This window comes from Novosphingobium sp. BL-S-24 (genome assembly GCF_055521575.1).
Genome location: NZ_CM145487.1, coordinates 747,377 through 803,736, shown reverse-complemented (window position 1 = coordinate 803,736; position 56,360 = coordinate 747,377). Strand labels below are relative to the sequence as shown.

The following is a 56,360-nucleotide window of genomic DNA, read 5'->3' as shown; positions in this document are numbered from 1 at the left end:
GAAAGTAAAGTGTTAACTCAGTCATCATGCTGATTTTTGCTTGATTGCAATAATTGAGGGTTTTATGATATAAATCATTGATATTTATACATCAAAGTTAGGGACGAATAAATATCTAGCGTAGTACTTAAACTGCCATATTTGTTAATGAATTACCGGTACAAGTACCTAAAGGTACGGTTGAAAATAACTATGGATGGCAAACTTTTCGGAGTGTAAGTCCGCCCAGAGCGATGTGGATCATTGCCTCCGAGACATTGATCGGCTGCTCGTAATCGAGAACCGGGCGTTCCAGCGCGTCATTCAACCACAAGTGCGCTCCACGCCTTAGCGTATTGGCAGCACCTTGAACCCCGGCTCTTCGTCAGAGCGGCGATTGATCTCGAGGGCGACGTCCCGAAAGGTTGCGGCGTCCATAAGGCGGGTGCGATCATAGGCGCATCGGCTGACATGAGATTCAGTCAGGGCCACCAATTGCGAACAGCCGCGACGATCGCCTGAGCGCTGGCGCTATCGGAAATGATGGTAGTGGTCAGATTGAATCTGAGCAATCGCCTATCGGTGTCGATGGCAATGTGCCGTTTACGGCCGACATGTTTTGCCCGCATCAAATCCCGCTTTTTCGCAAATGGCGCAAATGCTATCGGAGGTTTTCATGGCGCTTTCCTGGCTGGTATCGCCGAACAGAGTCTCGGCCTGCCATTCTTGTTGCGCAACGGTAGTCCGTTCAGCGGCATGTTGACAATCGACTTTTCGCTTCAATACTTCGGGCAGGCCGATGTCCACCAGCCTGTCGACGTTACCGTGCTGATCACACGGGAAACACGCCGTCTAGCCTTCGTACGTGGCGAGATTGCGCAGTTTGATACGTCGTTCGTATCGTTCTGGTCCACCCCGCGCAAGTTGAGCTGAAGTGTCTCTTCTTCAGTATACGTAGTGTAGCTGGGGTGCCATTATATCCGCGAGTTGGTGTCTGTAAATTACCCGGATCCTAGATCCGCCGTTAGCTAAGTGACTGATTTGGTCAATCAATTGCTTCCGCCGGCTAATTAGACTGTTAAGCGCAGTTCCAGATTCCGTTCACTAGGCTAATTTAACTTGTCTGAATCCTAGAGGAGATGGCCCTAATAAGCTTTTCATTTCATATTCGAGCGTAAGGCAGATCTTTTCAAGTTTTACAGACGGTATCTCACTATCCTGGCGGAGTATTCAAATCTCATCGAGATTAAATACCTTGGTCGCATTTTCGCGCAGAAACTTGGGCCATACATGAGGGCGCAGCGGCACCTCGGCCATTTCCCGTTGCAAGCGTTCCAGCGCAATCGTCGGATGGTAGCCTGCATAGAACACCTTGTCGGCACCACGCGAGTTCGCATAGTCTATGACCGCCTTGGGATAATGTTTGGGCACGAAGGCCGAAGTATAATAATATAGGTTCGGCCATTTGATCATGAGCTTGACGCAAGTCGCTTCCCACGGTTCACCCCCATGAGCCATCACGACGACCAGCTCCGGGAAGAAGTACATCACCTCGTCCAGGTAAATCGGGTTCTGGCACTCTCCCGGAACACGCGGTCCTGGTATGCCGACATTGATCGTGACGGGAACGCCGAGCTCGATAGCCTTGGCATAGATGGGGTAGTAGACCTTGTCATTGGGTGGCAGTTGATAGAACATCGGTGTCAGCGCGATAGCTCGCACCAGCGGATAGGTCCGCACGTAGTGTTCCATTTTGCGTAGTGCTACCATGCCTTCGCGCGGATCGATGGCCAGTTTGGCCCAAAAACGAGTCGGGTGGCGTTCGAGGCATTCCAATGTCTTCGCAGGATTTTTGGGATCGAGGGCCAGCATGGCTCGATCCACCCCATGGCGCTCCATGGTCGCGACCAGCGTGTCCGGCGTGTCGCCCTGCTCGATCCGCTCGGGCGAGTCCTGAAAAAGATACTGGGCAGGATGGACGTAGTCGCCGCTGTCCTTGTCGCGATATGCCGTCGGGATGGCCGAACCATGATGGTCGCCACGCCATTTGGCATCGATCATGCAATCGATAGCTCTTATACCATGAGCGAAAGTCGGGGCTTGTTCGGTCATCCTGTCCACTCCTTTTGTTTGTCTTGCGGCTTGTGCCCATCGCCGTTGAACCACTCAGGCGATAATCGTTTTTTGCACTCCAAGCCGAGACCGGCGATCCGCTCCGGGTAGATGGGGCCAGGCGCTAAGCAATGCGCGCAGGGCTGCGATAAAGGCGAGCGGCTGATCGATCATGATGTGATGACCCGCCTGCGGAATTACGATGTCAGGAATGTCCGCTCCAAAGATCTGCTCTACGCGCTCCCGCATATCGGGACGATAAAGCTCGGAAAACTCGCCGCGCATGACCGCGAGGGGTGTCTTGATCTCAGCAAATCCGGACAAATCCTCCGATACTATGCGTGCAAACAGCGCATTGTCGAATTGCCAGGTCCATTCGCCCGTCTCTGGTATCTGGCGCAGTGAGCGGCGGGCGATCTCATCCAAAGCCCACAGGCAGTCGGTCGGGCGGGAAGGGAGCAGGCGAAAGCGTGCAAGGGCATCTGTGATGGTAGGATAGGTGCGCCGCGCTTCGGGTTTGTCAGTTTGCCACGGCTGTTGCAATAATGCGATATCGAGCAAAAGCGTGTCCACCAATACGACGCCGCCGATCCTCTCATCGTCGATGGTACATGCGCACAAGGCCGCATATCCACCGAATGAGTGAGCAACGAAGATCGGTTTGCGGTCACCGGAGAAAAGGTCTTGGATCTCCGCCACGGCCATGGCCTCGCGAGCGAACTGGCTGATACTATAACTTTCGCGCCGTCCCGATCCGCCCATGCCCGACGAGGAGAACGCGACGACGCGATAATCTCTGCTCAGAAGTGGTGCTGTGATCGACCACCAATCGGCGCTTGCACGGCTGCCATGGAGAAGTAGAACCGGGGGCAGGGTCGTTTCGCCCCAGCAAAGGACTTCGATGGCGGCCCCTTCGACCTCCACCAGGGTACGCTCGGGTTCGTTGCGCAATGCCTCTTTCGCCCAAAAAGGCGCGTCCGGGCGTTCGCCCTGCAAGGCCGCCAATTGATATTGTTCTTGGGATCTGGGACATGGCAGGCTTTCCAGGTCGGGCTTCTCGTGGTGTTCCCCGCCAGCTGCATCGGATGGTAAAGAGGGCACGGACATCCTATGATTATGGAACGGCGTTCAGATTTCCACTATAGAGAGAGGAAGAAGTGTGTCAAATTGGCTGCGTCCCGGCTTTACTTGGAGCGGTCAATCGCGGCAGCGACATGGAATGCAGAACGATGACAGGTAAAGTGAAAGCGGAGGGAGCGTCGGCTGGGCCTCGCGCGATCGTGCGTGCGCTCCGCTTGTTCGAAGCCCTTGCGACGGAACCCGAGGGCTTGCCGCTCAGCGAACTGGGCGCGCGACTGAACGAACCGAAGAGCACCTTGCTGAACTCTCTACGTGCTCTGGAAGCCGAAGGGTTCCTCCACGCCAGCGGCTTGTCGTATCAACTGGGTCCTCGCGCGTTCAGGCTTGCGACGCAGATCACCAGCGGCTGGTCCTTGTTGCGTGCGATGCGCAGCCATTTGCGTGTTCTCGCCAAGCGTGCGGAGGAAACAGCTCTGCTCAGCGTGCTCGACGTGACTTCGCACCGCTTCGTATACATCGATGCGATCGAGAAGTCTTAGCCGCATCCGCTACGTCCTTGGGGCTGGATCAAGCGGCCCACTATATGCTACGGCATCCGGACGGGTGCTGCTCGCTTTTCAGCCGCAGGCTTATCAAGACGCCTACATCGATGAAGTCGTCCTCAAACCATACACATCCGCAACGAACCTGGACAAGGATGTCTTAAGGCGGCAGTTGACCGAAGTGCGACGGACGCATCTATGGGTCAGTGCCGGCGAGATCCACCCGGATGGCGGCGCGATAGCGGCACCCGTTTTCGGGCCGAAGGGCGACATCATCGCAGCGCTGAGCATTGCCATGCCCTTGACACGGCTGGAAGCCCGACAGGAAGAGTTGACAGCCATCGTTGCCAATGTCGCCGCGGACGCTTCGGGCATGCCCATTCCTAAGGGCAACGGAGTTGAATGAAAAATGATAGCGGGGCAGATTGACCGCGCAAAATTTTGTTAGTAGCCACTAAATAAAGCGGCAACTGTGAGCGCTGCCAAGCTGACGGGTGAATGGATGTCCTGGAACGAGAGTTGGGATCTGGTCGTTGTCGGTAGCGGTGGCGGAGCCATGGCCGCCGGGCTCGCCGCGCGCGAACTCGGACAATCCGTGCTGCTGTTGGAAAAGACCGACAAGATCGGAGGATCGACCTCCATGTCGGGCGGCGTGCTTTGGATCCCGAACCATCCGCTTCAGGCTTCGGCTGGAGTCGCAGATTCCTATGAAGCCGGGATGACTTACATGAATGCCACTGTCGGTGACGCTGGCCCAGCCACATCGCCCGCTCGCAAGGAAATGTTTCTCCGCGCGGGCCCGGCTATGGTGACGATGATGATGCAACAGGGCATCAAGCTGGAGAGATCGGAGGGCTGGGCGGACTATTATGACGATCGTCCTGGCGGTTGCGCTCGCAGCCGCTCGCTGGTGGCACCTATGTTCGACCTCCGCGAACTGGGCGAGTGGAGTGAGAAGCTTCGGCGAGGTCCGATCACCCTGCCGGTCACGGCGATGGAGGGTGTGCTGCTGACGCTCGCGAAGAAGTCGATCCGGGGCATGGCAATGGTCGCCAAGCTGGTCTGGCGCATGGGCGTGATGCGCGTGACCGGCAAACAGCTCATGACTTCGGGCGGGTCGCTCGGCGGGCGTGTCCTTAAGGCAGCGCTCGAAAAGGGGGTTCAGTTTCGCACTGAAGCCCCAGTCACCGATCTTGTCTTTGAAGGCGATAAGGTGGTCGGTGTGGTCACCAAGGTAGACGGCGAAGATCGACGCATTGAGGCCAAGGATGGCGTTCTGATCGCTGCTGGCGGCTTTTCTCATAACGTGGAAATGCGTGAACGTTATCAGCCTAAGCCTTCCAACGCCAAATGGACCAATGCCAATCCGGGCGATACCGGAGATCTCATCCAGATCGCCATGGCGCACGGGGCGGCTACCGATCTTCTGGATCAGACGATCTGGATACCCAGCTCCATGCCGCCCGGCCAGGACAACCCGGCTATGAACGTGCCGGAACTCGCCAAGCCGCACCTGATCGTGGTGGATCGCCACGGAAAGCGCTTCGCCGATGAAGCCTGTTCCTACATGGAAATGGGCCAGAAAATGTACGGCGCTGACGCCGTCCCGGCTTACATGATTCTCGACAGCCAGCATCGTAACTCCTATCCTTGGGGCACCAGCGCTCCGGGCAGGACGCCGCGCGAGTGGATCGAAAGCGGGTATATGAAGAAAGCCGACACGCTGGCTGACCTGGCGAAGCAGTGCGGCATCGACGCCGCAGGACTTGCTGCTACGGTAGAGCGCTTCAACGGCTTCGCGCGTGTGGGCAAGGACGACGACTTCCAGCGCGGCGATCGGGTGTACGACACGGTCTGGGCTGACTTCACGCACAAACCAAGCTCGACACTGGGCACGATTGAAAAGGGTCCGTTTTACGCTGTCGAACTCGTGCCAGGCGACGTCGGTACTTTCGGCGGCATCCTGACCGACGAGAATGCGCGCGTGTTGCGAGAGGACGGTTCGGTTATTCAGGGGTTGTATGCGACTGGCAACAGCACGGCATCCGTCATGGGCCGGTGCTACCCTGCCGCGGGCGCGAGCATCGCGGCGAGTTTCGTGTTCGGCTACGTCGCTGCACGCCATGCAGCACGGGCGAACTGAACGGCTCGGCGTAAAGGTCGATGAAAGATTTGCCAACGGTTCGTAGAGGCCGGGTGATGCACGGATTGGAGATGAGATAATGAATGCGGACGCACTGCCTCCGGAAGTCCAGGCTCTCATCGACCGGCAAGCCATCATGGATTGCCTCACCCGCTATTCCCGCGGTGTCGATCGGCGCGACCGCGACCTACTTCTTTCGGTGTATCACGAGGATGCCTGGGACGATCATGCCGTCTTTTGCGGGCCTGCTGCGCAATTCGCCGACTGGGCAATCGACTTCCACAACAAGTACCAGGAAGGGCATCATCACTACATTCTCAACCACACTTGCGAGTTGGATGGCGATGTGGCGCATACGGAGACCTACTACCTGTTCTCAGGCACCAATCGAGAAGGCCCCAAGGTGATCCTGTCCGGAGGACGCTATCTCGACCGTTTTGAGAAGCGCGACGGCCGCTGGGCAATCGCCGCGCGCAAGTGCCTGGTCGAGTGGACCGGGACATTGAACGACCTCGACTACGATCCGGCCTACAGGGCGGCATTGCAGTCCAGCGGTGTGGCAGCTCGCGGTCGCGAGGACACGTCCTACGAACGGCCACTGACAGTCGACCGGCCCTTGCAGGTTTTTCCCTACTGATCGATGGGTGCCGCCCTAACTACCGGAGAGATGATGGCTGACGCAGATGAAATGGTAGCCAATAGCCGGCAAGTCGGCGTGCGCGATATGCCTGGTGGATGGAAGATCCGCTGGGACGCGGCGCTCGCGCAACGTTGGCGGAAGTCCGGCCAGTGGCTGGATACGACGCTGGCGGTTCTGACCCGCGACCTGGCGCAGGCGCATCCCGACCAGGTCCTGCTCGTCGAGCAAGGCAAGGAATATACAGCGTCGGCGTTGTATGCGGAGGCGGTACGCCTAGCGAGCGCGCTGCTGCTCCGGGGGCTCAAGGCCGGCGACGTCATCTCCTACCAGATCCCCAATTGGTATGAAGGTTCGGTCATCAACATCGCGGCGGCGATAGCGGGGCTCGTCATCAATCCTCTGGTTCCGATCTACCGTGATCGTGAGATCCGTTTCATGATTGAGGATGTCGGAACCCGCTTGGTCTTCGTGCCCGAGCGCTTCCGCAATTTCGAGTACGCCGACATGTACTGTCGCATCAACGGGACGCTTGCTCAACCGGTGGAGACGATCGTTCTGCGCGGGAGTGCTCCAGGGTGCACGAGCTATGCCGACCTGCTCGCCACGGGCGTGGCGGACGACGTGTTGCCCGATGTCGACCCCGACTCTGTCTATGTGGTGATGCACACTTCGGGCACCACGGGCCGGCCCAAGTGCGTGGTGCACAGCCATAACAGCTTTCTGGTTCAGGGGCAGGCTCATGCCATCGAGCTGCGCACCGGCGAACATGAGGTTAATCTTGTCGCAACGCCGATCTCGCACATCGCCGGCATTATCGTCGCCAATCTGACTCCGGTGATCGGCGGCGCCAAGGTCGTGCTGATGGACACCTGGAATCCAGAGGAAGCCGTTAAGTTGGTCCAGCAATATCAGGCCGATAGTTGCGGAGGGGCAACGCCCTTCCTCAAAGGCTTGCTGGAAGCCGCGAAGGCTGCCGGTACCCATCTGCCGAGCCTCAGCAAGGCGGGATGCGGTGGCGCCACAGTCCCGCCCGAACTCATTTATCAGGTGCACGACTGGTTCCCTAACGTCTTGGCCTACCGGGTTTATGGCTGCACCGAGGTTCCAACCATAACAGCCGGCATCAAGAGTCGCGATGACGTCGAGTATGGAGCCAATACCGACGGCCTCATAAAGCATTCCGAAATCCGAATCGTCGACGTCGTGACCGGGGAGATCATTCCGCGCGATCGCGAAGGTGAGATTCTGGTACGCGGCGCCAACATGATGCTGGGCTATCTGCGGATCGAGGACAATGAGAGCGCGTTCGACGAAGACGGGTTTTTCCGAACCGGGGATCTTGGCCGGGTCGTTGATGGCAAATATCTGCTTATCACCGGACGCAAGAAGGACCTCATTATCCGCAATGGGGAGAACCTGAGCCCAAAGGAAATCGAGGACGCGCTCTTCACTCATGCGGGCATCGACAATGTCGCGGTGGTCGGCATGCCAAGCGAGAAGACCGGCGAAGCCGTCTGTGCCTTCATTGTCCCTAGATCAGGCTACGCTTTCGACTTGGCCGAGGTGTCGCGCCATCTGATCGCCTTCGGGCTCTCCAAGCAGAAGATCCCCGAACGGGTCGTCACCGTGGACCAGCTCCCCGTTTCCCCGCAAGGAAAGATCCTCAAGACGGAACTACGTGAAGCCGCGAAGGCACTCGCATAATGCGACGGACCGCCAACACCAGTTGGCGGTTCAATCCGCTATGATGTTGCGAATTACGCGGTATTGCCGGGTTACCTGCTGATCCCGTCCGAGATGCGTCAGTCCGCGGGATGATGCCCGGCCATACCCGATATGATGAATTTGTTTAGTGCGACCACCACCTGGTCCTGCTTGATCTCGGTGCCTGAAAATATCCAGCCATGGAATAGTGCGGTCGCAACGACCGACACGAATGAAATTCGGCTGCTGATATCGGGGGACACCACGGGACTTACGCCCAGCGCGTTCAGCTCGGCTTCGATGCGCTCCACCGCGACGCTGAAGTATTCCTTGAACCCGCCCGCGTTCACCTGCTCCTCTGCGGCACCAGCCTCATATAGCCGCGTGCTGATGAGGGTGAAGAAGATGTTGCGGTTCTGGCTTACGACATGGAACAAGTCTTTCACGAAGTCTTCCGAACCGGAAAACGGATCGGAGCCCGGCCCGCCAGTCTGTGCTTCTAGAAACGTCTTGAGCAGGCAATCGAACGGATTGACGACCGCCTCGCGAAACAGATTGGCCTTGCTCTGAAAGTAGCGAAACAGCAGCACTTCACTTGATTGCGCCCTACTGGCGATGTCGCGGGTCGTTGCGCGGGCGTAGCCTCTTTCCGCGAAGATTTCCTGTGCGGCGGCAATGATGTTGTTGCGCGCGATATCCGCTCTGCGTCGTGGCTTCCTATCGGCTGCGTCCTGCAATTCACTTATCGCCAAATCTCAATCCTGCCTATGATTCGCCTGGAAAGGCGCAAGGGACATGAACGTTCATCGATCCCGGAAAAATGCCGATCAAGTCCATGGCAGGCAATGGGCACCATGTCACCATCAGGCTACGAATTCGTAAGGAGGCCATGGCTCAACATGTCTGTAAAACTCTTTGCGATCGAGTTAGTAAGCAGTTACTCCGATCCGAAAGGCGAGTGGAGAGGAACAAAATGGCCAAGAAATTGAGGGTAGGTGTCGTCGGCGCGAATTGGACGTTGAACGTTCATGCGCCGGCCTGGAGAATGCTGCCCGACGTCGAAGTGACGGCAATCTGTACCTCGCGAAAGGAGACTGCCAGGGCGGCCGCGCAGGCTAGCGGCATCGAGAAAGCCTACTGGAATGTCGCAGAGATGGTCCAGGATCCCGACCTCGATATCATTGATGTCGGCACCAAACCGGCGCTGCGTCAGGATATGGTCATGGCGGCGCTCGAAGCGGGCAAGCATGTCTATAATTGCCTGCCGTTCGCCATGTCTCGGGAGAGAGCGGACGCAATGCGCGACCTGGCGCAAGCCAAGGGCCTGGTTGGTGCGGTCGATGCACAGTGGCGATGGACTCCGGCCATTCGGCGCATGAAGGAGATGATCGACGAGGGCGCGATCGGCGATTTCTTCTCGGCTACGATCCATTTGCACCTGCCGCTCTATGCGCATGACGATTTCGTTTATACGCTTTGCGCGATCGGAGGCACCGGCACGCCTTATCCCTGGCTCGCTGATGCGTCGAGCGGAGCATCAGCGTGGCGCAACTTCGGCAGCCATACCCTCTTGTGCCTCATGTATCTGTTCGGCGAAGTCGAAGAGATCGTGATGACATCCGAGACGTTCCTGAAGGAAATGCATTTCACGGATGGCACGCGCGTGCGGCCACAGACGCCGGACTTCGCTTCGGCGCTGCTGCGCTTCCGCAATGGCGGCAAGGCCAACATCAACGTCAGCTGGGCTATGGCCGATGCGCCGGGCTTCTATCTGGACGTTTGTGGATCGCGTGGGCGGCTGGTGTCGACAGAGGCGGGGTTTTGCGACGCTGGTGCGACGCTGCACTACGGACAGCCTACGCACGCGCCAAGCCGTGCAGCCGTCGATATTCCCGATCGCTTGTTCGAAGTGGAGGGCACTCCCTTGTCGCGGACTAACCTGCCACCGATGATGATGCCCATCACGGCTTTGTTTGCCGATATGGCGCGGGTTATACGCACGGGAGTTGGCAGTGCTTCTCCCTCGTTTGCCGATGCCGCGCATGCCCATGCCGCGGTGGAGGCCGCGGTAAGATCCGAGAAGAGCCGGCAATGGGAAAGGGTGGGCAGATGAGCAGATTGGTCGAAAGAGCGGGCCTGAAGGGCAAGCGCGCTGTCATCATCGGCGGCGCGTCGGGCATAGGCTCGGCGGTGACGCTGGCACTGGCGGCGGAAGGTGTCGACGTCGCCTTCTGTGACATAATGGAGGATGCGCTGGAGCCGACGCGGCTGCAAGCGGAAGAACTGGGCGTCACCTCGATTGCCGAGCACGCCGATGCCATCGACCGCGAAGCGCTGTGCGCCTTCTACGATCGGGTAGATAACGCGTTCGGCTCCATCGACATTCTGGTCAATCTTGCGGGAGGCACGCTGCGCCGTCCGTTTGCGGAAGGAAGCGCAGAAGCGGATGAGCGCGATATCCGGCGCAACTACGGCTACGTCCTTGATTCATGCCGCCTTGCCATCCCGCTGATGCGCAAGACGGGGCGGGGAGGCAGCATTTTAAACTTCACGACGATCGAGGCGCATCGCGGCGCGGCGACATTCGCCGTCTATGCGGGCGCCAAGGCGGCGACCACCAATTTTACGGCGGCTTTGGCCGTGGAATTGGGCGCGGAAAGCATCAGGGTAAACTGCATCGCGCCCGATACCACGCCATCGGTCGGCAACGTCAACGCGGTGCCCGGGATTGGCGAGTCGTTCGCCGCGCTGCCGCCATCCGTTCCGACCAAGGGAATGGAGATGTACGTACCGCTAAAGCAGGTGCCGATGCCCGATGATCTTGCTGACGCCGTGGTCTTCCTGGCCTCAGACTTGTCCCGATTCGTGAGCGGGATAACGCTCCATGTCGACGGAGGCACCAAGGCTGCTTCGGGTTTCCTGGACTGGCCGTTCGGTGACGGATTCGTCCCAACGCCGCTCGCCGGAACGCTGGGCGCGATGTTTCGCGAGTAAGAGGAAGGAGAACATCATGGACGAGGAACTTGCGCGCAGACTCGATCGAATAGAGTCATCTCAGGCAATTCAGATGTTGCCTTCGCGCTATGCCTTGGCGGTGGATTCGCGCGATGTGGACACGCTGGTCGAGTTGTTCGTGCCGGATGTGGACTCTGGCAAGTGGGGCAAGGGGCCCGACGGCGTGAGGGCCTTCTACGAGTCCGTTCTATCGGGATTCTACCGCAGCCAGCACCAGATTTGCGGTCATGTTTTTGACTTTGTCGACGCGGATCACGCGACCGGCACTACTTATTGTCGAGCCGAACATGAGGATGGTGACAACTGGGTCGTCATGATCATGACCTACTTCGACGAATATGAGCGGGTCGGCGGACGGTGGTGTTTTCGCAAGCACCTCCCCAGCTTCTTCTACGCCACCAACATCGACGAGCGCCCGGCTGCGCCTTTTGCCTTGTGGCCGGGCCGAGAGCAGAAGGCGAGTCACTTTCCCGGCTCCCATTCCTATGCGACGTGGAAGCCATATTGGGACCGGCAGGATCCGGCGGCGATCGACTTGATCACGCGCCAGCCATAAGGCGGATGCGGGGTGGCGTAATGCCACCCCGCAAGTTTTACCTTGTCCAAATTGGTGGTTGGAAAGGCGCTATGACCAGTGTTTCGCACGCGAGGTGTATCTCAAGCAAACCGAGGTTCGTTCGCTATCTGTCACCTCCAAACGGGACTTTAAGCTCCACGCCAACGACTCGAGGCTCGGCTAATGTTCCGATGCCAATACCGAGTCCCGATGTATTGTACGCGCGCGCCTCGTACAGTTCATTGGTCAAATTCCTTCCGAAGACCGATACGCTGACTCCAGTCGGAGAGTGCGTCAGCGTGTAGCGGGCACTGAGCAGCGCAACGTCGCGGTAGAACCCGGTGTAAACGATCGTTCCGGCCCCATCACGGAGCGGCGGACCATCGTGCATCTTGTCACGAAAGCTCAAGTCTGCACGCAGACTGCCTCGGATATCGTCGGAAAATGGCATGTCCAGGGTACCCCCGATGTTCCACGACCACGTCGGAGTGAGTTCGACAAAGGTCACGTCGCGCGCAGCCGGATTGCGCGCACGTGCGTGCAGATAAGCCAAGCCCGCATTAAAGGTAAGGAATGCCGCAGGTTTGATCACGATCTCGGCCTCGACCCCCTTTACATTGCGCGTCCCGATATTCTGAGTCACTGTAATCGCCGCGCCGTTACTAGGCGATATTCCGTTTATTGTCGTCTGAACGTCTTTTCCCTTGGACGTAAATATCGCAAGATTGGTCCGCAGCGTTCGGTTGAGCCAATCAGCCTTAAGTCCGAACTCATAGTCCGTGACGATCTCCGGATCAAACGAACCTACCACTTCAGGTGCGTTTATGCGCGGATTGAAGCCACCCGCACGATATCCGCGGCTCGTCCGAAGGTAGACCAGTTTCGAGGGATCGACCTGATAGCTGACTGAACCGGTATAGCTGAATTGGTTGAATTTGGCGGTGGACGACAAATTGCATGGCGCGCTGAAATTAGGCAGCAAGGCCAGCCCGTTTGCAGCCGTGTAAGTGCAAGCGGAAAGTCCGGTCGGGGTATAGCCAAAGGCGCTGGCGACGAATGATCGCTTGTCGTGCGAATATCGGACTCCGCCAGTGACTGAGAGCCCATCCGTCAGTGTGTAAGTACCCTGCGCGAACACGCCATAAGATTTGTTTTTCGCATCTGCACGTGTGTCGGTGCCTGCAGACCCACCGAAGTACGACAGCCCAGCCAAAGGAAGACTGTAGTCACGCGAGGACGGCGTCTCACTAAAATACAGTCCGCCGACTGTCCAATCTAGTTGTTCTCCGAACGCCTTTCCATTCAACAAAAGCTCCTGGGAAAATTGCTTTGCCAGATTCGATTGTAAGGCATCTATTATGGCGAACTCAGTACCATCAACATCGTAGGAGTAAAATGTCTTAACGTGCCGATATGCGGTAATCGACTTCAACGTAGCGAATCCAAAATCGTAGCTTAGATTGGCTAACCCACCCCAGGTGACGCTGCGCGTCTTCGGGTCCGAGTCTCCACCCACGGTGTCGAACTGTCCAGAAACCGGATTGAAGGTGTACGACGAAGCCGTGACATCACGAAGATCGTTGCCCGTCGTTCGGGTTCCGTGTGGTGACGCAATCCCTTGTAAAATGGCGTTGCCCGCAGCAAAATCTGCGCCCAGGCCCCGTTCGAGCGCAACTTCGACTGCGGTAAATGGGCCATTTGCCGGGGCGTAGTAGCGCAAGAACTGATGAACGCCGTTCCCACGGATTTTTGTGTAGTCACCTGCGAACAGCGCCTGAAAGCGGTCGGTTGGTTGCCACAACAGCGAGCCACGACCGAAATAGGTCGTACCCTTGTCTGTCTTGTTACCCGTCACGTAGTTTGTGCCGTAGCCGCCGGCCTTTCGATCGTATTGACCGGCAAAACGGACGGCGAGAGTTGACGTGAGCGGCAGGTTGAGGACGCCCTCTGATTTCAGCCGATCGAAGCTCTCGTAGGTGGCAAGACCATACCCTTCAAACTGTTGTGTCGGACGATTGGAAATGACACGAACCGCACCTCCCGTCGTGTTCTTGCCAAACAATGTACCTTGAGGGCCCTTCAAGATCTCGACGCGGGCGACATCGACGAAGTTGATCAGAGAACCGGCAGATCTGGCGATGTATACGTCGTCGAAATAAACGCCTACTGATGGATCGATCGTTGGTGCCGAATCTGCCTGAATCTGACCTCGGATTTGGAAAACGGCATCGCCAGGCTTGAGTGCCGGCGAAATCTGGATGCCTGGCGCAAGTAGCTGCACATTTTGCAGATTGGTTATGTTAGACTGTGCCAGCGACGCGCCACTCAGCGCGCTGACAGCGATCGGCACACGCTGCAATGATTCCTCACGGCGAGTGGCGGTAACAACAATGTCGGCGATGCCGGCGTCCGATGTATTCGTGGATTGAGGTCTGCTGCTCGAAGCACTAGCCGGTTCTTGCGCTTGCGCTAGAGCGGGCACAGCAATGACGTTGATGAGCAAGCTGGCACCACCCAGCAAACGATTGCGGCTGACCTTCATATCTCTCTCCCCTGATGCCGACGGCTAGACCGTTCTCGCCTCACTTTTGTAGTTGATTGGAAGTATGAAGCAAATATTTTTATTGTATTGCCCAATATCGTAATAGTGAAGCCGGTCGTTTCAGATCTGCTGGTTTGTGGCGAATGGGCCGACCGCCGTTGCGACTTCGAAGGCCAATGGAATAGATCGTCACTTTCCCCGCGCCGTCCCTGCTTTACGCGATTTTAAACACATCGAGCAGCCGTAGATTTAAAATCGATCCCTAAGGCCGTGGCGCCGGTCTAATATGATTGGGCCTCCTGGCGCACGCGCCGAGAGCACATGGTCTGCTCTCATCGAAGCAAGCAAGACAGACAGATAAAGGTCTTGATCGTCAATGGTGAGCATTCTTGCGATGAGAAGTAGCTCTTCATGTCTTGAGCGGGTACGACCGTCAGACTGCCACCCGAACACCGCTAGTTCCTTTCGACTAGATCAAGACCCTGATCCGGCCACCGACGCGGATACGAGATAAAGCCGAATGTGTCGCGCGCCATTGTTGCTCGCGCAGCGCTTATTCCCGACTTGTTGGTCAAATCTTAGATTGGTCTTTATTTGGCGTCGCGAGGGACAGATTAAGTTTTGGATGCCCTACGCACCCCGACGGCGAACCCTGTCAGAACCGGCATTGCGTTGATCGGATCGCGATCAACAATCCGATCTGTCAGGCTGTTGACGTTGACTCCCGCGTCACCGCCCCAACCGTGCGTCACGGCGATGACGCCCCTGCGCATTGTGGTGTCGGCGCGCACGGTGATCTGGACGGCGCCATGGGCCGAATGCAGCTCGATAAGTTCGCCTTCGGCAAGAATCTCGCACGCCATGTCGTCGGGATGCATCCAAGCAGGATTGTTTGGGACGCGCCGATGGATGCTCGGCAGCCGGTGGTACATCGTGTTTTGCACCTCGCGCATGCGCCGGACCGAAAACCGATAGGGGCGCTCGGCATCCGGATGCCTTCGCTCGAGGGAGAGGTCGCCGAGTTCAGCCACGATGTCCGATGGCGCAACGGCAAAGCGTGCATCGGATCCTCCTGGCAGCACTGATTGCGGCGGCACGTCGAAGATCACGCCCGCTTCCGCAAGCTTTATCTGCTCGTACGGGACGGCGCTTCCCGCAACTGCCTGCGCCATCAAGCTGTCTTCGTCGGGCGCCTCATCCAAGTCCAGCGGCTGGCCGCCCAAAGCCATTGGTACCGAGAGCCGTCGGCCCAATTCCCAGAACACGCGCCAATCGTCGATCAGTTCGCTGCCTTGGGGCCGCTCCAGCACGGGCCGGGCAAACTGGGAGTAGGGCACCTGGAAGATATGCGGCTCATATATCGGGTTGGGAATGTCATGGCGTTCAAACATCATGGGTGGCGGCAGGATGTAGTGGGAAAGGCGCGCTGTTTCCGTCATGAACGGGTCGATCGTCACCAGCAGTTCCAGTTTGCCAAATGCCTCCGCCGTGTCGACGCCGGGGATGGCATTCACCGGATTGCCCCCGTCCACAATCATCGCGGCGATCCGCCCATCCCCCTCCAGCCGCATGGCATCGGGCAGGACCCCTGACATCCGTTCGCCGAAGATCATACCGAACCCGAACGGATCTTTCCAACCCGTCTCCCAGCCGCGATTGGGCGGGATCACCTGTTCCAGGTGAGGCGTGGCGGCTGCCACGACCCCAGGATTGGCTACGGGTTCGCCTGCTCGGGGATAGCGCCCACACAGGACGTTGAGCGTTTCGAGCAGATGCTCGGCGAGGTTGGAATGATAGCCCATATTGGGACCGGTTCCTGACCCGGCCGTCCCCTTTTTCGCCCGATCGGGGAATGGCTCGGCGAACAGCGCCGCCGCCTGGACGATCTTTTCCGCCGAGATGCCACAACGAGTGGCGACATATTCAGGATCGAAGGGCGAAACGGCGGCGCGAAGCGCGTCGAGCCCACCGACAAAGCGGTCGCAGAAGTCATCATCCTGCCAACCTCGCCGAAGTATAACATTAACGATGCCCGCCAGCAGAGTGGCATCCTCCCCGGGCAGCGGGCGTAAATGCAAGTCGGCAAAGCGGGCGGTTTCGGTTTCGCGCGGGTCGATCACGATTAGGCGCATACCCGCTGCCTTTGCCTCCTTGATCGATTTGACCGGATTTTGGTTGTTGAAGTTAAAGGTGGAGAGCGAAACCAGTGGATTGGTGCCAACCAGCAGCAGTACGTCGGCCTCACGCATGGGCGCACGGCCCCCCGCCCAGACGCCCAGGCGCTCGACATTGACCCATTTTGCCGATTGATCGATTGTCATCGTCGAGAAGAAGGAACGCGAGCCGAAGCCGCGGATCAGCTCTGGCAGGAGCGCGTTCGCGAGTATGTTGCCATAGCCGAGCGTGCCGCGAAAACCTGCCACGGCATCGGCCCCTAGGCGTGCAACGATGTCAGACAGCCGCTCGGCGATTTCGTCCAGCGCCTGACTCAAGCCGATACGCACGAAACCACCGCCAGGCTGGCGTTTGAGCGGATAAAGCAGTCGGTCTGGGCTCGCGTGGGCTTCGTGCAGGGTAAGCCCCTTGATACAAGCAAAGCCGCGTGACACCGGATTTTCTCGGTCGCCATGCACCGAGAGCACGCTGCCGCCTGCGTCCACGTTCATACGCAGTCCGCAAAGGCCTGCGCAAATACGGCAGAACGTGACGACCTCGCGGCTTTCGCGGCCATCGATCATCATCCCGGCTCCCTTATGACCCGACGAAGCGTCCGGAAAGCGCGCCATCATGCTGAACGACGACGCCGTCGATCAACGTGTAGCGGTAGTTTCCCGGCGGCCTGAGAAACCGCACTCGGTCCCTGCCGCGATCTTTCAATCCCAGGAAATCCGCCTGACCGTATCTGATCGTACACAACGGATTGAATTGGAATACGCCCACCCCGAGGAGGCGGTGCAGGGTAGCTCATACGCACTTTGATTTTCCTATCATCCTCTACACAAAGAGGCTGCTGGGAGGTGAGGCATGAAATCGTCAACGAGCAGATGGTAGTGTTTGAAAAGAAGGCTAACCGCGAGGCGGATTAAGTACTGCAACTTTTCTCAAGATACGATGCAGCTTAGAACGGATGGCGCGGCGCTGACGCCATCTGAGACTTAGTACGCGATACTTCCGGCACGCATTTCCCGCTCCTCCCATTCTATGTGACGCAAGGTTAATCGGTAAGCCGAGTTCGAATCGCGATCCCAAATTGCACGTAGTAGTTGGACATTATTCGCGCGCGATGTCAAAAGAAACTCCGGTTTTAGATCCCCAGGGCTCTTGTGATAAAAGGTCGCAAAGATAACCCGTAGGAACAACGCCAAGACATGATTCAGAGACGAATCAGCAAGGACATTTCCGAACTCACGATCATCAGCTGCGTCGATAGCCTTATTGACATTCAAAAACGAATTCATCGCTTCCAGCATGTCTTGCGAGGCGTATAGAGCGGCCATTTCCGCGGCGAAGGGAAAAAGCGCGCGCTGTGCTTCTATAAGATCATCGGTCGTGAGCTTCATCGATCGAAGAAACGTCTTGCTCATCGCTACGGTGTAGCGTGGATGCGGCGCTCCCATGATGATGCCGCCGCCCACGCCTCGCCGCCGTGAAAGCACGCCATGGGAAACAAGGATTGCAAGCGCTTCACGCAACGTTGCCCTGCTGCTCGAATAGCGGGTTGCGAACTGGGCCTCCGTTCCGAGCCATTCGCCCAGCTCACGTCCTTCCTGAACTACATCGCGTGCAAGTAGGTATGCGATCTTGCCGGCTTTTTTGGTGCCTTCTTGCGGCCCTGACCGGATTGTCTTGGCCAAGTTCTCGGAGGAATATATCTGCTTGGCTGCAACGCGGGCGGTGGCCCCGTCGCCCCTCAATATGTTGTCGATCAGTTCACGAGCCAACGCCGTAATTTGCTTGGATCTTTGGGGAAGCCATTGAGGCGCGAACAGGGTGACAACGTCGTTGAAAATGGACAGCACTGGGCTGCAAGCCGCGCAGGCGATCATTCCGTCCAGTTTCCCCATCTCGGTTTCAACGACTGCAGGTTGGCGGTGAGAGAAAAGTTTTTTCAGGTCATCCATCGGTTCCCCGCCGATCCGGATCGCCGCAAGCTCGGCCAATTTGCTCATGATCAACTGTCGAACTTTGTTGAGCATTTCCGCCGTGGGCGCACGCAGCAGGAGATACGTTCTCATCGCACCCAATGCGGTCTCACGGCCGGGTGCCGCGACGACCAGGCCGGCACCGCGCGTCATCTTCACGATACCATGGAGTTCAAGCTCACGAAGCGCTTCGCGCAGGGTTCCGCGACCGACGTTGAACCGTTGCTGCAACGCGCCTTCCGTGCCGATCAGGCTTCCCTGCGCCAAACCTTCCGCGAACAATTGCTGGACGATTGCATCTGCGATTTTGTCCGCTGCCCGACTGACACTAGCACTCCCTGTAACGTTCAGTTCCCTTCCGCCTGAAAAGTCTTGGACCGAAAAGGCCACATTCCTTGTTTATGGACCCGAACAAATCTTGTCCAGCCTGGCGGGCGGCACGACCACCGCGAGTATAGCCACGATAGCGGCGGTGTGGGCTGGGCGTCGGTGCATCGACTCACTTCAAACAGAGCGTCCGAAGGCTGAGGCTCGCCCCGCTGAGCCAGATCAAACGGCTAAACGCGGAATCAATGTTCGATCCGGCTGAAGTCGCTGTGCAATGCACCGCATTCTGGGCAGATCCATGATTCTGGCAATGCTTCAAAGGGGGTGGGCGGGGCTATCCCGTTCTCCGGATCGGCGGTCTGAGGGTCATACTCATACCCGCAATAGAAGCACTGCCATTTATCTTCCACGACGATCTCCCAGCGGATTTCTGAACTTGTCACCGGATTGAAACATGCTACTATGAATCCACGGCGAAGGTCATTACCGGTAACCTTTGTGAGAATCAAAGAAAATAGGCATTCAAAGATAATGCCATGGGAGGCTGCGGGTGTATGATCTAGTCATCAGGGGCGGTGAAATTCACGATGGCTCGGGAGGCGAGCCTTTTACTGCGGATGTCGCGGTAAAAGGCGGCAATATAATTGAGGTCGGGCACAAGATAGCCGGGTCGGGTCGACAGGAAATCAACGCTAACGGCATGATCGTCACGCCTGGCTTTGTGGATATACACAGTCATTATGATGCCCAAGTCACTTGGGAGCAGCGTTTAGCGCCATCATCCGGCCATGGCGTAACGACCGTTGTCATGGGGAATTGTGCTATCGGCCTTGCTCCTTGCCGGCCCGAGGACCGCGACTTGCTGATCAACGTCATCGCCGGGGTTGAGGATATCCCTGAGCCGGTCATGGCTGCGGGCATTCCCTGGAACTGGGAGACTTTCCCCGAATATCTAGATGCCCTCGCTAATCGCCATACGGATATTGATTTCGCGGCGCAGGTTCCGCACACGGCCGTTCGCATTTCCGTCATGGGCCGTCGCGGCGCGGATCGCGAGCCTGCCAACGCACACGATATGGAGCGGATGACCGCTTTGGTCGCCGAGGGTATTCGAGCCGGGGCTGTCGGCGTTTCGACTTCGCACTCCATCTCACACCGACGGCTTGATGGCGCCTTGGCGCCTTGCGAGACATCAGGTGAGGCGGAGTTGCTGGCGATCGCTCGCGGCGTCAAGGAAGCGGGTTCCGGCGTCTTCGAAATCATCATCGATTTCGACGATCTAGACGAGTCCGGCTCCGCCGAGTTCGAGATGCTCAAACGGATTGCGAAGGAAGCAAACGCTCCGTTATCGTACACGCTGGTTCAGTCACCCGTTAATCCGAACGGTTGGCGGACCTTGTTGAAGATGACGGAAGACGCTCGCCAAAGCGGCCTACAGATAAGCTGTCAGATCGCGCCTAAAGCCGTAGGTATGTGCTATGGACTCGATTTGTCGTTCAACCCGTTCTGCTTCAATCCCAGCTATCGCAAAATAGCCGATCTTCCTCTGTCGGAACGCGTGGAGCGGATGCGAGATCCAGCTGTCAGGTCGGCTATCCTTGCCGAGGCTCCGGAAGGCTGCAATCCGACGGTGGCCTACCTGCTTGGCTTACATGAAAGAATGTTCGTTCTTCGCGACCCGCCGAACTACGAACCCTCGGAAGACATGCAGATCGGCGCCATGGCTCGCAACACGGGAAAGACGACCCGGGAGGTGATCTATGATTATCTCCTTGAGGATGGCGGCAACAGCATAATCTATTGTCCTGTTACCAACTTCCATGACGGGACACTCAATTCGGCGCTCGAGATGATGAAATCGGACGCGACCATTATCGCTCTTGGCGATGGCGGCGCGCATTATGGGCTGATCTGCGATGCGGCCTATCCGACGTTTTGCCTCACTCACTGGGTGAGAGACCGTCAGGCATCCAGACTGCCGTTATCTTGGATGATCCATTCCCTCACCCGCAAGCCCGCGCTGGCAGTAGGTTTTGCAGACCGCGGCCTCGTAAGATCCGGCTACAAGGCAGACCTGAACGTCATAGATCTGAAAAGGCTGGCATTGTCACGGCCCGAGGTCCGCTACGATCTCCCGGGTGGAGGCCGTCGCCTCACGCAGCGAGCCGATGGCTATGTCGCCACCGTGGTCTCCGGCGTGGTCACCTACAAGGAAAACGTTTCGACCGGGTCGTTTCCAGGCCGCTTGGTGCGCGGACCGCAGGCCGAGCCCAAGACGGACATTGTACAAGATCGAATTGTGGAGGCTTGAATGAGGCAGGATTGGACAGTTCCAGCGCACGTTCCCCAAGAACTGGTGCGTGACTTCAATTACATCGCACAGTTGGATAGCCAAGACGATCCTCATGGATCTTGGAAAAGACTACATGATGAGGGGGCCGGAATAATCTGGTCTCCTTACCTTGGCGGACACTGGATGATTGTTCGCAACGCACCTCTTAAGGATGCGCTGAACAACCATGGACTGTTCTCCTCGACGCAAAGCAGCATTCCGGCCCATGATCTTGTCTCCGCCCCTATCCAGTTCGATCCACCGGATCACACCAGGCTGAAGGCGCTTGGGGTGCCCTCGTTCAGTCCGCAGGCGCTCGCAAATGTCGAAGAGGAGGTGCGGACGTTCGCCCATTCTTTGATCGACAAATTTTATGACAGGGGTGAGTGCGATTTCATCACCGATTATGCCCTGCAGGTTCCAATAGTGACGTTCATGCGGCTTGCCGGACTTCCAATCGAAGACCGCGAGATGTTGCTCGAGCTCGTAGAAGTGCAAATTCGCGGGACGGAAGTCGCCGAACGCCAGGCCGCGCAACGTGCGCTACAGGATTATGCCGAGCGGATTGGACGTGAGCGGATCGCCGATCCGTCCGGCAACGACATGATCAGCCAGATTTGCAAAGGAGACGGGAAAGGCAATTTCGCGACCGACGAAGAAATCGTCGGCTATGTGCTACTGCTTCTCGGCGCCGGCTTGGATACGGTCTCGTCCAGCATGGGTTTCATGATGCGGTTTTTGGCTGAGAACCCTGATCATCGCACTCAATTGCTTGATAATCCCCGTCTCATCCGCAACGCGATTGAGGAAATGCTACGTCGGTTCGGCGTATCCTCACCGGCGCGGGTGGTTACGCAAGATGCCATTTTCCACGACGTGGAAATGCGCGCGGGCGATGCCGTCCTGCTTGTCATCACGCTCGGAGGACTCGATGAGCAAGCGTTTCCCGATCCGTTGGTGGTCGACTTCGAGCGCAAGGATGCGGCACATAGCCTGGTTTTCGGCGGCGGCATCCATCGGTGCATCGGATCCTTTCTCGCCCGCTTGGAATTGCGGGTTGGCCTGTCGGTGTGGCTGGACCGGATCCCCGAATTTCGTATCGATGCCAAGCGCAAGCCGATCGGTCTTGCGAGCCTGGTAAACAGCATGCAAAGTCTCAGCCTTCAGTGGGAGCCGGCGAATGTCGCAGCGCTCCATGCTTGATGCTCAAACGGCCGGGGAGCCAGCGGCCGCACATCCATTTGCAGTCCCGTCGCATGTTCCGCGGGAAAACGTCTTCGATTTCGATTTCCACCACCCCGAAGCGCTGGACGAAGAGCCTCACCTGGCCTGGAAGAAGCTGCATCTTTTGGCGCCCGATGTCTTCTGGACACCGCGTAATGGCGGGCATTGGGTCGCGACGCGCGCGGCCGATATTCGTCGGATACAGCGCGACAACAAGACCTTTTCCCATACAGGGTTTAGCCTTCCCCCTGATCCGTTTCCAATAGCCTACCCACCCGTCAACATGGATGGGGCAGAGCATGTTGAATTTCGTAAGCTGATCATGCCGTACTTCACGCCAGCCGCGGTGGCACGGCTTGAGGTCAGAGCACGCGAGATCGCGATCGAACTCACCGACAATCTGGTACCAAAAGGTGAATGCGAATTCATAGGCGAGTTTGCTACGGTCTTGCCGATCATAATATTTCTTGAAATCGTGGACCTGCCGATCACCGATCGAGACAAGCTTCTGCCTCTGTCTCATGCTGCCTCACGCGCTGAGACGGCAGACGAGCGCGTTGCCGCAACCAAGGCGATGGCCGCCTACCTCGCGCCGATTGTCGAGGAGCGGCGCACTCACCCGCGAGAAGATACCCTCAGCAAAATTGTGAACGGCCAAGTATTCGGCCGACGCGTCTCATACGACGAAGCGCTGATGACTATGGTCGTCCTGCTGTTTGGCGGCCTTGACACCGTTGCGTCCATGCTGGGCTATGCGGCCAAGTTTTTGGCGAACCATCCCGCGCATCGTAAACAACTCTTGGATGATCCCGGCTTGCGTAAGTCGGCAGTCGAAGAGTTGCTTCGACGCCACGGGGGCACAAATTCGGGCAGGCTTGTAACCAGCGACACCGAGCTCGCGGGAGTTACGCTCAAGAGTGGTGACCGCATCCAAGTTGGAAACATCCTGCACGGCGTTGATGAGCGGCAATTCGGTGATCCCCTTACAGTAGACTTCACTCGCCCTCAGCCCATGCAACTGGCTGTGTTTGGTACCGGCGCGCATACCTGCCCGGGACAGGTGCTGGCGCGTCGCGAACTTCTCGTTTTTCTCGATGAATGGCTTCCACGAATTCCCGAGTTTCGGATCAAGGAAGGCACAAAGCCACGCACAGCTTCGGGCTTTGTGGAAGCGCTAAGCGAGCTTCACCTAACCTGGGACTGACATGAGATAGGCACCGAACACCAAGATAATCGGTAGGATGGTCGAAATTGCGATTGCCACGGTTCGTCCTGCGACACGAAAATGTTGATCGCAATCATGTTGGAGAGATCGGACACGATCTTTAACAATCGTGCCCGCTCTCTTGTCAGCACAGAAGTTGCCAGACTTCATGCGCATCTGCGATATACCATGACTGTTCCGCTTTAGCGGTTATTTGTGAGGATCTTACTATGTGTGAATAATTGAGCATTGGAGAAATTATTGCGCATGCCTTTTCGGGTAACTCTTGAGAGGTTCGATGGGCGAGTACCTGACAGTTGAAGCAATTAAATTCCAAGCGGCGGAAAGACCGCGGAGATACCTACGCCTTGTTCAGTTTGCACAAAGCTGATCGCCTGGATGTTTGCGGACGCCTTCCTAGCATGAGTCTGGCCTGACGATCTTATAATCTGGCATTTGGTCATCGAGTTTTAAGGAGCGGAGATATGCGGTTTGTGTCAGTCGCGGAAGCGCGTGAGCTCGGCGGCCTTCGCATGGTTTTGCCACGTAGTTGGGGTTTTTGGGCGGAATGCGCAAAATCTGTCTTGTTCGTCAAAGGCATTGAGTATGCCTGTGTCGAACAGACAGTGTTCGGTGAAAATCGCGAGCTGGTCGCTTGGACAGGTGTCCGTAATCAACCGCAAGCCATCTATAATGACGAGCCTGTACGCACGAGTTGGCTGGAGATCCTGCAATTGGCAGAACGATTGTCCCCCGCCCAAGCATTGATACCCCATGATCTTTCTCTACGAGCTGAGGTGATCGGCCTTTCAGATCTGATTTGCGGTCAAGGTGGCTTTATTTGGCAGCGGCGGCTACATCTCTCAACACTAAATCCTCCAGCCGGGGGCTCGGTCGCATCCATTATGCGAGACGCCTATGGCCTCTTCAACGTCGACCCGGCGGAGCCAGAGCGCTTCATCGTGGATACGCTCGACTTGCTCGCCACCCGCTTGCACGAGCAGTATTCTCGTGGGATGAGCTTCTTCGTCGGTGATTGTCTGAGTGCTGTGGATTTATATTGGGCATGTGCCTCGAATCTCGTCAACTTCCTGCCTGCAGATAAGGCATGCGTCCCCGAATTTTTGAGAAGCCATGCCAACAATACGGGGGCAGCCATCGCCGCAGCACTGGATCCCGTCCTGCTTGAGCATCGAGATCGTATCTACGACGAGTGGCTGGAGCTGCCGCTGATGTGCCTTTAGCGAGATAGTTTATCTGGGTGACATTCTCCGCCTACTGAGGTCGCTGATAGCTTAGTTTCGGTGTCCTACCCGCGGACAAATATGCGTGCCTCGTCCCAGGTGCCATTTTCCCTGACGATCATGCACGGTGGCTCTCGGCGATGATTCCTAGCGCATATTTCCTCAGTATGCTGTGGCTATTAGGAAAGTTCGTTTGAGTTAGCGGGTTTAGACCTCCTTCTCGGCACGCTCTACCCACCTTTGCCGACTTCCGCTTACAGGCATACAGCGAGTGCCGGCCGCCCCTCGATCCCTTCGATGCCACCCCGCCAATTTACCTTGTGCGGTTCTCATAGTCGGAAAGGCGCTGTGCCCGCTGTTCCTCGCGCTCGGCGGGGCTCAACCAGACCGTATCTGCGGGCAGCTTGCTGCGAAGTTCCGACATTTTGACGATTTGCGTTGTCAGCTTGTCGGTGCCCGGTACGATGTTGCCGGGTATGTGATGCCAGCGCAGCAAAATTGTCCCGCGCCTTTGGCCGCCGCCGTCCAGCCAGTTGTAGACGCCCGGATCGGTGGCGGAAATGACCCAGCGGTAAAGTCCGTCGCCGGACAGCTTTGCCTGCGCATGGTTCAGGCTGCTGGTACGCGTGCGATATTCGTAGGACAGCATCCAGATATCGGTGATCTGCATGCCGACATAGGGCGCGTCCATCGGATCCGCGGTGATGATCATCGCTTCGTCCTCGGCAAGTCCATAGTGGCCGAGCGAGGACGCCTGGCTTACAAGCCCGCCGGCGCTGCCTGCCGCCCAGGGCGGGTTCATCGTGTTGATCGGGCCGCTTTCGAAATAGCCGTGCTGGAGATGCTCCAGAAAGAAGTGTGCGATCGTCTCGCCTAGCTGGGTCGCGCGGGCCGGTGCCTTGATGGGATCATAATCGTCGCTCGGCGCTTCGTCCAACAACTCGATGTCCAATTCGCACGGCCGCTCGCGCGCCCAATCGCCCATCGTGTCGCGCACGTTGAGGATCATGCCGCCGGCGATGCAAAGATGGTTGCGCCGTCCATCGTTGGGAGTGGCGTCACAAAGGACTTCGAAGCTGCCGTCCTCGGCCACGTCGATGCTTGCCGTGCTGATGAACCCCAGCGTGTTGGCGAAGATGTTCTCGCCGATCTGCTGTGGGATGACGCATATCGAGAAGTCGACTGGCGGCGCTTCGATGAAGCGGCCACGGACACGATAGCGCAGGTTCTCGCTGATATAAGCGAAACGGTAGCCGTTGTCGGTGTTGTCCTGGCCAAACCGGCTGCCGGGTACCTGCAGACCCATCCAATCATGATCATGGCAAAGGGTCCAGACGAAGCGCGGAAGACGCGGCGTTTCGCTGCAGGCCATCAGGCAGGCGTGGAACAGGTGTTCACGCGCGCTTTGCTGGATCAGTTCGTCCTGATCTTCATAGCGGGCGTTCCGGTCGGCACGGAAATGCGCCACCACGCGCTCGATCGCCTGCTGCACGTCGGCGCTGGCATAGGCGGTCATCGCACGTTCCTCGATTAGGCGCTGCTGATCGCTCGCCAGCGCCGACAGTGGCCTTTGCGGTGCGGTGCTCATGCGTGGTGTCCCCGCAGAAGCGCCGAACAGATGGGTCCGTTCATATCCAATCTCCTCTAATTATGGTTTTGCAAACAAGGGTGGCGGCGGCAGGGCGGCTGTCGCGATGCCCGACGCCCCATCAGGTAAGTCGATCCAGATTGGCGACATCGAAAGGCAGGAAAGGCTCACCACGAGTGGCCCGACCCAACCAGTCGGGATCGTTGAGCAAAGCCCGACCCACCGCCACCAGATCGAACTCGCCCCGCTCGAAACGCGCGATCACCTTATCCAGATTGTCGGACGCGTCGGACCCATCGGGCAAGTGATCGCGCTTTGCTTGAGCAAGGCCGACACCTCCGACCGCGATGCTAAGTTTGCCTGTCAGCTTCTTGGCCCAACCCGCGAGGTTCAGCGGAGAACTTTCGAACAGCGGGGTGTCGAAATAGCGCTGACTGCCATCGAAGATGTCGATCCCTGCCTCGGCGATGGGAACAAGCAACTGCTCCAACTCGTGCGGCGTCTCGGCCAGGCGTGCTGAATAGTCCTGCATTCGCCATTGCGAAAAACGTAGCAGGATAGGGACATGCTCTCCGACTTGCCTGCGAATTTCACGGACTAGTTCGACCACGAATGTGGCGCGGCCGCGATGGTCGCCACCCCATCGATCCGTGCGTTGATTGGTGCCATGCCACAGGAAATTATCGAGAAGATAGCCATGCCCGCCATGGATCGCGATACCGTCGAACCCGATTTTCGCGGCATGCGCCGCGCTGCGGCCATAAGCTGCGATCACGTCCCCGATTTCGCTCTCGGTCATGGGCTGCGTCTCGGCCGACAGGCGCTCGACCACATCCGGTTCCAGGCTCACCTTTCCAAGTGGTCCGATTACCCCCGAAGGTCGCCGAGGGGGAACATGTGGGTCGGGGCTGACGGCTGCATCGCGCAGGGCGCCCTGATGCCAGAGTTGCGGAAAGATCGTTCCGCCTGCAGCATGGACCTCGCCGACGATGTGCCGCCAGCCGGCAAGCGCGGCTTCGCCATGCATCGCCGGCACATTGGGCATGTCGACGGCCGCAGGATCGTCGATGGCGACTCCTTCGGTGACGATCAGGCCGACACGCCCTTGTGCGCGTCGCCGGTAATATGCGGCGACATCTGCACCGGGGATCCGACCAGGCGACATCTGCCGCGTCATTGGCGACATGACGAAACGATTGGCGAGGGTCACTCCGCGCACCGTCAAGGGGTGGAGGAGGGGGGACAGCCGAGCGGACTGCCGTTCCTTTAACGAGTTCATCTCTTCTCCCGTCGTTGCGCAGGGGTCGGCCATCGATTCTCTTGGTAACCGCTTACTAACAACGGCCATAGATCACAGCGAAGCTTGCTGTGTGCAATCAAATTTGTCATTCGTCGTGCCATTTCTCAACGCAAAGGATCGAAGATGACGGAATTTCCCGTGATCGCCGCCTGTGCTCCCAATCTGCGGGACGTTGGCGGGCTGGATGCCGGTGACGATCGTCATGTCCGGGGCGGACTACTCTATCGATCCTCCATTTTGGTGCCGCCGGATGACGATGAAGACTGCATCCGCGCGCTCGGCATCCGCTCCGTCATCGATCTGAGAAGTGCGCGCGAGCGCCAAGTCGTACCCAACAGCTTCTTCGCCGCACAAGGCGTGAAGTTGGTCGAATATGATATCACCGCCGACTTTCGCGCGGCGGACGATCCGTTGGACTATCTTCGCCAGGATCCGGGCGAGGTGGGCGCGGTCGCGCTGATGAAATCGACTTACCGCCATTTGCCAGATGTCTCGGGACCAGCCATCCGCACTGCTGCCGACTTGCTGATCAATGGTGGATCCCCGGTTTTGGTGCATTGCACCGCTGGCAAGGATCGGACGGGCTTCCTATGCGCCATATTGCTGATGGCTGCGGGCGTGCCGGCCGAGGGCGTGATGGCGGACTTCGTCGAAAGCAACCGTCGGAGCCATGCCTCGGTCAGTGATGCGACGCGCGCGATCATGGCCCATGCTGGTATCGAACTCACCGACGCGGCTCTGCTGGCGCTCAACGATGCGCGACCGGACTATCTGGCCGAAGCTTTCGCCGTTGTGACTGAACGCCACCGTGGGGTAGATGCCTATATCGCGGCGCTTGGGATTGATCGGGACCGCCTTCGGGACATCCTTGTGGACTGAGCGCCTCAGCTGTGTTCGGTCCCGTACATGACGTGGGTGCGGGAAACAAAGTCGGCGATGTCGTCGGCAAGTACGGCTATGTCCGCCTGATCGCGGTATAGACCCGTGCGCAGATCCTCGGGGCTGGCAAAATCCAGCACCGCAAAACCGAGATAATCGGGCGCGTCGGCGCTCAGCGTCTCGGTGAACCGAAATTGGCGATAGCGCAGCGCCTTGAAATGGATTTCGCAGGCGATAGGGATATGCTCGTCCCAATGACGGAAGGCTTCTTCGAGCGGCTGGCCTTCGCGACGTTCGACCAAGGCGTGAAGCTGTATGGCGCCTGCGGGGCCCTCCTTGCCGACGACCATGTGCGCGCGGTAGCGCGCCGCTCCGGACGTTCCACCGGTACCGTCCTCGCAATGCAGCAGCACCGCGCTGAAAGGAACTGGCTCGTCGTTGCCGAAAGGGGAAGGGCGGTCGGGCAGCCAGACGATGTCAGCTTTCACTTCGATGTTTGACTGATCACCGTTGCCAGGCAGCAGCTCGATGTCCATGTTTCTCTTGCTCCCCCTTGTTGCCCGATGCCGTGGCGGCAGCACGCTCTTATCTTGTGGCTGACACGCCCAGTGCCACGCGAGTGCGGTCGATTTCGACTCGGACCGGCACGTTCGCCAGCACCTTTTCACGATAGTCGGCAAGAGTGGCATGTTCCGCAATAAGATCGCCAAGGTCAAGCAAGCTCGATCTAAGATCGCACAGCAGGAGCGAAGGCGGCAACACGCAGTCAGCCAGCGTCAACCGATCGCCGAACGCGAAGGGCGCATCGGCTACATAGCCGCTGAGCCGGCCTAGCCCCTCGCGCTAGCGCCGCACTTCCTCGTTCACGATGCGCTCGTCGCGATGCGAGGGATCGAGTTGCGGGAAAAGACGGCTGACCGGCACCATGACATAAGTGTCGGTGACGCGGATTATCGTGCGCATGCGGGCACGATCGAGAGGACTGACGGGACGCAACGCAACGCTGGAAAAACTGTCTTCGATGAAGTCGAGGATCGTTTCCGACTCGATAATAGGAGCTTCGTTTTCGATCTAGACCGGCACCTTGCCGATGGGATTAATCGCGAGAAAGTCGGGTGATTTGGGGACGTTCGGGATGATCGCGTTGACAGGTGCCAGGCCCTTGATCCGACAGGCGATCCTCACACGCGTCGCGAAAGGCGATTGATCGGGTCCATAAAAGCGCATGCGGCCTATCCTGACAATGCTGACCGGCACCGCTGCCTTGGTTTGTCGCGCAGCTATTGCCAACGCACGTGTACTGCGCAAGTTCTTGCCGGACAGTATCGATAACGTGAGTCAAGCAGGGTGGGGCAGTAGGACAATGACAAGACCACTCGTCGTCACCGGGGCAGCATCGGGCATCGGCGCGGCCACCGTCGAATGGCTTGCGAAGCAGGGGCACCAGACGATCGGCGTCGATCGTGCCGGCACTCAGATCCTGGCCGATTTAAGCGACGCTATCAGTCGGGAGGAGATGCTCGACAAGGTGCAGGCGGCGGCGCCAGATCGTATCGAAGCGATCATCGCTTGCGCGGGTGTTTCGGCGGGAGATGCCGGTCTGGTCGTTTCCGTCAACTATTTCGGCGCGGCGCGCCCGCGCGGGGTTCTGATCGCATCCAGTGCGCTGTTGCTGCCGAACGACATCCCGACCGTCGACGCCTGTCTGGCGGGCCGTGAAGCCCAGGCCGTGGAATGCGGGCGCGCGGCGCCGGAAGACGCATACGCTTCCTCGAAACTGGCGGTGCATCAATGGATGCGCCGCACGGCCGTCTCACCTGGTTGGGCCGGACAGGGAGTTGCGCTTAACGCCGTTGCCCCGGGTACGATCCGGACTCCAATGACGGCGCCTTACCTGGAAAACGAAGAAGGACGGGCCCTGCTGCACCGGTCGAGTCCCACGTCTGGCGCAGAATGTGGAGAACCTGCCGATGTGGCCGAGGTCATCGGTTTTCTTGCGACAATGGAGACGCATTATTTGCTGGGCCAAACCATCTTCGTCGATGGAGGAACCGAAGTCCTGCTTCGTTCTGCCATCGCCGAAGATCATGGTGCAGCTCAGCGTGGTTGATAGACGGTGACGACCACGTGCTCGGGGTCGAGTGCCGGCGATAGTTCCATCGTCGCGGACGCCTCGAACAGCTGGCCGAGTAGTGCATGAGGATCGTCGCACTCGACCGTATAAGCCGCCATGTAGTGCGGGCGATCGCGACCCGGGTCGACGATGGCATACCGCTTGGCGCTCAGAAACCCAGGCACCTTCAAGACATCGGGCAGATGCACCGTATCATACCAGCGGTTGAACTCCTCGTCCTGGCCGAGCTGTCCACGTGACTCAAATTGGATTACATATTCTGTCATCGATCTCTCCTCTTGGTTGGCAATCAAGTGAATGGGCGTCCGATCGGGATCCGGTCAAGGCTGGCGCGCATCAGCCCGCCATCCACGGTGATGTTCTCGCCCGTCATATAGCTTGAGGCTTCGCCGAGCAGGAACGTGACCGCGGCGGCGATCTCCGATGGCTCGCCCAGACGCCCGATCGGGATCATCTTGTTGCGGCTGGCTACATAGTCGGGATTGTCTAGGCTGGGGTTCATCGACGTTCGCATGCTGCCAGGGGAGACGATGTTCACGCGGATGCCATCGCGCGCCCACTCCATCGCGAGCTGACGGCAAAGCATGACCTCGGCAGCCTTGGCGGGCGAATAGGCGCCTCCAAGCTTGTAAGGTTCAAAGGCCGATGTCGAAGCGACGCCGACGAACGTGCCTTTGCTGTCCTTCAGCGATGCATAAGCTGCCTTCGCGAGCAACCAGACGGATCGCACGTCCACCGCAAAGACACGATCCCAGTCCTCCACGGACAATTTCGTCATCCGACCTGGCTTCATGATCCCGGCATTGGCGACGACGCCGTCCAACCCGCCTGCGAACGCCACCGCCGCGTCCACCAGCCGCGCCGGTGTCTCAGGATCGCCAAGGTCGCCATGAAGGGTAACGATGCGCGCTCCCATGCTCGTCAATTCGTTCACCAGCTCGTTGTTGGACCGGTTGCCCGACGTACACAGCGCAAGCGTGCACTGCGTACCGGCGGTGCGTGCCTCCGCCGCCAGCCGACGGGCGATCGCACCGCCCAGACCCTCTTGGCTGGCGCCGGTTATGAGTACGCGCATCCGTCGATCATCCTTCCCGCTCTTGCTGCGATTATCGCTGACATGTTCGCGAGTGCAAGCGTCTTCGGTGACGACTGGCAATCGAATATTGTCCGTTTTTCGCTTGAGGGCCAGGTTGCCCGCCGCTAGCTCAACGGGCGTAAAGAACAGCTAAGAAGAAACGGAAGAGGATCGGCCAATGCCGACAAGAACGAGGCTCGGCGTTGTGTTCGGGCCACCGCTTGTACGTCGTGTTTACCATGATATCGCCACGTGTGCCATGACATGACCGCTGTGGCGATTCCGCATAGTCTGGAAGCTCTCGATGTCGCTTTCGTCGAGCATCTGATCGCGCGGGAACATCCCGGTGCGCGTATCGAGCACATGGAAATCACCGGTGAAATCCATGGTACGGCGACGAAGGCCCGCCTGGAACTACGCTATGTGCAGGATGTCGGCGCGCCGGCGGTGGTGTGGCTCAAGGCCGGCTACGAGCCGCACAGCGCGACGCTGTACAAGGACGGCATCTATGCGCTCGAGCCCAAGGTCTACGTCGAATTGCTACCCGATCTGCCCGTGCGGGCGCCCCGGCATCATGGGGCGATCTATGACGAATTGGCCGGTGAAGGTGTCGTCCTGCTTGAGGATCTGGGCAGCGCCGCGCGCATTAACAGCCCGCAAAGCAACATCAGCATCGACGAGGTCGCGGCGATGCTCGCCATGCTGGCGAAGATGCACGGCATCACGTCGGGTCCTGGCTGGCTGACGGACCGGCCCTGGATACAGCGAGCGCTTGAGGGATTTGGCGAACCGCAGAGCTACCTGACCTATATGGGTGAGCCGGCGAACATCGAGCGGTTCCTCAGATGGCCTCGGTCCTCAGACTACCCTCCCTTGATGTTCGACCCCCAGACCATCCATGACCGCCTGCGGCGGGTGTTCGACTGGTCCATGTCGATAAAGCGGCCTTGCATGGTCCATGGCGACGCGCATGTAGGCAATAGCTATGTCGATGCGGATGGTCGCCCGGGCATGCTCGATTGGCAATGCGTCAGGCGGAGCGGCTGGGCGTTCGACGTGTCCTATTATCTGACCTCGGCGCTTTCGGTGGATGACCGCCGCAAATACGAGCGGGAGCTGATCGAGGATTATCTGGCCGCATTCGTGGCGGCAGGCGGTCCGGCGCAGGACTGGGATGATGCTTGGGGCGAGTTTTGCCTTGCCCAAGGCTATGGCTTCGCCGCCTGGCTCAGCAATGACCCGGCACTGCAATCGGAGGTCAATAATACGATCGTGTCGCATCGCTTCGCATGGGCGATCGTCGATCACGGCATCTATGCGCGATAAAAGCACGCCGCCCGCCATGAGCGTTGATCCGTGCCGGCAGGTCTGTCGGCGCTAGGCAGGTTCGCCTTACCATATGGAGACTGGCGGCGTGGGTGTGACGGACTAGCAGTTCTGAGGTTGCCCATCAGCTGGGCGACCAAATGCGGAGAGGATAATGGACGTTCGCAAGCTTTCGGGCCCATTTGGCGCCGAACTGTCAAAGATCGATGTAAGCCATGCGGACGATGCTACGATCGGCCGACTCGTCGATCTTTTGTACGAAAATCAGATCCTCGTGATCAGGGGGCAGTCGCTCAGCGACGCCGAATACGTCCGTTTCGGCTATCATTGGGGTAAGCCGCTGCACTTCTTCGTGGCTTCGCGAACGCGAGACGACTTTCCTGAACTGATCAAACAGGACAATGCCGCCAGCACGCCGGTCAATCTGCGCGACGGTGCAGGACACTGGCACTCTGACAGCACTTATGAGGAAGTGCCCGCCAGCATCACGATGCTTTATGGCGTCGAGGCGCCGGAACAAGGCGGCGAGACGCTGATCGCGAATACGGCCTTGGCCTATGACGCTCTCTCTGACGCGATGAAGGCGCGGATCGAAGGCCTGGTCGGCCTGCATTGCTTGAGCGGCGCCGACCCGCTTGATGGAGAGAATTTCGTCTATGTGCCCGAGGAGATCGCGCGCATGGGAATCCAACGCCATCGCGTCGTAATGCCTCATCCGGTGACGGGCAGGAAGGCGCTGTTCCTGTCAGGATCGGCGTTCGGGATCGAGGGTATGGACAAGATGGAAGCTCGCGCGCTTATAGCCGAGTTGCGCACCCATGCGACGAAACCGGAATTCACGACGCGCTACAAGGTCGTTCCTGGCGACATTATCCTTTGGGACAATTTCGCCACGATGCACCGGGCGACGCCGATCGAATATTCCGATGAGGATGGCAAGCGGCGGCTCCTTTACCGCATCAGCACGAAGGGGCTGCCGCAAACCGTCGGCGTGCGGGTGGCGGCATAGCGATGTGGTCGGCGCAGACCGCGGCAGGCGCTGCGGCGACGCTGTTCCGTCTTGATGGAAGGATCGCCCTGGTTACCGGGGCATCCCGCGGACTGGGCCTGGAAATGGCCGCCATTCTCGCCTCAGCGGGCGCGACGGTGCTGGTCAACAGCAGGGATGTGGCAAAGGCCGAGCGGATTGCGGAGGAATTCACGACGGCGGGGCTGAGTGCAGAGGCGCTATCGTTCGATCCGTTGGATGACGCGGCGATCGGTTCAGCGATGGCAAGGGTGCAGGAGCGGCACGGACGCCTCGACGTTCTGGTCGCCAACGCGGCCGCGCGAATGCGGCGTCCGCTTGAAGATATTTCGCCGCAAGACTTTCAGGCGTTGATCGATACCAACCTGTCCGCCGTCTATTCGCTGTGCTGGCATGCCATGCGCTTGCTGAAGACGGAGCGGGGCGGCAAGATCATCCTCGTCAGCTCCATCAGCGCGGGGCGCGCGCCGCCGAACGATCTCGCTTATGCTACCTCTAAGGGCGGCATCGAGGCCCTGATGCGGGCCCTCGCGGTGGAAGCCGGGCGACAGGGTGTTACTTGTAACGCGATCTCACCCGGGCCCTTCCTGACCGAGGTAAATCAGGCGATCGCCACCGATATGGCCGAGGCAACCGCACGCAAGGTGCCGCTCGGACGCTTCGGTCAGCCCCATGAACTGGCCGGAACCGCGTTGTACCTTGCGTCGGATGCTTCCTCGTTCCTCAACGGTCACGCCATCGTGGTCGATGGCGGTTTGACCGCGGCGCTCTGACCGGGGCCGTGACGACCAGGCCTGCGTGTGGATCAGGCGGGCTCCTCGCGCGGATAGCTGCCCATGCCCAGCACCGCCATCATGCCTGCAAAGAATGACCCGATGCATAGCGAGAGGCCAAGAATATGAGAGCCGGATGCTTCATGCATGTGTGTCATCAAGTTGATGTACACGGGGACGAGGATAGCGATCACCATTACGGCTATGCCGAAGATGGTGGAGAAGTTTTTCAGTCCGAGATATCGCGCGATCAGAAAGGCGACCACCTGGATTTGCGCGCCTTGGGCGACGCCAAGCAAGATCGTACCCGACAGCGCATTGGCAGGAGCGAGCGTGGCCGGCATGATCATGAGGCAACCGGCGATGCCGGCGATCATCCCGGCACTGGTGACCAGCGGTGCCCACAGCCGGTCGACAAGAACGCCACCGGCCAGACCGCTGAAAAGGGCAGCCCCTCCCATGGCGCCGATAAGCGTCGCAGCGGTCATCGGCTCGATACCTTTGTCGATCAGTATCGGCTGGAACGTCTGGAGCAGAGCGATGCACGGCGCATAGCCAAACCCGGCGGCAGCGCAGAGCATCAGAACCTTGGGATTGCGCACGAGCGACCGGATAGTGGCTGGCGACGTGTGAACTGGAGTGGGCCCTTCCGCCATAGACCCTATGGTCTGCCCTTTCGGCAGGGAAAAGTAACAAAGTGGAAGCGCGATCAGGAGCACCAGAGCCGCAAGAGTCATGAATCCCATGCGCCAGCCATGATCGTCGATGACGAGATAGAGGACCGGCGGCATGGCGGTGGCCGCGATCGCCCCGCCCGAGCGCGTGATCGCCAGGGCCATTCCGCGCGACTTCACGAACGTCTGGCTGACTGCCCGGTTCAGGCTCATGCCGCCACCCGGTGTGCCGACGATCATAGTCAGCAGATAGCAGATATAAAAGGTTGGCAGCGATCCCCACATAAGTCCAAGCGCGACATAGCCGAGCCCCAGGAGCAATGCGCTGATGGTGGCAGCGAAGCGCGCACCCTTCTGGTCGATGATCCGCCCGATCATCGGACTCAGCAGGGAAACGATGATGCTGGAGTTGAACGCGAAGGCAAACTGACTTCTGGTCCAGCCGAACTCTGCCTGCATGGGTTCGATGAACAGGCTGGAGGTGCTCGCCCAAAGGGATATGCCGATGCTGCCGATCAGGAATATCGCCGCTCCCCGTTTCCAGTTCGCGCGCCATTCCGCTGCCACTTCGGCGCGAGTGGGCTGGGCAGGGTGGGAAGCCGGGAAAGTTTCATGTCCGGCGAGGGCACGGAGACGCGCGTTCACCGGGTGACGTCCTCATCTGTGATGGCCACGTTGCTATACGCCGGCGCTCGGCCTGCCGACAACAGAAACATAAGCATATCGTATTCTCTCCCAAACGATTATACTGAGGCTATGCCTGCCTTATTTCGTTTGTGTAACAGACTGGATGATCAAGTAAAAAGCGTGAACTGCTTAAATGTCACCAGATGTGTCGACGTTTCTTGTGACACCTGTGGCTTAGTCTTCACTCAATGAACAACGATACATCCAAAGACATGATGGCTCTGATATACGGCGCATCGCTGCACCCTGATGGGTGGCGCCCCTTTTTGGACGCCTTCTACAATCATTTGTCAGCTTATATGGCTGTGATGGTCTTCCGGCACCGACCTTACGACTCGCTGACCCTGATGGTGAAGGACGGTGGAGATGGCGAAGCGGATTTCAGTCGAACTTATGCGAAGGTCGCCGCAACCAATCCGATTGATTACGAAGCCATGGAAAGCGGCAAGCTCTATGCGCTCCAAGACTTCGTGCCGCACGGCGATCTGAGCGCTTCGCCATTTTTCTCCGAACATCTCGAACCGGCGGGCAAAAGCCATCTCGAACTTATTGCGATTGGACCCGCAGACGGGTTTCGCGCTCATCTGGTCTGGTTGCGCGACGATGCAAGGGGGCCGCTTGACGCGCAGGAGAGGGCCTGGGTGAAGTCCCTGGTGCCGCATCTGGAACGCGGCATGGCGATCTATGGTGGCTGGAAGCTGTCCCAATTGGCAAGCGACATATCCAGACATGCGCTCGATCAGCTGGCCTTCGGTGCGGTAGCCGTCAACCGGGAAAGCCGTATCCTGTTCTGCAACCGTGTTGCCGACGAGCTGATCGAGAAGAGTGAGGATCTCAGCAGCGTCAACGGCCGGTTGATCTTTCGCCGGAGGGATCATGCCCAAACCATCAGGACGCTCGCGACGAGCGTGGAACCCGCCGCGGAGGATGCCGTACTTCGCCTGCGATATGGCGAGGAGGTCATCGGGGTCCTTGCGCGGCGAGTTGCGGACGGGAAGCTGGACAGCGCCGTCACGACCGCCCGCGTGGTCGTTTACCTCCACGCCTTGACGGAGATCGTGCGCCCATCTTCTTCGCTGTTGTGCAAGCTTTTCGGTCTTGCGCCGTCCGAAGCGATGCTGGCGATTTTGCTGAGCGAAGGTGCGACGCTGCGCGAGGCCGCGCGGGAACTGGGCATTACCGAAAATAGCGCCCGAACCTACAGCAAGCGCATTTTCATGAAGACCGGCGTTCGCAGACAAGCCGATCTCGTCCGCCTGATCCTGCGCAGCGTCGCAATGTTCGGTGAGGACTGACGCTCCCGCCGTTCCGTCACGCGGCGACGGCAACGGTTTCGCCACGTGCGAAGCGCTGGAGCCGTCCGGGTAGAGCCCCAGTCGCCTCGCCTTCGCGATAGGTGACTTCACCCGACACGATGGTGGCGACATAGCCTTGAGCCTTCTGAGTCAGCCTTCGGCCACCGGCGGGAAGATCGCAGACCGGCATCGGCGCGTGCAGTTTCAGGCGCGGCAGGTCGATCACGTTTACATCCGCCTTGTATCCTGGCTTGAGCAGGCCGCGATCTCCCAGGCCGATCGCAACCGCGGGCTCCCGCGTCAATATCTTGACGGCCTGCTGGATGGGCAGTCGATAAGCCGGTGTCGCCTCGTTCAGCCAATACGTCAGCAGATAAGTGGTGAACGCCGCATCGCAGATCATGCCGTAATGCGCACCGCCATCGCCCAGGCCGATAATCGTGTGCTCATGGCGCAGCATATCGCGACCTACGCTTTCGAAACGGGGCTCGTTCTTGAGATTACCGAGAGGACGATAGATGATTTCGTGTCCCTGACGGGCGAGGAGCGCGTCGTAGATCACTTCCATGACATCCCGGCCTTTCGCGCGGGCGCGGGCCCCCAGGCTTTCCTCGGGCAGCGGATTGTAGTTCGGCGGATCGCCCAACACGAACAACATGTCCTTCTCGCTGATGATATAGATGAAGAACTCATGCGGATGTTGCGCATGCTCCGAGATGATCTTCGCGCGCAAATCGGGGTCTCGCATGCGCTCTACCCGCTCAGCCAATGGAAGATGAGCGATGGCCTTGTAGCTGGGATTGAAAACGAACGGGTGCAGCGAGAGATCGAGGCCAAGCAGAGCGCCCGTGGGTCGCGGCAACACTTGCCCACGTATCTCCAGTCCTTGCGCATGCGCCTCTTCCATCGCGTGTAGCGTATCGCGCCATGCTCCTGGCTGATCCGGCATCTGCGCGAACGTGAAGGACAGCGGGCGCCCCGCGGCTTGTGCGATCTCGCGGAATGCCTGGAACTGTTCGTCCGCAGGAACGAGGTGATTGCCGAGCATCTGGAACACGCCCATTCCCGCATCGCGCAGGCCACCGGCCAGCGCCAGAAGTTCGTCTACCTCGGTCCGTACCGACGGTGCGAACTCACCGGTGAGATACCGGTGAGCAGGACTGTGCGAGGTCGAGACGCCCAGAGCGCCGGCGCGGATCGCCTGCTCCGTCAGGTGACGCATCTGCGTCAGATCGGCGTCGGTAGGCGGTTGCCGTTCGGAACCGCGTTCCCCCATGACGAACACTCTGAGCGGCGAATGGGGAAGCTGCGTAGCAAAATCGATATCGGTGTGCCTCTCCTCCAGCGCATCCATATACTGCGGGAAGGTCTCCCAATTCCAAGGCAGCCCCTCGGCCATGACGATCCCTGGTATGTCTTCCACACCCTCCATCAGGGAAATCATGCGCTGGCGATCGTTTGGGCGGCATGGAGCGAAACCGACACCGCAATTGCCCATGAGGACGGTGGTGACACCATGGTCTGATGACGGTGCGAGGGTGTTTTCCCATGTGACTTGGCCGTCATAATGAGTGTGCACGTCGATAAAGCCCGGGGTGACGATGCAGCCCGTCGCGTCCACCTCTTGGGCGCCTTTCGCGACAATATTGCCGACTGCCGCGATCACGCCTCCGCGGATACCAAGATCGGCGGCATAAGGTTCGCCGCCGCTTCCATCGACGATCGTTCCATTGCGGATCACGAGATCGAATGCCTGGGTCATCGGATTAGCTCCTCCTCTATTTTGGCGGGCGGCTAGTGCATTGGGCGGTTCCAGGCTTGAGCCGCATCTGGCGCCGAACTCATGAGGAGTCGCATTCACCCTTGCGAACGTGCGGCATCCTCTCCCTTATGTTTTGCCATCCGCCCGATCCACCCCGAGCGCCGGGTCTTTAAACGATGAATAAAGCAACGAGCAGATGTGCGTAATTCCCGTTTGGTAACTACCCACACCCGGCAGTTGCGGGAAGAAAGCGCGAGCCGTTACCTGGCGAGCCATATTTTCGGGAGTGGAAAATGCCGAACGCGATTGCCTATGCCGCTCATTCGCCCGAGCATTTCGCACCATTCCAGTTCGAACGGCGTGAGACCAGCGAGTACGATGTCCGGATCGAAATCTCTACTGCGGCATCTGCCATTCCGACGTGCATTTTGCTAAAAACGACTGGAAGATGGCGTTGTACCCCTGTGTTCCGGGGCACGAAATTGTCGGTCGGGTGACGGAAGCGGGCAGCGGTGTCACGAAGTTTCACGTGGGCGAACTGGTCGGCATCGGCTGCATCGTTGACAGCTGCCGGACATGCCCGTCCTGCCATGAGCATATCGAGCAATATTGCGACCTGGGCATGATCAGCACTTATGGCAGTATCGATCCGCATACGGCACGCCCACCTATGGCGGCTATTCGGTCATATCGTCGTCGATGAAAATTACGTAATCCGTGTGACGCATGACGAGGCGGATATTGCCGCCGTGGCGCCGCTGCTGTGCGCGGGAATCACGCTGTATTCGCCGTTGAGCCACTGGCAGGCAGGGCCGGGCAAGACCGTTGGCATCGTCGGTATCGGCGGACTGGGCCATGTCGGTATAAAGCTCGCTCATGCCATGGGGGCGCACACCGTTGCTTTCACGAAGTCTCCGGGCAAGGCCGAAGAAGCGCGAGCGCTCGGTGCCGACGAAGTGTTGATCACCACCGACCCCGAAGCCGTCTCCGCAACTCATGCCGGGCGGTTCGATCTTATTCTAAATACGGTTTAGGCGGCGCAGAACCTGGTAATGTATGCCAATCTGCTGAAGCGTGACGGGACGCTCGTCCTGCTGGGCGCGGGAACCGAAGCGCATACCTGGCCGGCCTCGATGATGCTATCCTACAAGCGGCGCAGCCTTGCCGGCTCCATGATCGGGGGTATCGCGGAGACCCAGGAGATGCTCGATTTCTGTGCCGAGCATGGTATCGTCGCCGATATCGAGATGATCGGCGTGAGCGATATAGAAGAAGCGTATGACCGCATTCTGGCGAGCAACGTCAAATACCGCTTTGTCATCGACATGAAGACGCTCGCTCCCGTCGTCACCTAAACCTGATTGGCGATCAAAGAAAATCGAATGGATTTTCAAAAACAGGCGTGGCGCTTCTTGACAGTGTCGTCTGGCTGGGGAAAGGGCGACTGTCTGTTGCGGGGACGTTGATCAACGATCTCGCGCACGTTGATAAGGAACGTCTTTCCCATGGGCGACACCATCACCGCGGATGCGGTCGGATTTGACGAAGCGGATCTCGAAGCGATCCGGGAGAGCATCGCCTCCGTACTTTCCGAAGAATGTGGCAGCATTGCGCTGCATGCCTATGTGGACGGGAAATCGAACCTCTCCGACACGTTGGAGAGCCAGGCCCGTGATCTTGGCTGGGTGTCGATCGGCCTGACCGAAGAGCAGGGCGGCTTCGGCCTCGGCGCGCACGGCGTGCAGCTTCTGCACAAACAGCTTGGATCGGTGGTGGCGCCTGGCGGCTTCCTCGCCAACGGTGTCGCCGCACAGGTGCTTGCGGAGCATGCGAGCGGCGATGCCGCTTCAACGGCGTGGTTGGAGCGGCTCGTTTCAGGTGAGGTCCAGGCCGCGATCCCTGCCATCCTCGATGATAAGATCGTGCGTGCGCCCAGCGGCGCGATCAGCGGACGCACGACGCTGCTCGGTTCGCCCGAGGCAGCGATCGCACTCATCGCGGTGGGCCAAGCCGAAATGGCCTTGATCGATTTGTCCGGCGTGACGCTAACGCCGCTCGATTTCTGGGACCGTACCCGCAACCTTTCCGCCGTGGACCTTGATGGCGTCGAACCGATCGCCTGGCTTGGCGCCGGGGATGCCGCGAGCCGTGCCTTTGCTCGCGCATTTGCCTTGGCGGTGGCTGCTGATTGCATCGGCCTGGCACAGGGGATCGCCGACAAGACCATCGCCTACATGAAGGAACGCGTGCAATTCGGTCGTCCGATCGGCTCGTTCCAGGCGCTTAAGCACCGTGCGGTCGATCTCATCGCGCGGATCGGGATCGCCGAACATACATTGGGCCAAGCGGTCGAAGTTGCCCACGTTGGCGATGCGACGGCGGACATGTGGGCGCGGCTTGCCAAGGCGGCCGCGAGCGAGGCGGCAGTGTTCGTCGCGGGTGATTGCGTACAGTTGCATGGCGGTGTGGGCTTCACCTGGGAGTACGATGTTCATCTTTACCTGAAGCGCGCGCGTCTCAACGAAATGCTCGTGGCCAACAATCTGACCCTGCGCGACCTGGCGGCGGCAGATCTGGCTGCGGCCACGCGGGCGGGCATGAGCACATTGGAGTTGCCGGCGCTATGATCATCGACCTCAAGGACGATCTGCCTGCCTTTCGCCAGGCCTTGCGTGACTGGCTTGCGGAAACCGTTCCTGCCGGTTGGAGCGAACGCGTCAATCAGGGCACGGACGAAGATTATATCGAACTCCAGAAATGGTGGATGGCGGAGCGTGCGAAGCAAGGCCTCGCCGTGCCGCATTGGCCGATCGAATATGGCGGGGTAGGCCTGAGCCTCACGGCACAGGTCATCCTGGCCGACGAGGTCGCGAAGGCCGCCGCGCCCCGCCTCGACCTGTTCGTTGTTTCGCTCAATCACATTCCTGGCACGTTGATTCCTTTCGGCACGCCGGAACAGAAGGCGAAATATCTTCCCGAGATTCCGCGCGGTACGATCTGGTGCCAAGGCTTTTCGGAGCCGGGCGCGGGATCTGACCTCGCGTCGCTGCGGTGCAAGGCGGAACGCGATGGAGATCATTACGTGGTCAATGGCCAGAAGATCTGGTCGTCCTATTCGCAATTCGCCAAGCACTGCATCTTGCTGGTTCGGACCGAGACCGGGCCAGTGAAACAGGCAGGTATTACGTTCCTGATCATGGACATGGATACTCCGGGGCTGGAGGTGCGACCGATCAAGCAATTGAACGGACAGGCCGAGTTCGGCGAGCTGTTCATGACCGACGTGCGTATTCCCGTCGCCCATCGGGTCGGTGAGGAAAATGAGGGCTGGAAGGTCACTCAGGCGACGCTGGCTTCCGAGCGCGGAGTGCTGTGGTTCGATTGGGCGGAGAGGCGGCGTTACAGTGTCGAGCGCTTCTATCGGGAAGCGCTGGAGAGCGGCGCGGAGTGGCTGCAAGACGACCTGCTCCGCCGTGAGTTCATGACTTTGTTCGCCGAACACCAGGCCGGAAGGCGGCTAATCCGCAAGCTGCTTCACGAAAATGACGGTCACGGCGGCGGCGCTGCGATGACATCGGCCTTCGTGAAGCTGCACGACACAGTGATCCGTCAGCGGATTGCCGACTTGCTGGTCCGTATCGACCGGTTGGCCGGGCAGCAGTTCGTTACCGTACGCGATGAAAGCGTCTTGCACGGCATGCACGATTTCATCTCTGCCTATGGCGCGACCATCTCCGGTGGCACCAACGAAATCATGCGAAACATCATCGCCGAGCGTGGCCTGGGTCTGCCCAAGGGTTGATCAGGCCCGCGCGGCGCGCAGGCGGGATTCCTGGAAGAAGGCGATTGCGCGCAGATGATAGGCGCGCGCCACGTGGTGTACCCTGATGTTATGGCCGCTGTCAATTTGAAGGCTGATCACAAGGCGCGGGCAGGCGAGCAGGGCGGCGCGGATCTGGTCAAGCATCTCGATGCCGCCGACCGACGAGCGTTCCTGGTCCGCGATCGTCCATTGTACCGGCACGCTGTTCCGCGGCAGCAGCGGCGGCAAGTCGTCTGGCGTGCGAAACGCCTCAGCCATCTCCGTGGGCGGAACCGCGTTGCGATTGTCCACCGCCATGGCGTGAGCGGGATCATAACTGCCCTTTTGCCCATAGAACATCATCCGCCTTCCGGCTTCGTCGATGTCCGGAAACTGCCCGAAGAAGTGGCTGATTATGCCATCCATCGGCGGCGCATAGCGAAGCGGCACGCCGGATACGTAGATGCCCGTCAGCCGTTCGGCCTGCGGGAGAGCGGCCATTCGCAATGATATGATCCCGCCCATTGAATGGCCGATCAGAAAGGCTGGCCGGTCCTACGCTAGTTCTTCGATGAGTGCGAAAAGCAGGTCGGCCTGATCGGTGAGCGAGTAGCCCTTGGGCTCCTTACCGGCGGACCCTGCGTAGCCTGGACGGTCGATGCCCAGCACCTCATAGCCAAGTTGCGCACCCAGGATGATCATTGACCCATGGCCATACCCCCCATCGGCATGCCAATAGCGTGCGTCATAGCCACCGCCATGCACCGCGAAGATGAAGCCGTTGCGGTTGCCGACGCCAGCGCGAATGCCAGCCATACGATGTCCGCTGACGTTAATTTCGAAAGACTCGACCATGCCTTATACGGGCGGGTAAAGTCGTTGTCGGCAAGGCAGCCGAAGTACCAAGACTGAGCTGCCGAGCAGAAGGCAGCACGCATAGTGGTAAGATGCAGAAAAGGGCCGTCAGATGCGTGGAAGTTCCTGCATATGCTGATCGGCTCTTCCTTCGCTCTGCGCTTATATGCATATTGTAAATGACCGAAATAGTATCTGGATAAGCGGCGTCAATGCCGTGCCTTGGGAGAGAAGAGCATGCAGAACCTAGCTGGGAAGACGGCCGTCATCACAGGTGGTGCGACCGGCATCGGCAAGGCATTGGCGCTTGCGTTGGCGGAAGAAGGAATGCGGCTGGTCATCTCGTCCACCAACGAGGCGCGGCTTCAGGCCGCGGCGGAGGAAATCGCCGCGTCCGGCGCGACCGTGCTGGCGATCCCGTGCGACGTCGCCGATCGGCAGGCGGTTCGCACGCTTGCGGCGCGGGTACAATCCGAGTTTGGCGGTACCGAACTGCTGATCGCCAATGCCGGCGTGACTACAGCCGGAACCTATCTCGATCATCGCGACAGCGACTGGGATTGGGTGATCGACGTTGTGCTGAGAGGCGTCACCAACTGCATTCAGGCCTTTTACCCGGCGATGGCGGAGCGCAAGTCGGGCCACATTGTCCTGACCGGATCTCAAACCGCCTATTGTCCCGACTGGGTCTTGGGCCATGGCCCTTATATTCCCATGAAAGGCGCTGTTCACGCGCTTGCTGTCGCGCTCCGGCCCGAGGCGGTCCGGCATGGCGTTGCGGTTTCCTTGCTAGTCCCAGGCGGAACCGAGACGGCCATGTTGGCCGATGGCGAGCGGAGCCGCCCATCGCATCACGGTGCCGCCCTTGGCGGCGATTTTGTCATGCGGGATGATGCGCCCCCACCTTCACTCGATCACCCGTTTGTACTGTCACCTGAAGAAGTCGCGGCGCGGGCTGTTGCCGGCATCAAGGGGAACCGTCCGATCATCGTCACGCATGCGGGTATGAAGCCGCTGGTCGAGGAGTACTTCGCACGCATTCTCAAGGCCTATGATGAGGCAGCGGAATTTACCGGCTGATCGACTGCCCGTCCGCGTGTTGCGTGCTTACACGCTGCCTAAAGTGTCGTTGCTTAGCAGCCGGACCAGTACCTCTCACAAGGCTTGGTCTCTTGGTTGCTCGTTGGTCTTCCATCGCGTGTGCCATGACAATCAGCCACTCGCGCCTTGAACGATAAGGTCATGGCCGGCCATGGGACCGATCGCCGTCACGCCGCCGTCAACCGGCAGCAGCACGCCTGTGATGAACCGCGCCGCGTCGCTCGCTAGGAACAGGGCGGCTTCGGCGATATCCCACGCATCACCCTCCTGACCGAGCGGACCGACGTGTCGGCGCGCAGCGCGCAGATCGTCCGTGAGCATCGCTCCGACATGCGGCGTGTAGATGTGCCCCGGTGCGATGACATTGGCCCGCACCCCGTCGCGGCCATGCATAAGCGCGGTTTCGCGCGTGAAGGCGATCAGTGCGGCCTTCGATGGTCCATAGGCTGCGCCACCATAGGCCTGCATCCCCGCGATCGAGGCTATGTTCACGATTGCGCCGCCGCCTGCCGCCTTCATCGCGGGAAGCACGAACCCGCTCAGCGCCACGGCGCTTCCAAGATTGATCTCGATTATCCGCGACCATTCCGCCATGTCGATACCAATCAGCGAACGGGGCGAACGGCTGACGCCAACATTGTTGACCAGGATGGAAGGTGGTCCGAACGCCTCGATCGCGCGGTCGACGATCCTGCGGCAATCCTGCGCGGCGCTCACATCGCCGACTGCGGCCACGGCTTTTCCACCGGCGGCGCGGATCGTCTGGGCGACCTCTTCCGCGCGATCACCGTCGATATCCGCCAAGACGACGTTGGCGCCTTCAGCGGCGAACAACTGGCCGATCGAACGACCGATGCCACCTTCCGGCGCCCCGCCGCCGGTCACGATGGCGATTTTACCGGCTAGCCGGGCCAAATGGTGCTTTGGTTTGGGCAACATGCTATCCTCAGGCAGGCAGAGCGAGGCGCCCCGGCCAATGTTCATCAGGGCGCTAAGTGCGCCGACACCTCGTAAAATTGGTCAATGCATGGGCCGAACCGCGGATGCTCTGCCGTCCTCATGGGCAATGATCACGGGCTTGCCGAGCTGATAGTAGGTGGCGATGTCATCGCCGGAGAGCTTCTGGCCCATATGGTTGCGAACATACGTGTCGGGCTCAATCGCCAGGCTATGCACGCCAAACGGGTCGCGAGCCTCGACCCGATCCGGCGTGATCGACACGATCTCGCCGACGATGGGACATTTGTCGCCACGGGCCATGATCCGATGGTCCATGGAAAGTCGGAAGCGATCGGACACATTGGTGATGCCTGTATGGGGCGTCCACAGGTTCATCAACAGCACGTCACCCGCACGATAAGTGGCACGCCGCCACCGATCGTCGGGAATATCCTCGGGCTGGATTATGGTGTGTGATCCGTCCTGACCGGTGGCATGGCGATTGATCTTCTCGGTCAGCCCTTCGGCCAACATCAGCCCGCCTACATCCTCATCGATCTCGGCAAGCGGGATCCAACAAATCCGAAACGGGATTCCAGGGCTGTACGGCCCATCCTGGTGAATGCCGTCGATGCGCGAGCCGCTCTTGTCTGCCTTAGGCGGCGTGGCCCGGTACTCGGCGATCGGCACCCAAAATGGATCGTCCTGGAAAAGCCGCTTGAAGAAATCGTTGATGGCCTCGTCCTGCGCGAAGGCGCGCCAAGGCTCCTGAGCGGCCAGCGTTTCCATGCGAAACGGAAAGTCATCCAAGCTGTTGCCGTTGTAAACGACGCTGCGCTCGGTGGAAGCGTCACCTACCGCGTCGATGACATTCAGACGTTCGAGCTCGCGGGTGTATTCGGCGCGCAGTCTACCCACGGCATCCTTGTCCAGAACGTCACGGAAAAACCAGTATCCATCGCGATCCCACGCTTCGTTGAGGGCGTCGAGATCTCCGATGAGATAGTTATGTGTCTTCAGTTCCTGCGTCACGATCGCTTTCGCGGGACGCTCGGCAACAGTCAGGCTGGCCATGTCACTCTCCGTTCGCTTTAGTTACCACTATCACAGCACCGTACTACCACCCAGGCAAGCTGTGTCCTGACCATTTGACAGGGGTAAATTCAACATGGCCACAATCCTCGTGGTCGCTTCTGCAGGCACCTATGTCGCCAGCCTCGGGGCTATGACGGACGCGGTCGCGCGCATGGTTCAGGCCTATCAGTCCAGCGAGGGTCTGCGATCCTATAGCCAGCCCCATACTGCTCTCATGCTTGCGTCCATGCGGCAGGCGCCGGGGAGCATGGCCGTGAGCGGCACAACCTTCACTGAAGAAACCGATGCCGACGGACCGTTGCTGGCGGCCAGGATGCTGGCGCATGTGCTGACGCCTGCGGTCACCAGCAATCCCGCAAGCGGAGCAACAAACAAACTTATCGAAGGTGCGGTGTCCCAGGATCCCCTTGTCGTGCAAGCCAGGGCCTGGCTGCATGATCATTTCGCGCAAAATGTGCGCATCGTGGATCTCGCAAAGCGTCTGGAGGTCAGCCACCAGACATTGATCCGCCGGTTTCGCGCTTCCGGCGAGCCCGCACCGCAGGCTTATCTACAGCGAGTAAGATTGACAGCCGCCAGTTCGATGCTGGCGGAAACGCGCCGTCCGGTCGGCGAGATCGCGCAACTGGTTGGAGATGTCGACGTGGCGTCTTTCCGACGCAAGTTCCAGGCTCTGTTCGGCGTCACGACGATCGCATTTCGCCGCGCGCGGCAGTCCGTCCGCCGGATCGCCCTTCCAACTTAGATGGTAGAAGCGCATCCGCTGCTTGATACATCGTCTCTGATCTGGAACAGGGCGGGCGACTTCATCCTGTAGCGGGACCTCTATGTTGCCAGTTCTCACCCACTCGATCATACAGACCGCCGTCGTCACCCGTTCGCGCGCGGAAGGTGTCGCGCGCATGGCCGACCTATTCGCCGCGGTTCCGATCGACCTGCCGGGAGGGCCAGAGGAGGGCAAGGAGAACGGCACCGTCTTCGCCTTTAACAACCGCACCAACATGGAGGTTCTCGATCCGTTGGACGAGAATCACACGCGCCATCGTTTCCTGACGCGCAGCGGGCCGGGGGCCTACATGCTAAGCTGCTCGTTGCAGAACGAGGATTGGCAGAGTGTGAGCGAGAGCTTGCGGGCTTCCGGCGTTCGCACGGTGGTCGAGGGGCCATTTGGCGTAAAGCATCTGTATCGATGGCACTTGCATCCAAAGGATGCGGGCGGCCTGCTGATCCTCACGAGCATCATGTCGGACCGGGAAGACAATATCGATTGGGCAGGTCCGCACTATGCAGAGGATATCGCCTTCAACACGCGTTATGTCGACGAGATATGCGGCTTCGCGGCGCGGACGGCAGATCCAGAAGAGGAACATCGTGCATTCGGCAACGTGGGGTTCGCAATGACGTCTTTAGGCGATGGTGCGATGGGTTGGCGCGGAGAGACCGGGAACGTGCTCGAACTCTGGCCAAAAAACGCGTGGGAAGGCGAACCGGTCGAGAAACGGCGCGATTATGCCGTCGTCATGAAGGCATCGGATCGCGACGGCCTGGTGCGCCGCATGCGGCATGTCGGCCTTTCAATCTTGCCGGAGACGGTTGGCGGCAGACTCTTGACCAGTATCGATCCCGTGCTTGGCGTCCGCTTCGCGATCGAGGCCTGAGAGCCGCCGAGCGTCGTCAGGCGGTCAGGGGCGCTGGCTCCACCAGACCGCTGTCGAAATAGCGCTCGAACTGTTTGCGCACGTCTTGCGTGGTGGCGCCGAAGCGCTCCAGATCGTTGGAGAGGCGACCATGGCGGCTGGCACTATGTTGCGGCGCTTCCAGCCAGGCGGTCATCGCCGTTTCATGCGCCAGCGAGACCCGCGCGCCGAGTTGGTCATAGATGTCGGCAATAGCGGCGCGAGGCTCGCGATTGAGGCGGTTAAAGGGAATGTGGATGATGCGGCCGTCCTGGTTGGCCGGATGTGACAGCGCGGCATCTACGCCGCGCGCCGAATTCTTCACCAGATAACGGTAAATTTCGTTGAGGCTGCGCGGGTCGTGCACGCGCCGAGTCACGGCGACGATCGCGCACATCGACGCCAATTGCTCGACCGGATCGCGATGCGGCCAGACCAGGCACGCGTCGGGATACGTATCGAGCAGCAGATCGAGATGTTCGACATGCGTTACGCCCTTAAGCACCCAGCGGTGCTTGGGCGCACGCCATTGCAGATGCTGCATGAACTCATGATGCGCGCGATACGCCGGCCCGCAATCGGCCGTAGCAAGCCAGTCATCATAGGCCGGAAGGTGAAAGAAGGCTGGGAAATAGCCGCTGATGAGCGACATCTGCATGATGTCCTCGCACTCGACGGCGGCTTCGCCAGCTTCGTCCCAATAAGGATGCACCTTCAATATGTCGGGCGTAGCGGCGACGAAGGCCTCAACAGCCTGGGCCGAGAGAAGCTTTCGCCGAGCTTGTTCGGCGGCATCCGGTGCCGGGGGGGAGGGGGTCTGAAGTTCCCAAGTCTTTGGCGCGCGATTGTCCGGATCGGTCGTCATCAATGCATGAAGCAGCGAGGTGCCTGAGCGGGGCATGCCGATGATGATGATGGGACGTTCGATCCGCTCATCCGTGATGCCGGGATTGGCGGCACGATCGGCCTGCAGTTGCAGACGCTTGTCGATTTGACCGGTCAGCAATCCGGCGAGGGCGGCGCTCGCTTCATCTGGCAGTTTATCTGCCGCAGCGCGCAGCACGCCCAAGGCCGTGATGCTGCCCGGTTCCAACATCGCCATCGCCGCCTTTTCATCCAGCGACGCCCAACCCGCCGATGCCCCATGACCGAACATTGTAACTCTCCCCTATTATCGTTTAGGTCGCGGCCCAACCGCCGTCGACTGGCACCGTCAGCCCAGTCACGCCGCTCGAGCGTTCCGATGCGGCCCACAGCACTGCTTCCGCCGTCTCCGAGGGATTGATCATGCGGCCGATCGGCTGCGTCGCCTTCGCCATGGCGTTTCGTTGCTCTTCCGAAAAGGCTTCCATTATCCCTTGCGTGGCGGTGAGGCCTGGTGCGATAACGTTGACGCGCACACCTTCCGCCGCATAGGCGACGGCTGCATATTCGGTCAGCCGTATCACGCCAGCCTTCGCTGCGACATAGGAAGGGCATGAGCCATCGCTCCAACGCATTGCCGCTAGCGACGCCACGTTAACGATCGCGCCTTTACCCTGAGCGCGCATGGGAACCAGTTCGTGCTTCAGGCACAGGAAGCAGGATGTCAGGTTCAGCGTCACCGTCCGGTTCCAGGCGTCTAGATCGCTGTCATGGATGCGCGTCGTCGGCAAATCGCCGGCGCCATAGCCGCCAACATTGTTGATCGCGATGTCCAGTCGTCCGGTCGGTTCCTGCGCGGAGGCGATCAATCGCTCGACAGAGGCTTCGTCGGTGACGTCACAGGGCAGGAAGCGGACCTTTCCCCCGGCTTCGCGCAATTCGACCGCGAGCGACCCCCCGTCAGTTTCATTGAGATCGCAGAACAGCACCTGCGCGCCGCGTCCGACAAGCTTGCGCGTGATCGCTTGTCCGATACCGGATGCTCCACCAGTGACGAGCGCCGAACGGCCGGCGAACTCCTCCGTCACGCCGCCGGCTCCAGCCGCGTTTCGACGACGGGTGTCGTGAGGTAATTGCCGCCATCCGCAAAGATCATGCTGCCGGTCAACCAGACGGTATCCTCGGACGCTAGAAAGACTGCGGCCCCGCCGATGTCCTTCACCGGATCGCCGAGCCGTCCCATGGCGACTTTCGACACGCGAAAGTCGACGGCATCCGGGTTGCGCTGGCGGTAGGCCTCCATGCCGGGGGTGGCCGCCAGTGGCACCAGTGTGTTCACTCTGACCTGATCGTGGCCCCATTGCATCGCCAGAGCGCGTGCGAGACCGCGCTTCGCATGATGCACGACCGGCCGCTCGCCCCAGCCCCCTTCCGAATAAAGACCCGCCGCAGAGAACAGGAAGATCACCGATCCTCCGCGTGCCGCAAGTGCGGATTCCGCTGCCTGCGCGACGGCCAGTGCACGTGCCGTGTCATCCTTCTGCCCAGCCAGCAGTTCATCGATGCTGATCTTGCTGACCGGTTTCCAGTCGGCTTCGTCGGGAATGTCCCCGCCGCCGATGACCAGAATGTCCAATGGCCCGCCGCCAAGCGCGTCGGTGACGGTGGCGCGTGCCGTCTCAGGCTCCCGGTCTGATAGAGGCGCGGTCGTCGCGCCCGTCGGGGTGTCGGCGAGCGCCTCGGCTTCGTCGACGATGGTGACGACCGCGCCTTCCTGCAGGAAGCGTGCCGCGATGCCGAGGGTGATAGGGTCCGCGCCGAAGATCAGCGCTGTCTTGTTGGTCAGACGGTTCATCTCGCGATCCTCAATTCTTCGCCTGAAAATCGACGTCCAGCATTTCGTCGGTTCCGGCGTAGCTGCGCCGAAGGTAGAGATGGCCGCCGCCACCATCGAACGTCTGGCCGGTGATGTAGCGCGCCTCTTCGGTAACCAGACCGAGCGCCAGTGCGCCAAGGTCGGTTTCGGGATCGCCCGCGCGCCCCAACGCATTTTCCCGCATCACTTGCGCTGCGTGCTCGGGATAGGCCTTCACGTAGTTGTCCCACCCAGCGGACTTCGAGAAGGGGGCGACGATGTTCACGTTGATGTTGTAGCGGCCCCACTCGTGTGCAGCGCTGCGAGTCAGCGCCTCGAGCGCGGCCTTGTTGCCGTTGTAGTCACTCGCGAAATGCGGCGCCGTGCTGGCCCAGTTCGATGTGGTGTTGATGATGCTGCCTCCACCCTGATCCCGCATGGTGGGGAAGGCGCGCTGCATCGCCCATTTGGATGCGAAATAACCCGATTCGAAGGAGTGGCGGTGGTGCTCGTCGGGCTTGTCGACAAGGGGGACCATCGGCGGGATACCTTGCGCGTTGTTGACGAGCGCGTCGAGCCTGCCGAAATCCCGGATGGCGCGGTCGATCACCGCTTCCATCTCTTCCTTCACGCTGATATCCGCCTGGACGAAGTGTACTTCGCCGCCCGCCGCCATGGTGCGCAGCGCCGCCTGCACTTCGGAGCCCTTGTCCGCCGAGCGCGCATTGAAGACGAGCGTCGCCCCTTCCTTGACGAAGGCGCGCGCGGTGCCATAGCCGATGCCGGAGGTGGCGCCGGTCACTACCGCGACTTTCCCGTTGAGCCTGCCGGCCATATCATCCGCTCTCTGATGCTTAGACGCCGATCAGGCGCCTGTTGTAGGACTGCCGCCGCGCCTCTATCTGCCGCGCGCGTTCTGCGCTGGTGACCGAACCGATATCCGCGCCGAGCAGCCGGTCGAGGTCGGCAAGCTTCACGTGCTGCGCCGCGCTGGACGCCGTGAGATCCCCGGGTGGGAGCGCCTGCCAGCGCTGCAGGATGATCGAGCCGGGAAGGCCCGCAAGATCGACCCAGTTGGTGACGCCCGGATCGCGGTGCGAGAAGACGTACGTCGCCACGCCATCGGATCCCAGAACGACCTGTCCGGGATTGAAGCAGCTAGAACGGTCACCCGCTTCGATCGTACGATAATACATGTCGTGCGCGACGATCGAGTGATAGCGGGCGCCGCCAGGATTGATGCGAACGACCATGCAGTCGTCCTCGCCCAGCCGGAAAGCCCCGAACGACCCGGCTTGCGTCACCAGCCCGCCGACATAGCCGGACCGAAAGGCGGGGGTCAGGTCGTTGGTCGGAGACTGGCAGGTCCGCTGATACCAGTAATAAAGCGGGACATGATCGAACATCTCTTCCGCAGCGAGCGCGGCCATCTGTTCGATCGTAAGCGGGTCGCGTCCCGGCGGGGTCACCCGCTCGATGCGCAGGCGGTTCGCCCGCTCCTTGGCCCAGTCTGCCAACGTGTCGCGAATGAACAAGAAGCAGGTGCCGGGCTGGGTCTGCAGATGGTTCGCGCGCCCGTCCGCCGGCTGATCGTCGACGGTTATGATGAAGTGCCCATCCGAGCCCACCACCAGTTCATGGTTCTCGATCGTCGCCACGGTCTTGGTGCAACCATAGTTGGCTACCAGTGTGTAGCTGACGTTCGTCGGGCTGTCCGTTTCCACCTTCCCATGCAAGCGGTACTCCGCGCCATGCTCTATACCGATAAAGCGGTAGACATTGTCGGGATTGTCGCCGCCGATCCTCGATCCCGGAACCGCCCGGCCAAAGCAGTCATGCGCTGGCAGGAAGATCTGCGCGATGCGCGGATAGGCGGCATCGCTAACGGCGGCCTTCAATATGTAGTTGAAGGCATATTCGTCCATCGCCGAATCGAACATGGCCTGAGCGCCCGCATCCCAATCCGGCTGCATCGCGGCACGCCAATAATGGGACGAGCGTTCAGTCGACGCACGAACCATGGGGTGATCTCGCAATTCCATGGCCCAGCGTTCGACCTGTTGCTGGTCGGTGGTCATGGCGGCGTTCTGCGCAGATAAAAAATAGCCGGTATCGGTCAGATCAGAAGCCATATTCTAGCCCTCTCCTCGTCAGCACGGTTTCGCGTGTCGTATCGGATGAACTATGCCGGGCTTAGTACTGGTGTCAATTTGTGAGAAAAATGCGTGTCAATTGGTGAACGATCGTTCAAATACCCAAACGTAGCAAGTCGCAGATCGTCGAAGGACTTCAGCAGTCATGACATTGAGCAGCAATGCAGCGATGGTGAAGCTTCGGCCCTATGTGGGAGAGCATGGCGTCGTTCCGTCCCTTTCCGCGCTGGCAAAGCTATGGGGGTATGCCAGCAAGGCTTCGGCCGCGCAAGTCGTCGCCACGCTGGTAACGGAAGATGTGCTCCTTCGTGCGCCTAACGGGAGACTCCGTCCCGGCCCGCGGTTTCTGGCCGATGTCTCGCGAAGCGCGGAACGGCATGACCGGATCGTGACGGAGTGGAAGCATCGGTGGACTGCCGATGGTCTGGCGGAAGCCTACGATCTTTCGACGCGCATCACCCGGTTGGCCCAGGCGATCGATGACAGTGCGCGCCGGACCGCCGCGTGCAACGGCCTTACGGTGGGCGAGCTGCTCGTGCTCGATGTCCTGTATCGCATGGGGCCACCGTTTCGCTGCACGCCGACGACGCTCAAACACCATTTCGCGCTATCACTGCCCGGCGTCGCGAAGCGGATTCATTCTCTGCAGCGCAAGAGGCTGATCGATCGCGTGCCATCGGACTCGGATCGCCGCAGCCTTCTGGTGCAGCTGAACCAGCGTGGTCGGGAAAAGCTCGAGACGGCCGCGCAAACCGACATGCAGGCGCCACACATTCAGTGGGTGTTGGGGATGGGCTCCGCAGCGCGTACCGATTTGATCGCCACGGTGCGTCACGCTCTGGCGGAAATCGAGACGCGTCGCACGCGTGGACAAAGCAGCCGCGAAAGTGTGACGAAATTTGAATAGCTATTTGATTCTCGTCGAGCCCTATGCCAGCGAGATCTGCAGACAAAGAGTAAGCGAGAGGCTGTGATCAGAGAATCCGTGCAACCATACGGCAGACGAACCCTGGGATCATTTCAAGGGTTCAGTGCATGGCCGGTTGCGATCCATCCAACTTGCACGCGGGTGCCAGACTATAAAAACCCGCGACCCAGGAGTCTGGGTGTCCGCACCATCAATTCGTATCCATCGGAGCCGCTCGTGATGACTGACCAAGCCCCCGCCCTGGACTTCGCGCCGACTACCGTGGGGTTGTTGCGCCATGCCGTGGAGCATTTCCCCGACAATGATTTTGTTGTCGAGCCCGATTTGCGATTGACCTATGCGGACGCCGACCGCCTTTCTCGGGCTCTCGCAAAGCGTCTCCTGCTCATGGGTGTGTCGAAGGGCACGCGAGTCGCAGCCAAATATGCCAACAGCGTGCAATGGGTGATCACCTGGCTGGCGGTGACGAGGATCGGCGGGTTCTTCATGCCCTTGAGCTCTGCCTACAAGACCGGCGAAACCAAGAAGTGCTTGCGGATCGGGGATGCGCAGTTCTTCCTTATGCCGACTCACATCATCGGCCGGGAGCAGGGGCCGGCCGTGGAGGAACTGCTGGGGCTGCCGTTCGACACTTTGACGCAGCCCCTGATGATGCAGGATCTCCCCTATTTGCGCCGGATCGTGTTCACCAGCTTCGGGCCCGATGGTCTCTACGACGCCATCGACTTGGCAAACCCCGATGCCGCTGTCGACGCACAGGTATCCGATGCCTTCCTGGCGGAGGTGGAGGCCGAGGTCACACCCGCGGACTGGATGCTAGCGATCTTCACCTCCGGTAGCACCAGCGATCCTAAGTGCGTCATTCACAGCCACGGTGCGCCAATCCGGCATGGCACCGCGATCATCGACATCAACGAGTGGACCGCCAAAGACAGGATTTTCGCGGGCATGCCGTTCTTCTGGGTTGGAGGAAACTGTTACACCGTCATCCCCGTGATGATGCTGGGCGCGACCATCATCTGCATGGAGCGGTTCGAGCCAGGTGCAGCCCTAGACCTGATGGAAAAGGAAGGCGCGACTCGCGTCATCGGCTGGCCAGGTGTCCTCAATCCGCTGTTGGAGCATCCGACCCTGTCGTCCCGGTCCATTCCGGGCTTTACCGATCCGCTCTGGAACCCAGCGCTAGCATGGTCGACCGGCCTTGGCATGTCGGAAACGGCGTCCAACCACACCGGCGTATATGTTGCGGAGCGTGAGGCGTCCAAGGGCTCAGTTGGTCGACCCATTCCGTTCATGGAGCACCGGATCGTCGATGAGGACACTCAGGAGCTCGCGGCGCCGGGCGAAGCGGGTAACATCCAGGTGCGCGGCTACAGCCTAATGCTCGGCTTCTACAAGCGCGAGCGGGAGGACGTATTCGAGCGCGACGGCTTCTATGACACCAAGGATCGCGGCTATTTCAAGGATGAACTCCTGGTCTACGCCGGCAGGGACGTTGGCCTCATCAAAACGGCGGGCAACAATGTCGCCGCAGCCGAGGTCGAGGGTGCTCTCAAGGCCATCCCGGGGATAGCCAACGCCTATGTGGTGGGGATTGAGGATGCCGCAGTCGGCCAGATCGTCGGTGCGGCACTGGTCCCGAGCGGGCCACAAGGGATCGATGTCGATGAAGTCCTGGCGCGGCTGCGTGGCGAATTGTCCAGTTACAAGGTGCCCAAAGTCATGCGTGTACTGGCAACGGAGGACATTCCCTTCATGAGCAACGGCAAGCTCGATTTTCGCGCCT

52 protein-coding genes and 1 pseudogene (1 of these 53 cut by a window edge) are annotated in these 56,360 nt (G+C 59.6%); 28 read left to right on the top strand and 25 right to left on the bottom strand.

The features are described 5' to 3' along the window. Positions 1–519: 519 nt before the first annotated feature. Positions 520–912 carry a hotdog family protein gene (locus ACZ1JM_RS03625; RefSeq protein ID WP_465131773.1) on the top strand — a complete coding sequence of 131 codons (393 nt, stop codon included), beginning with the start codon at positions 520–522 and terminating at the stop codon, positions 910–912. A gap of 297 nt (positions 913–1,209) precedes the next feature. Here ACZ1JM_RS03625 and ACZ1JM_RS03620 read toward each other — a convergent pair whose 3' ends face one another. Together ACZ1JM_RS03620 and ACZ1JM_RS03615 are read right to left on the bottom strand one after the other, a co-directional pair. Continuing rightward, positions 1,210–2,040, bottom strand: coding sequence for an amidohydrolase family protein (locus tag ACZ1JM_RS03620; RefSeq protein WP_465131772.1), 831 nt, complete (start codon positions 2,038–2,040; stop codon positions 1,210–1,212). A 105-nt stretch (positions 2,041–2,145) separates the two neighbouring features. Next, entirely contained in the window at positions 2,146–3,042 is an 897-nt protein-coding gene (locus ACZ1JM_RS03615; RefSeq protein WP_465131771.1) for an alpha/beta fold hydrolase, read from the bottom strand. A gap of 278 nt (positions 3,043–3,320) precedes the next feature. Between ACZ1JM_RS03615 and ACZ1JM_RS03610 the strand changes: the two genes are divergently transcribed. The 5 genes from ACZ1JM_RS03610 to ACZ1JM_RS03590 all read left to right on the top strand — a co-directional run bounded on the left by ACZ1JM_RS03610 (position 3,321) and on the right by ACZ1JM_RS03590 (position 8,200). Then, on the top strand, positions 3,321–3,710 hold the full coding sequence (locus ACZ1JM_RS03610) for a helix-turn-helix domain-containing protein (RefSeq protein ID WP_465131770.1): 390 nt from the start codon (positions 3,321–3,323) through the stop codon (positions 3,708–3,710). Continuing rightward, entirely contained in the window at positions 3,691–4,119 is a 429-nt protein-coding gene (locus tag ACZ1JM_RS03605) for an IclR family transcriptional regulator (protein WP_465131769.1), read from the top strand. Before ACZ1JM_RS03610 ends, ACZ1JM_RS03605 begins: the two co-directional genes overlap by 20 nt. Positions 4,120–4,185: 66 nt before the next feature. Beyond that, positions 4,186–5,856 carry an FAD-dependent oxidoreductase gene (locus ACZ1JM_RS03600; protein WP_465131768.1) on the top strand — a complete coding sequence of 557 codons (1,671 nt, stop codon included), beginning with the start codon at positions 4,186–4,188 and terminating at the stop codon, positions 5,854–5,856. A 79-nt stretch (positions 5,857–5,935) separates the two neighbouring features. Beyond that, complete coding sequence (locus tag ACZ1JM_RS03595; protein WP_465131767.1) at positions 5,936–6,493, top strand: nuclear transport factor 2 family protein; 558 nt, start codon at positions 5,936–5,938, stop codon at positions 6,491–6,493. Between the two features lie 30 nt (positions 6,494–6,523). Then, positions 6,524–8,200 (top strand): AMP-binding protein, encoded by a 1,677-nt coding sequence (locus ACZ1JM_RS03590; protein ID WP_465131766.1) that lies wholly within the window; start codon positions 6,524–6,526, stop codon positions 8,198–8,200. A gap of 98 nt (positions 8,201–8,298) precedes the next feature. On the opposite strand, the gene ACZ1JM_RS03585 is transcribed toward ACZ1JM_RS03590, so the two are convergent. Further along, the gene (locus ACZ1JM_RS03585; protein WP_465131765.1) at positions 8,299–8,952 is read right to left on the bottom strand and encodes a TetR/AcrR family transcriptional regulator; all 654 of its coding nucleotides are present in this window, start codon (positions 8,950–8,952) and stop codon (positions 8,299–8,301) included. Between the two features lie 221 nt (positions 8,953–9,173). On the opposite strand from ACZ1JM_RS03585, the gene ACZ1JM_RS03580 reads away from it, so the two are divergent. The 3 genes from ACZ1JM_RS03580 to ACZ1JM_RS03570 are packed head-to-tail and all read left to right on the top strand — an operon-like array spanning position 9,174 to position 11,771. Next, a complete protein-coding gene (locus ACZ1JM_RS03580) occupies positions 9,174–10,313 on the top strand; it encodes a Gfo/Idh/MocA family protein (RefSeq protein WP_465131764.1) in 1,140 nt (379 codons plus the stop codon). Beyond that, positions 10,310–11,194, top strand: coding sequence for an SDR family NAD(P)-dependent oxidoreductase (locus ACZ1JM_RS03575; protein ID WP_465131763.1), 885 nt, complete (start codon positions 10,310–10,312; stop codon positions 11,192–11,194). The genes ACZ1JM_RS03580 and ACZ1JM_RS03575 overlap by 4 nt, the downstream gene beginning before the upstream one ends. 16 nt (positions 11,195–11,210) lie before the next feature. Next, positions 11,211–11,771: a nuclear transport factor 2 family protein gene (locus ACZ1JM_RS03570; protein WP_465131762.1), complete on the top strand. Its 561-nt coding sequence runs from the start codon at positions 11,211–11,213 to the stop codon at positions 11,769–11,771. A 124-nt stretch (positions 11,772–11,895) separates the two neighbouring features. Here ACZ1JM_RS03570 and ACZ1JM_RS03565 read toward each other — a convergent pair whose 3' ends face one another. Both ACZ1JM_RS03565 and ACZ1JM_RS03560 read right to left on the bottom strand, forming a co-directional pair. Further along, the gene (locus ACZ1JM_RS03565; protein ID WP_465131761.1) at positions 11,896–14,313 is read right to left on the bottom strand and encodes a TonB-dependent receptor; all 2,418 of its coding nucleotides are present in this window, start codon (positions 14,311–14,313) and stop codon (positions 11,896–11,898) included. A gap of 614 nt (positions 14,314–14,927) precedes the next feature. After that, entirely contained in the window at positions 14,928–17,054 is a 2,127-nt protein-coding gene (locus ACZ1JM_RS03560; protein ID WP_465131760.1) for a molybdopterin-containing oxidoreductase family protein, read from the bottom strand. A 46-nt stretch (positions 17,055–17,100) separates the two neighbouring features. Between ACZ1JM_RS03560 and ACZ1JM_RS03555 the strand changes: the two genes are divergently transcribed. Beyond that, on the top strand, positions 17,101–17,292 hold the full coding sequence (locus ACZ1JM_RS03555; protein ID WP_465131759.1) for a hypothetical protein: 192 nt from the start codon (positions 17,101–17,103) through the stop codon (positions 17,290–17,292). 176 nt (positions 17,293–17,468) lie between these two features. On the opposite strand, the gene ACZ1JM_RS03550 is transcribed toward ACZ1JM_RS03555, so the two are convergent. Further along, a complete protein-coding gene (locus tag ACZ1JM_RS03550) occupies positions 17,469–18,845 on the bottom strand; it encodes a FadR/GntR family transcriptional regulator (protein ID WP_465131758.1) in 1,377 nt (458 codons plus the stop codon). 179 nt (positions 18,846–19,024) lie between these two features. Beyond that, a complete protein-coding gene (locus tag ACZ1JM_RS03545; protein WP_465132571.1) occupies positions 19,025–19,192 on the bottom strand; it encodes a rubredoxin in 168 nt (55 codons plus the stop codon). A gap of 140 nt (positions 19,193–19,332) precedes the next feature. Between ACZ1JM_RS03545 and ACZ1JM_RS03540 the strand changes: the two genes are divergently transcribed. From ACZ1JM_RS03540 to ACZ1JM_RS03525, 4 genes are all read left to right on the top strand, one after another. Further along, the gene (locus ACZ1JM_RS03540) at positions 19,333–21,093 is read left to right on the top strand and encodes an N-acyl-D-amino-acid deacylase family protein (RefSeq protein WP_465131757.1); all 1,761 of its coding nucleotides are present in this window, start codon (positions 19,333–19,335) and stop codon (positions 21,091–21,093) included. Continuing rightward, positions 21,094–22,317, top strand: a complete 1,224-nt coding sequence (locus ACZ1JM_RS03535) for a cytochrome P450 (RefSeq protein ID WP_465131756.1) — start codon at positions 21,094–21,096, stop codon at positions 22,315–22,317. Beyond that, positions 22,295–23,542, top strand: coding sequence for a cytochrome P450 (locus ACZ1JM_RS03530; RefSeq protein WP_465131755.1), 1,248 nt, complete (start codon positions 22,295–22,297; stop codon positions 23,540–23,542). Before ACZ1JM_RS03535 ends, ACZ1JM_RS03530 begins: the two co-directional genes overlap by 23 nt. A gap of 485 nt (positions 23,543–24,027) precedes the next feature. After that, positions 24,028–24,786, top strand: coding sequence for a hypothetical protein (locus ACZ1JM_RS03525; protein ID WP_465131754.1), 759 nt, complete (start codon positions 24,028–24,030; stop codon positions 24,784–24,786). 313 nt (positions 24,787–25,099) lie between these two features. Here the strand turns inward: ACZ1JM_RS03525 and ACZ1JM_RS03520 are convergent, their stop codons facing one another. Together ACZ1JM_RS03520 and ACZ1JM_RS03515 are read right to left on the bottom strand one after the other, a co-directional pair. Beyond that, positions 25,100–26,374, bottom strand: a complete 1,275-nt coding sequence (locus tag ACZ1JM_RS03520; protein ID WP_465131753.1) for a hypothetical protein — start codon at positions 26,372–26,374, stop codon at positions 25,100–25,102. A 121-nt stretch (positions 26,375–26,495) separates the two neighbouring features. Beyond that, the gene (locus tag ACZ1JM_RS03515) at positions 26,496–27,686 is read right to left on the bottom strand and encodes an NADH:flavin oxidoreductase (RefSeq protein ID WP_465131752.1); all 1,191 of its coding nucleotides are present in this window, start codon (positions 27,684–27,686) and stop codon (positions 26,496–26,498) included. A 111-nt stretch (positions 27,687–27,797) separates the two neighbouring features. Here ACZ1JM_RS03515 and ACZ1JM_RS03510 point away from each other — a divergent pair, with 111 nt between their 5' ends. Then, positions 27,798–28,553, top strand: coding sequence for a tyrosine-protein phosphatase (locus tag ACZ1JM_RS03510; RefSeq protein ID WP_465131751.1), 756 nt, complete (start codon positions 27,798–27,800; stop codon positions 28,551–28,553). A 5-nt stretch (positions 28,554–28,558) separates the two neighbouring features. Here ACZ1JM_RS03510 and ACZ1JM_RS03505 read toward each other — a convergent pair whose 3' ends face one another. The 3 genes from ACZ1JM_RS03505 to ACZ1JM_RS03495 all read right to left on the bottom strand — a co-directional run bounded on the left by ACZ1JM_RS03505 (position 28,559) and on the right by ACZ1JM_RS03495 (position 29,780). Continuing rightward, positions 28,559–29,089, bottom strand: a complete 531-nt coding sequence (locus tag ACZ1JM_RS03505) for an EthD domain-containing protein (RefSeq protein WP_465131750.1) — start codon at positions 29,087–29,089, stop codon at positions 28,559–28,561. Between the two features lie 49 nt (positions 29,090–29,138). After that, complete coding sequence (locus tag ACZ1JM_RS03500) at positions 29,139–29,333, bottom strand: hypothetical protein (protein ID WP_465131749.1); 195 nt, start codon at positions 29,331–29,333, stop codon at positions 29,139–29,141. A gap of 291 nt (positions 29,334–29,624) precedes the next feature. Then, positions 29,625–29,780 carry a glutathione S-transferase family protein gene (locus ACZ1JM_RS03495; protein ID WP_465131748.1) on the bottom strand — a complete coding sequence of 52 codons (156 nt, stop codon included), beginning with the start codon at positions 29,778–29,780 and terminating at the stop codon, positions 29,625–29,627. A 16-nt stretch (positions 29,781–29,796) separates the two neighbouring features. Here ACZ1JM_RS03495 and ACZ1JM_RS03490 point away from each other — a divergent pair, with 16 nt between their 5' ends. After that, positions 29,797–30,663, top strand: a complete 867-nt coding sequence (locus ACZ1JM_RS03490) for an SDR family oxidoreductase (protein WP_465131747.1) — start codon at positions 29,797–29,799, stop codon at positions 30,661–30,663. On the opposite strand, the gene ACZ1JM_RS03485 is transcribed toward ACZ1JM_RS03490, so the two are convergent. After that, a complete protein-coding gene (locus ACZ1JM_RS03485) occupies positions 30,651–30,953 on the bottom strand; it encodes a hypothetical protein (RefSeq protein ID WP_465131746.1) in 303 nt (100 codons plus the stop codon). The genes ACZ1JM_RS03490 and ACZ1JM_RS03485 overlap by 13 nt on opposite strands. A 23-nt stretch (positions 30,954–30,976) precedes the next feature. Beyond that, positions 30,977–31,762, bottom strand: a complete 786-nt coding sequence (locus tag ACZ1JM_RS03480; protein ID WP_465131745.1) for an SDR family NAD(P)-dependent oxidoreductase — start codon at positions 31,760–31,762, stop codon at positions 30,977–30,979. A gap of 264 nt (positions 31,763–32,026) precedes the next feature. Here ACZ1JM_RS03480 and ACZ1JM_RS03475 point away from each other — a divergent pair, with 264 nt between their 5' ends. The 3 genes from ACZ1JM_RS03475 to ACZ1JM_RS03465 all read left to right on the top strand — a co-directional run bounded on the left by ACZ1JM_RS03475 (position 32,027) and on the right by ACZ1JM_RS03465 (position 34,888). After that, on the top strand, positions 32,027–33,088 hold the full coding sequence (locus tag ACZ1JM_RS03475) for a phosphotransferase (protein ID WP_465131744.1): 1,062 nt from the start codon (positions 32,027–32,029) through the stop codon (positions 33,086–33,088). A gap of 154 nt (positions 33,089–33,242) precedes the next feature. Beyond that, the gene (locus ACZ1JM_RS03470; protein ID WP_465131743.1) at positions 33,243–34,097 is read left to right on the top strand and encodes a TauD/TfdA dioxygenase family protein; all 855 of its coding nucleotides are present in this window, start codon (positions 33,243–33,245) and stop codon (positions 34,095–34,097) included. A 2-nt stretch (positions 34,098–34,099) separates the two neighbouring features. Further along, entirely contained in the window at positions 34,100–34,888 is a 789-nt protein-coding gene (locus tag ACZ1JM_RS03465) for an SDR family oxidoreductase (protein WP_465131742.1), read from the top strand. Between the two features lie 32 nt (positions 34,889–34,920). On the opposite strand, the gene ACZ1JM_RS03460 is transcribed toward ACZ1JM_RS03465, so the two are convergent. Next, positions 34,921–36,207, bottom strand: coding sequence for an MFS transporter (locus ACZ1JM_RS03460; protein WP_465131741.1), 1,287 nt, complete (start codon positions 36,205–36,207; stop codon positions 34,921–34,923). A gap of 254 nt (positions 36,208–36,461) precedes the next feature. Here ACZ1JM_RS03460 and ACZ1JM_RS03455 point away from each other — a divergent pair, with 254 nt between their 5' ends. Then, on the top strand, positions 36,462–37,544 hold the full coding sequence (locus ACZ1JM_RS03455; protein WP_465131740.1) for a helix-turn-helix transcriptional regulator: 1,083 nt from the start codon (positions 36,462–36,464) through the stop codon (positions 37,542–37,544). A gap of 16 nt (positions 37,545–37,560) precedes the next feature. On the opposite strand, the gene ACZ1JM_RS03450 is transcribed toward ACZ1JM_RS03455, so the two are convergent. Then, positions 37,561–39,306 carry an N-acyl-D-amino-acid deacylase family protein gene (locus ACZ1JM_RS03450; protein ID WP_465131739.1) on the bottom strand — a complete coding sequence of 582 codons (1,746 nt, stop codon included), beginning with the start codon at positions 39,304–39,306 and terminating at the stop codon, positions 37,561–37,563. Between the two features lie 293 nt (positions 39,307–39,599). Here ACZ1JM_RS03450 and ACZ1JM_RS03445 point away from each other — a divergent pair. The 3 genes and pseudogenes from ACZ1JM_RS03445 to ACZ1JM_RS03435 all read left to right on the top strand — a co-directional run bounded on the left by ACZ1JM_RS03445 (position 39,600) and on the right by ACZ1JM_RS03435 (position 43,108). After that, positions 39,600–40,661, top strand: a pseudogene (locus ACZ1JM_RS03445) (NAD(P)-dependent alcohol dehydrogenase). A 150-nt stretch (positions 40,662–40,811) separates the two neighbouring features. After that, on the top strand, positions 40,812–41,933 hold the full coding sequence (locus ACZ1JM_RS03440) for an acyl-CoA dehydrogenase family protein (RefSeq protein ID WP_465131738.1): 1,122 nt from the start codon (positions 40,812–40,814) through the stop codon (positions 41,931–41,933). After that, complete coding sequence (locus ACZ1JM_RS03435; protein WP_465131737.1) at positions 41,930–43,108, top strand: acyl-CoA dehydrogenase family protein; 1,179 nt, start codon at positions 41,930–41,932, stop codon at positions 43,106–43,108. Before ACZ1JM_RS03440 ends, ACZ1JM_RS03435 begins: the two co-directional genes overlap by 4 nt. On the opposite strand, the gene ACZ1JM_RS03430 is transcribed toward ACZ1JM_RS03435, so the two are convergent. After that, complete coding sequence (locus tag ACZ1JM_RS03430) at positions 43,109–43,648, bottom strand: alpha/beta fold hydrolase (RefSeq protein WP_465132570.1); 540 nt, start codon at positions 43,646–43,648, stop codon at positions 43,109–43,111. 15 nt (positions 43,649–43,663) lie between these two features. Further along, positions 43,664–43,924, bottom strand: a complete 261-nt coding sequence (locus ACZ1JM_RS03425) for an alpha/beta fold hydrolase (protein ID WP_465131736.1) — start codon at positions 43,922–43,924, stop codon at positions 43,664–43,666. Positions 43,925–44,200: 276 nt separating this feature from the next. Here ACZ1JM_RS03425 and ACZ1JM_RS03420 point away from each other — a divergent pair, with 276 nt between their 5' ends. Beyond that, complete coding sequence (locus tag ACZ1JM_RS03420) at positions 44,201–45,043, top strand: SDR family NAD(P)-dependent oxidoreductase (RefSeq protein WP_465131735.1); 843 nt, start codon at positions 44,201–44,203, stop codon at positions 45,041–45,043. Positions 45,044–45,175: 132 nt separating this feature from the next. On the opposite strand, the gene ACZ1JM_RS03415 is transcribed toward ACZ1JM_RS03420, so the two are convergent. After that, positions 45,176–46,048, bottom strand: coding sequence for an SDR family NAD(P)-dependent oxidoreductase (locus ACZ1JM_RS03415; protein ID WP_465131734.1), 873 nt, complete (start codon positions 46,046–46,048; stop codon positions 45,176–45,178). 36 nt (positions 46,049–46,084) lie between these two features. After that, complete coding sequence (locus ACZ1JM_RS03410) at positions 46,085–47,077, bottom strand: phytanoyl-CoA dioxygenase family protein (RefSeq protein WP_465131733.1); 993 nt, start codon at positions 47,075–47,077, stop codon at positions 46,085–46,087. Between the two features lie 94 nt (positions 47,078–47,171). Between ACZ1JM_RS03410 and ACZ1JM_RS03405 the strand changes: the two genes are divergently transcribed. Further along, entirely contained in the window at positions 47,172–47,843 is a 672-nt protein-coding gene (locus tag ACZ1JM_RS03405) for a helix-turn-helix domain-containing protein (RefSeq protein ID WP_465131732.1), read from the top strand. A gap of 157 nt (positions 47,844–48,000) precedes the next feature. Continuing rightward, the gene (locus ACZ1JM_RS03400; RefSeq protein WP_465131731.1) at positions 48,001–48,756 is read left to right on the top strand and encodes a VOC family protein; all 756 of its coding nucleotides are present in this window, start codon (positions 48,001–48,003) and stop codon (positions 48,754–48,756) included. A gap of 16 nt (positions 48,757–48,772) precedes the next feature. On the opposite strand, the gene ACZ1JM_RS03395 is transcribed toward ACZ1JM_RS03400, so the two are convergent. The 5 genes from ACZ1JM_RS03395 to ACZ1JM_RS03375 are packed head-to-tail and all read right to left on the bottom strand — an operon-like array spanning position 48,773 to position 53,625. Further along, on the bottom strand, positions 48,773–49,930 hold the full coding sequence (locus ACZ1JM_RS03395) for a sulfotransferase family protein (RefSeq protein ID WP_465131730.1): 1,158 nt from the start codon (positions 49,928–49,930) through the stop codon (positions 48,773–48,775). A gap of 22 nt (positions 49,931–49,952) precedes the next feature. After that, entirely contained in the window at positions 49,953–50,726 is a 774-nt protein-coding gene (locus ACZ1JM_RS03390) for an SDR family NAD(P)-dependent oxidoreductase (protein WP_465131729.1), read from the bottom strand. After that, positions 50,723–51,493 carry an SDR family NAD(P)-dependent oxidoreductase gene (locus ACZ1JM_RS03385; RefSeq protein ID WP_465131728.1) on the bottom strand — a complete coding sequence of 257 codons (771 nt, stop codon included), beginning with the start codon at positions 51,491–51,493 and terminating at the stop codon, positions 50,723–50,725. The genes ACZ1JM_RS03390 and ACZ1JM_RS03385 overlap by 4 nt, the downstream gene beginning before the upstream one ends. Positions 51,494–51,503: 10 nt before the next feature. After that, complete coding sequence (locus tag ACZ1JM_RS03380; RefSeq protein WP_465131727.1) at positions 51,504–52,328, bottom strand: SDR family NAD(P)-dependent oxidoreductase; 825 nt, start codon at positions 52,326–52,328, stop codon at positions 51,504–51,506. 19 nt (positions 52,329–52,347) lie between these two features. Continuing rightward, a complete protein-coding gene (locus ACZ1JM_RS03375; RefSeq protein ID WP_465131726.1) occupies positions 52,348–53,625 on the bottom strand; it encodes a hypothetical protein in 1,278 nt (425 codons plus the stop codon). Positions 53,626–53,791: 166 nt separating this feature from the next. Between ACZ1JM_RS03375 and ACZ1JM_RS03370 the strand changes: the two genes are divergently transcribed. Together ACZ1JM_RS03370 and ACZ1JM_RS03365 are read left to right on the top strand one after the other, a co-directional pair. Next, positions 53,792–54,553, top strand: coding sequence for a MarR family winged helix-turn-helix transcriptional regulator (locus ACZ1JM_RS03370; protein WP_465131725.1), 762 nt, complete (start codon positions 53,792–53,794; stop codon positions 54,551–54,553). 240 nt (positions 54,554–54,793) lie between these two features. Further along, positions 54,794–56,360, top strand: the 5' portion of a protein-coding gene (locus ACZ1JM_RS03365; RefSeq protein WP_465131724.1) for a class I adenylate-forming enzyme family protein. The gene runs 38 nt beyond the window's last position; the window shows 1,567 of its 1,605 coding nt (coding positions 1–1,567); it begins with the start codon at positions 54,794–54,796; its stop codon lies beyond the right edge, outside the window.

Bases quoted from the DNA above. Each gene is read 5' to 3' on its own strand.
- ACZ1JM_RS03625 (WP_465131773.1), top strand. From the start codon at position 520: ATGATGGTAGTGGTCAGATTGAATCTGAGCAATCGCCTATCGGTGTCG.
- ACZ1JM_RS03620 (WP_465131772.1), bottom strand. From the start codon at position 2,040: ATGATCGATGCCAAATGGCGTGGCGACCATCATGGTTCGGCCATCCCG.
- ACZ1JM_RS03610 (WP_465131770.1), top strand. From the start codon at position 3,321: ATGACAGGTAAAGTGAAAGCGGAGGGAGCGTCGGCTGGGCCTCGCGCG.
- ACZ1JM_RS03605 (WP_465131769.1), top strand. From the start codon at position 3,691: ATGCGATCGAGAAGTCTTAGCCGCATCCGCTACGTCCTTGGGGCTGGA.
- ACZ1JM_RS03595 (WP_465131767.1), top strand. From the start codon at position 5,936: ATGAATGCGGACGCACTGCCTCCGGAAGTCCAGGCTCTCATCGACCGG.
- ACZ1JM_RS03590 (WP_465131766.1), top strand. From the start codon at position 6,524: ATGATGGCTGACGCAGATGAAATGGTAGCCAATAGCCGGCAAGTCGGC.
- ACZ1JM_RS03580 (WP_465131764.1), top strand. From the start codon at position 9,174: ATGGCCAAGAAATTGAGGGTAGGTGTCGTCGGCGCGAATTGGACGTTG.
- ACZ1JM_RS03575 (WP_465131763.1), top strand. From the start codon at position 10,310: ATGAGCAGATTGGTCGAAAGAGCGGGCCTGAAGGGCAAGCGCGCTGTC.
- ACZ1JM_RS03570 (WP_465131762.1), top strand. From the start codon at position 11,211: ATGGACGAGGAACTTGCGCGCAGACTCGATCGAATAGAGTCATCTCAG.
- ACZ1JM_RS03565 (WP_465131761.1), bottom strand. From the start codon at position 14,313: ATGAAGGTCAGCCGCAATCGTTTGCTGGGTGGTGCCAGCTTGCTCATC.
- ACZ1JM_RS03560 (WP_465131760.1), bottom strand. From the start codon at position 17,054: ATGATGATCGATGGCCGCGAAAGCCGCGAGGTCGTCACGTTCTGCCGT.
- ACZ1JM_RS03555 (WP_465131759.1), top strand. From the start codon at position 17,101: ATGCTGAACGACGACGCCGTCGATCAACGTGTAGCGGTAGTTTCCCGG.
- ACZ1JM_RS03535 (WP_465131756.1), top strand. From the start codon at position 21,094: ATGAGGCAGGATTGGACAGTTCCAGCGCACGTTCCCCAAGAACTGGTG.
- ACZ1JM_RS03530 (WP_465131755.1), top strand. From the start codon at position 22,295: ATGTCGCAGCGCTCCATGCTTGATGCTCAAACGGCCGGGGAGCCAGCG.
- ACZ1JM_RS03525 (WP_465131754.1), top strand. From the start codon at position 24,028: ATGCGGTTTGTGTCAGTCGCGGAAGCGCGTGAGCTCGGCGGCCTTCGC.
- ACZ1JM_RS03520 (WP_465131753.1), bottom strand. From the start codon at position 26,374: ATGAGCACCGCACCGCAAAGGCCACTGTCGGCGCTGGCGAGCGATCAG.
- ACZ1JM_RS03515 (WP_465131752.1), bottom strand. From the start codon at position 27,686: ATGGCCGACCCCTGCGCAACGACGGGAGAAGAGATGAACTCGTTAAAG.
- ACZ1JM_RS03510 (WP_465131751.1), top strand. From the start codon at position 27,798: ATGACGGAATTTCCCGTGATCGCCGCCTGTGCTCCCAATCTGCGGGAC.
- ACZ1JM_RS03505 (WP_465131750.1), bottom strand. From the start codon at position 29,089: ATGGACATCGAGCTGCTGCCTGGCAACGGTGATCAGTCAAACATCGAA.
- ACZ1JM_RS03495 (WP_465131748.1), bottom strand. From the start codon at position 29,780: ATGCGCTTTTATGGACCCGATCAATCGCCTTTCGCGACGCGTGTGAGG.
- ACZ1JM_RS03490 (WP_465131747.1), top strand. From the start codon at position 29,797: ATGCTGACCGGCACCGCTGCCTTGGTTTGTCGCGCAGCTATTGCCAAC.
- ACZ1JM_RS03485 (WP_465131746.1), bottom strand. From the start codon at position 30,953: ATGACAGAATATGTAATCCAATTTGAGTCACGTGGACAGCTCGGCCAG.
- ACZ1JM_RS03480 (WP_465131745.1), bottom strand. From the start codon at position 31,762: ATGCGCGTACTCATAACCGGCGCCAGCCAAGAGGGTCTGGGCGGTGCG.
- ACZ1JM_RS03475 (WP_465131744.1), top strand. From the start codon at position 32,027: ATGACCGCTGTGGCGATTCCGCATAGTCTGGAAGCTCTCGATGTCGCT.
- ACZ1JM_RS03470 (WP_465131743.1), top strand. From the start codon at position 33,243: ATGGACGTTCGCAAGCTTTCGGGCCCATTTGGCGCCGAACTGTCAAAG.
- ACZ1JM_RS03465 (WP_465131742.1), top strand. From the start codon at position 34,100: ATGTGGTCGGCGCAGACCGCGGCAGGCGCTGCGGCGACGCTGTTCCGT.
- ACZ1JM_RS03455 (WP_465131740.1), top strand. From the start codon at position 36,462: ATGATGGCTCTGATATACGGCGCATCGCTGCACCCTGATGGGTGGCGC.
- ACZ1JM_RS03450 (WP_465131739.1), bottom strand. From the start codon at position 39,306: ATGACCCAGGCATTCGATCTCGTGATCCGCAATGGAACGATCGTCGAT.
- ACZ1JM_RS03440 (WP_465131738.1), top strand. From the start codon at position 40,812: ATGGGCGACACCATCACCGCGGATGCGGTCGGATTTGACGAAGCGGAT.
- ACZ1JM_RS03435 (WP_465131737.1), top strand. From the start codon at position 41,930: ATGATCATCGACCTCAAGGACGATCTGCCTGCCTTTCGCCAGGCCTTG.
- ACZ1JM_RS03425 (WP_465131736.1), bottom strand. From the start codon at position 43,924: ATGGCTGGCATTCGCGCTGGCGTCGGCAACCGCAACGGCTTCATCTTC.
- ACZ1JM_RS03420 (WP_465131735.1), top strand. From the start codon at position 44,201: ATGCAGAACCTAGCTGGGAAGACGGCCGTCATCACAGGTGGTGCGACC.
- ACZ1JM_RS03415 (WP_465131734.1), bottom strand. From the start codon at position 46,048: ATGAACATTGGCCGGGGCGCCTCGCTCTGCCTGCCTGAGGATAGCATG.
- ACZ1JM_RS03410 (WP_465131733.1), bottom strand. From the start codon at position 47,077: ATGGCCAGCCTGACTGTTGCCGAGCGTCCCGCGAAAGCGATCGTGACG.
- ACZ1JM_RS03405 (WP_465131732.1), top strand. From the start codon at position 47,172: ATGGCCACAATCCTCGTGGTCGCTTCTGCAGGCACCTATGTCGCCAGC.
- ACZ1JM_RS03400 (WP_465131731.1), top strand. From the start codon at position 48,001: ATGGCCGACCTATTCGCCGCGGTTCCGATCGACCTGCCGGGAGGGCCA.
- ACZ1JM_RS03395 (WP_465131730.1), bottom strand. From the start codon at position 49,930: ATGTTCGGTCATGGGGCATCGGCGGGTTGGGCGTCGCTGGATGAAAAG.
- ACZ1JM_RS03385 (WP_465131728.1), bottom strand. From the start codon at position 51,493: ATGAACCGTCTGACCAACAAGACAGCGCTGATCTTCGGCGCGGACCCT.
- ACZ1JM_RS03380 (WP_465131727.1), bottom strand. From the start codon at position 52,328: ATGGCCGGCAGGCTCAACGGGAAAGTCGCGGTAGTGACCGGCGCCACC.
- ACZ1JM_RS03375 (WP_465131726.1), bottom strand. From the start codon at position 53,625: ATGGCTTCTGATCTGACCGATACCGGCTATTTTTTATCTGCGCAGAAC.
- ACZ1JM_RS03370 (WP_465131725.1), top strand. From the start codon at position 53,792: ATGACATTGAGCAGCAATGCAGCGATGGTGAAGCTTCGGCCCTATGTG.